The sequence below is a fragment of the Vibrio mytili genome (assembly GCF_000830505.1).
GTDB lineage: Bacteria > Pseudomonadota > Gammaproteobacteria > Enterobacterales > Vibrionaceae > Vibrio > Vibrio mytili.
The window spans coordinates 173,014-230,684 of sequence record NZ_JXOK01000010.1 but is presented as its reverse complement, the minus strand read 5'-3'; the positions used below and the strand labels follow the sequence as shown (position 1 = coordinate 230,684).

At 43.0% G+C, this 57,671-nt stretch carries 52 protein-coding genes and 7 pseudogenes (2 of these 59 only partly in view); 29 read left to right on the top strand and 30 right to left on the bottom strand.

The annotated features are described in order from the left end of the window. Both galE and SU60_RS05435 read right to left on the bottom strand, forming a co-directional pair. A protein-coding gene (galE, locus tag SU60_RS05440; RefSeq protein ID WP_041154669.1) for a UDP-glucose 4-epimerase GalE crosses the window boundary here: on the bottom strand, window positions 1-980 show its 5' portion. It extends 43 nt beyond the left edge of the window; only the first 980 of its 1,023 coding nucleotides appear in the window; it begins with the start codon at window positions 978-980; its stop codon lies beyond the left edge, outside the window. Between the two features lie 93 nt (window positions 981-1,073). Then, window positions 1,074-2,633 carry a diguanylate cyclase domain-containing protein gene (locus SU60_RS05435; RefSeq protein ID WP_164833032.1) on the bottom strand — a complete coding sequence of 520 codons (1,560 nt, stop codon included), beginning with the start codon at window positions 2,631-2,633 and terminating at the stop codon, window positions 1,074-1,076. A 1-nt stretch (window position 2,634) separates the two neighbouring features. Between SU60_RS05435 and SU60_RS21940 the strand changes: the two genes are divergently transcribed. The 4 genes from SU60_RS21940 to SU60_RS05420 all read left to right on the top strand — a co-directional run bounded on the left by SU60_RS21940 (window position 2,635) and on the right by SU60_RS05420 (window position 5,452). Continuing rightward, a complete protein-coding gene (locus SU60_RS21940) occupies window positions 2,635-2,787 on the top strand; it encodes a hypothetical protein (RefSeq protein WP_164833031.1) in 153 nt (50 codons plus the stop codon). A gap of 294 nt (window positions 2,788-3,081) precedes the next feature. Then, complete coding sequence (locus tag SU60_RS05430) at window positions 3,082-3,837, top strand: 5-oxoprolinase subunit PxpA (protein ID WP_041154668.1); 756 nt, start codon at window positions 3,082-3,084, stop codon at window positions 3,835-3,837. Next, window positions 3,837-4,520 carry a 5-oxoprolinase subunit B family protein gene (locus SU60_RS05425; protein ID WP_041154667.1) on the top strand — a complete coding sequence of 228 codons (684 nt, stop codon included), beginning with the start codon at window positions 3,837-3,839 and terminating at the stop codon, window positions 4,518-4,520. Before SU60_RS05430 ends, SU60_RS05425 begins: the two co-directional genes overlap by 1 nt. Then, window positions 4,517-5,452, top strand: coding sequence for a 5-oxoprolinase subunit C family protein (locus SU60_RS05420; RefSeq protein WP_041154666.1), 936 nt, complete (start codon window positions 4,517-4,519; stop codon window positions 5,450-5,452). The genes SU60_RS05425 and SU60_RS05420 overlap by 4 nt, the downstream gene beginning before the upstream one ends. Window positions 5,453-5,467: 15 nt before the next feature. On the opposite strand, the pseudogene SU60_RS05415 reads toward SU60_RS05420, so the two are convergent. From SU60_RS05415 to SU60_RS05405, 3 genes and pseudogenes are all read right to left on the bottom strand, one after another. Then, window positions 5,468-6,900, bottom strand: a pseudogene (locus SU60_RS05415) (FAD-dependent oxidoreductase). A 337-nt stretch (window positions 6,901-7,237) separates the two neighbouring features. After that, window positions 7,238-9,693, bottom strand: a pseudogene (locus tag SU60_RS05410) (ABC transporter permease). Then, on the bottom strand, window positions 9,693-10,385 hold the full coding sequence (locus SU60_RS05405) for an ABC transporter ATP-binding protein (RefSeq protein WP_041154665.1): 693 nt from the start codon (window positions 10,383-10,385) through the stop codon (window positions 9,693-9,695). The pseudogene SU60_RS05410 and the gene SU60_RS05405 overlap by 1 nt, the downstream one beginning before the upstream one ends. Between SU60_RS05405 and SU60_RS05400 the strand changes: the two genes are divergently transcribed. The 4 genes from SU60_RS05400 to SU60_RS05385 all read left to right on the top strand — a co-directional run bounded on the left by SU60_RS05400 (window position 10,384) and on the right by SU60_RS05385 (window position 16,157). Beyond that, the gene (locus SU60_RS05400; protein WP_041154664.1) at window positions 10,384-10,986 is read left to right on the top strand and encodes an arylesterase; all 603 of its coding nucleotides are present in this window, start codon (window positions 10,384-10,386) and stop codon (window positions 10,984-10,986) included. The two genes, SU60_RS05405 and SU60_RS05400, sit on opposite strands and share 2 nt — an antisense overlap. 82 nt (window positions 10,987-11,068) lie before the next feature. Then, on the top strand, window positions 11,069-12,268 hold the full coding sequence (gene fabV / locus SU60_RS05395; protein ID WP_041154663.1) for an enoyl-ACP reductase FabV: 1,200 nt from the start codon (window positions 11,069-11,071) through the stop codon (window positions 12,266-12,268). Window positions 12,269-12,518: 250 nt separating this feature from the next. Beyond that, a complete protein-coding gene (locus tag SU60_RS05390; protein ID WP_041154662.1) occupies window positions 12,519-14,429 on the top strand; it encodes a bifunctional diguanylate cyclase/phosphodiesterase in 1,911 nt (636 codons plus the stop codon). Window positions 14,430-14,501: 72 nt separating this feature from the next. Further along, on the top strand, window positions 14,502-16,157 hold the full coding sequence (locus SU60_RS05385) for an ABC-ATPase domain-containing protein (protein WP_041154661.1): 1,656 nt from the start codon (window positions 14,502-14,504) through the stop codon (window positions 16,155-16,157). A 120-nt stretch (window positions 16,158-16,277) separates the two neighbouring features. Here SU60_RS05385 and SU60_RS05380 read toward each other — a convergent pair. Further along, window positions 16,278-16,903: pseudogene (locus SU60_RS05380) on the bottom strand (DNA-J related domain-containing protein). Between the two features lie 356 nt (window positions 16,904-17,259). Here SU60_RS05380 and SU60_RS05375 point away from each other — a divergent pair. After that, window positions 17,260-17,856: a DUF2238 domain-containing protein gene (locus SU60_RS05375; RefSeq protein WP_041154660.1), complete on the top strand. Its 597-nt coding sequence runs from the start codon at window positions 17,260-17,262 to the stop codon at window positions 17,854-17,856. Here SU60_RS05375 and cutA read toward each other — a convergent pair. The 5 genes from cutA to SU60_RS05350 all read right to left on the bottom strand — a co-directional run bounded on the left by cutA (window position 17,818) and on the right by SU60_RS05350 (window position 20,838). After that, a complete protein-coding gene (gene cutA, locus SU60_RS05370; RefSeq protein ID WP_041154659.1) occupies window positions 17,818-18,147 on the bottom strand; it encodes a divalent-cation tolerance protein CutA in 330 nt (109 codons plus the stop codon). The two genes, SU60_RS05375 and cutA, sit on opposite strands and share 39 nt — an antisense overlap. 9 nt (window positions 18,148-18,156) lie before the next feature. After that, window positions 18,157-18,408 (bottom strand): hypothetical protein, encoded by a 252-nt coding sequence (locus SU60_RS05365; protein ID WP_041154658.1) that lies wholly within the window; start codon window positions 18,406-18,408, stop codon window positions 18,157-18,159. Beyond that, window positions 18,392-20,086, bottom strand: a complete 1,695-nt coding sequence (locus SU60_RS05360; RefSeq protein WP_041154657.1) for an SgrR family transcriptional regulator — start codon at window positions 20,084-20,086, stop codon at window positions 18,392-18,394. The genes SU60_RS05365 and SU60_RS05360 overlap by 17 nt, the downstream gene beginning before the upstream one ends. Before the next feature lie 79 nt (window positions 20,087-20,165). Continuing rightward, window positions 20,166-20,399, bottom strand: a complete 234-nt coding sequence (locus SU60_RS05355; protein WP_041154656.1) for a DUF3389 domain-containing protein — start codon at window positions 20,397-20,399, stop codon at window positions 20,166-20,168. 10 nt (window positions 20,400-20,409) lie between these two features. Beyond that, complete coding sequence (locus SU60_RS05350; protein WP_041154655.1) at window positions 20,410-20,838, bottom strand: hotdog fold thioesterase; 429 nt, start codon at window positions 20,836-20,838, stop codon at window positions 20,410-20,412. A gap of 205 nt (window positions 20,839-21,043) precedes the next feature. Here SU60_RS05350 and SU60_RS05345 point away from each other — a divergent pair, with 205 nt between their 5' ends. The 4 genes from SU60_RS05345 (at window position 21,044) to SU60_RS05330 (ending at window position 26,720) form a co-directional block, all read left to right on the top strand. Next, window positions 21,044-21,832 carry a M48 family metallopeptidase gene (locus tag SU60_RS05345; protein WP_128814616.1) on the top strand — a complete coding sequence of 263 codons (789 nt, stop codon included), beginning with the start codon at window positions 21,044-21,046 and terminating at the stop codon, window positions 21,830-21,832. 402 nt (window positions 21,833-22,234) lie between these two features. Beyond that, window positions 22,235-23,479 carry an outer membrane protein transport protein gene (locus SU60_RS05340; RefSeq protein ID WP_041154653.1) on the top strand — a complete coding sequence of 415 codons (1,245 nt, stop codon included), beginning with the start codon at window positions 22,235-22,237 and terminating at the stop codon, window positions 23,477-23,479. A 20-nt stretch (window positions 23,480-23,499) separates the two neighbouring features. Next, complete coding sequence (locus SU60_RS05335) at window positions 23,500-25,908, top strand: VolA/Pla-1 family phospholipase (protein ID WP_041154652.1); 2,409 nt, start codon at window positions 23,500-23,502, stop codon at window positions 25,906-25,908. Between the two features lie 254 nt (window positions 25,909-26,162). Beyond that, window positions 26,163-26,720, top strand: a complete 558-nt coding sequence (locus SU60_RS05330; protein WP_041154651.1) for a PhnA domain-containing protein — start codon at window positions 26,163-26,165, stop codon at window positions 26,718-26,720. Window positions 26,721-26,889: 169 nt separating this feature from the next. On the opposite strand, the gene SU60_RS05325 is transcribed toward SU60_RS05330, so the two are convergent. Both SU60_RS05325 and SU60_RS05315 read right to left on the bottom strand, forming a co-directional pair. Next, a complete protein-coding gene (locus SU60_RS05325; protein WP_041154650.1) occupies window positions 26,890-27,081 on the bottom strand; it encodes a hypothetical protein in 192 nt (63 codons plus the stop codon). Window positions 27,082-27,692: 611 nt separating this feature from the next. Next, a pseudogene (locus tag SU60_RS05315) lies at window positions 27,693-29,434 on the bottom strand (bifunctional metallophosphatase/5'-nucleotidase). A 520-nt stretch (window positions 29,435-29,954) separates the two neighbouring features. On the opposite strand from SU60_RS05315, the pseudogene SU60_RS22870 reads away from it, so the two are divergent. After that, window positions 29,955-30,997: pseudogene (locus SU60_RS22870) on the top strand (DUF2813 domain-containing protein); the annotation flags it as partial. Window positions 30,998-31,084: 87 nt separating this feature from the next. Then, window positions 31,085-31,588: an ATP-dependent nuclease gene (locus SU60_RS22865; protein WP_425337370.1), complete on the top strand. Its 504-nt coding sequence runs from the start codon at window positions 31,085-31,087 to the stop codon at window positions 31,586-31,588. A gap of 144 nt (window positions 31,589-31,732) precedes the next feature. Here the strand turns inward: SU60_RS22865 and SU60_RS05305 are convergent, their stop codons facing one another. Further along, a complete protein-coding gene (locus tag SU60_RS05305; protein WP_041154648.1) occupies window positions 31,733-32,215 on the bottom strand; it encodes a DUF1097 domain-containing protein in 483 nt (160 codons plus the stop codon). Here SU60_RS05305 and SU60_RS21935 point away from each other — a divergent pair. Then, window positions 32,106-32,378 (top strand): hypothetical protein, encoded by a 273-nt coding sequence (locus tag SU60_RS21935; protein WP_164833030.1) that lies wholly within the window; start codon window positions 32,106-32,108, stop codon window positions 32,376-32,378. The two genes, SU60_RS05305 and SU60_RS21935, sit on opposite strands and share 110 nt — an antisense overlap. A gap of 117 nt (window positions 32,379-32,495) precedes the next feature. Here SU60_RS21935 and SU60_RS05300 read toward each other — a convergent pair whose 3' ends face one another. Continuing rightward, window positions 32,496-33,401 carry a LysR substrate-binding domain-containing protein gene (locus SU60_RS05300; RefSeq protein WP_041154647.1) on the bottom strand — a complete coding sequence of 302 codons (906 nt, stop codon included), beginning with the start codon at window positions 33,399-33,401 and terminating at the stop codon, window positions 32,496-32,498. Between the two features lie 344 nt (window positions 33,402-33,745). Between SU60_RS05300 and focA the strand changes: the two genes are divergently transcribed. Beyond that, window positions 33,746-35,197 carry a formate transporter FocA gene (gene focA, locus SU60_RS05295; protein WP_041154646.1) on the top strand — a complete coding sequence of 484 codons (1,452 nt, stop codon included), beginning with the start codon at window positions 33,746-33,748 and terminating at the stop codon, window positions 35,195-35,197. A 99-nt stretch (window positions 35,198-35,296) separates the two neighbouring features. On the opposite strand, the gene SU60_RS05290 is transcribed toward focA, so the two are convergent. From SU60_RS05290 to SU60_RS05280, 3 genes and pseudogenes are all read right to left on the bottom strand, one after another. Beyond that, entirely contained in the window at window positions 35,297-35,866 is a 570-nt protein-coding gene (locus tag SU60_RS05290) for a YceI family protein (protein WP_041154645.1), read from the bottom strand. A gap of 57 nt (window positions 35,867-35,923) precedes the next feature. After that, window positions 35,924-36,462 (bottom strand): annotated as a pseudogene (locus SU60_RS05285) (cytochrome b). Window positions 36,463-36,630: 168 nt separating this feature from the next. Next, window positions 36,631-36,873 (bottom strand): DUF2164 domain-containing protein, encoded by a 243-nt coding sequence (locus SU60_RS05280; protein WP_041154644.1) that lies wholly within the window; start codon window positions 36,871-36,873, stop codon window positions 36,631-36,633. 143 nt (window positions 36,874-37,016) lie between these two features. Here SU60_RS05280 and SU60_RS05275 point away from each other — a divergent pair, with 143 nt between their 5' ends. Both SU60_RS05275 and SU60_RS05270 read left to right on the top strand, forming a co-directional pair. Continuing rightward, the gene (locus tag SU60_RS05275) at window positions 37,017-37,649 is read left to right on the top strand and encodes a hypothetical protein (RefSeq protein WP_041154643.1); all 633 of its coding nucleotides are present in this window, start codon (window positions 37,017-37,019) and stop codon (window positions 37,647-37,649) included. Between the two features lie 177 nt (window positions 37,650-37,826). Further along, a pseudogene (locus tag SU60_RS05270) lies at window positions 37,827-38,614 on the top strand (EAL domain-containing protein). Between the two features lie 20 nt (window positions 38,615-38,634). Here the strand turns inward: SU60_RS05270 and SU60_RS05265 are convergent. The 4 genes from SU60_RS05265 to SU60_RS05250 form a co-directional block, all read right to left on the bottom strand. Beyond that, window positions 38,635-39,888 (bottom strand): DEAD/DEAH box helicase, encoded by a 1,254-nt coding sequence (locus SU60_RS05265; RefSeq protein ID WP_041154642.1) that lies wholly within the window; start codon window positions 39,886-39,888, stop codon window positions 38,635-38,637. A 72-nt stretch (window positions 39,889-39,960) separates the two neighbouring features. Further along, window positions 39,961-40,560 (bottom strand): acyl carrier protein phosphodiesterase, encoded by a 600-nt coding sequence (locus SU60_RS05260; protein ID WP_041154641.1) that lies wholly within the window; start codon window positions 40,558-40,560, stop codon window positions 39,961-39,963. Window positions 40,561-41,682: 1,122 nt separating this feature from the next. Then, window positions 41,683-42,375, bottom strand: a complete 693-nt coding sequence (locus tag SU60_RS05255; RefSeq protein ID WP_052481489.1) for an HAD-IA family hydrolase — start codon at window positions 42,373-42,375, stop codon at window positions 41,683-41,685. Between the two features lie 363 nt (window positions 42,376-42,738). Continuing rightward, the gene (locus SU60_RS05250) at window positions 42,739-43,248 is read right to left on the bottom strand and encodes a hypothetical protein (protein WP_041154640.1); all 510 of its coding nucleotides are present in this window, start codon (window positions 43,246-43,248) and stop codon (window positions 42,739-42,741) included. Between the two features lie 304 nt (window positions 43,249-43,552). Between SU60_RS05250 and SU60_RS05245 the strand changes: the two genes are divergently transcribed. From SU60_RS05245 to SU60_RS05235, 3 genes are all read left to right on the top strand, one after another. Next, window positions 43,553-44,023, top strand: coding sequence for a CreA family protein (locus SU60_RS05245; RefSeq protein WP_041154639.1), 471 nt, complete (start codon window positions 43,553-43,555; stop codon window positions 44,021-44,023). Window positions 44,024-44,489: 466 nt separating this feature from the next. Beyond that, window positions 44,490-44,825: a hypothetical protein gene (locus tag SU60_RS05240; RefSeq protein WP_041154638.1), complete on the top strand. Its 336-nt coding sequence runs from the start codon at window positions 44,490-44,492 to the stop codon at window positions 44,823-44,825. Window positions 44,826-44,855: 30 nt separating this feature from the next. After that, window positions 44,856-45,041, top strand: a complete 186-nt coding sequence (locus SU60_RS05235) for a hypothetical protein (protein WP_041154637.1) — start codon at window positions 44,856-44,858, stop codon at window positions 45,039-45,041. A 118-nt stretch (window positions 45,042-45,159) separates the two neighbouring features. On the opposite strand, the gene SU60_RS05230 is transcribed toward SU60_RS05235, so the two are convergent. Both SU60_RS05230 and SU60_RS05225 read right to left on the bottom strand, forming a co-directional pair. Then, window positions 45,160-45,423, bottom strand: a complete 264-nt coding sequence (locus tag SU60_RS05230) for a hypothetical protein (RefSeq protein WP_041154636.1) — start codon at window positions 45,421-45,423, stop codon at window positions 45,160-45,162. Between the two features lie 213 nt (window positions 45,424-45,636). Further along, a complete protein-coding gene (locus SU60_RS05225) occupies window positions 45,637-46,251 on the bottom strand; it encodes a glutathione S-transferase (protein ID WP_041154635.1) in 615 nt (204 codons plus the stop codon). A gap of 148 nt (window positions 46,252-46,399) precedes the next feature. Here SU60_RS05225 and SU60_RS05220 point away from each other — a divergent pair, with 148 nt between their 5' ends. Further along, window positions 46,400-46,975, top strand: a complete 576-nt coding sequence (locus SU60_RS05220; protein ID WP_041154634.1) for a TetR/AcrR family transcriptional regulator — start codon at window positions 46,400-46,402, stop codon at window positions 46,973-46,975. Between the two features lie 9 nt (window positions 46,976-46,984). Next, the gene (locus SU60_RS05215) at window positions 46,985-47,380 is read left to right on the top strand and encodes a PPC domain-containing DNA-binding protein (RefSeq protein WP_041154633.1); all 396 of its coding nucleotides are present in this window, start codon (window positions 46,985-46,987) and stop codon (window positions 47,378-47,380) included. Between the two features lie 92 nt (window positions 47,381-47,472). On the opposite strand, the gene SU60_RS05210 is transcribed toward SU60_RS05215, so the two are convergent. From SU60_RS05210 to SU60_RS05200, 3 genes are all read right to left on the bottom strand, one after another. After that, window positions 47,473-48,420 carry a glycosyl transferase family protein gene (locus SU60_RS05210; protein WP_041154632.1) on the bottom strand — a complete coding sequence of 316 codons (948 nt, stop codon included), beginning with the start codon at window positions 48,418-48,420 and terminating at the stop codon, window positions 47,473-47,475. A 355-nt stretch (window positions 48,421-48,775) separates the two neighbouring features. Then, window positions 48,776-49,210 (bottom strand): GNAT family N-acetyltransferase, encoded by a 435-nt coding sequence (locus tag SU60_RS05205; protein WP_041154683.1) that lies wholly within the window; start codon window positions 49,208-49,210, stop codon window positions 48,776-48,778. A 649-nt stretch (window positions 49,211-49,859) separates the two neighbouring features. Further along, complete coding sequence (locus tag SU60_RS05200; RefSeq protein WP_041154631.1) at window positions 49,860-50,912, bottom strand: hypothetical protein; 1,053 nt, start codon at window positions 50,910-50,912, stop codon at window positions 49,860-49,862. A 359-nt stretch (window positions 50,913-51,271) separates the two neighbouring features. On the opposite strand from SU60_RS05200, the gene SU60_RS05195 reads away from it, so the two are divergent. Further along, a complete protein-coding gene (locus SU60_RS05195) occupies window positions 51,272-51,733 on the top strand; it encodes a hypothetical protein (RefSeq protein WP_041154630.1) in 462 nt (153 codons plus the stop codon). 89 nt (window positions 51,734-51,822) lie between these two features. Beyond that, window positions 51,823-52,296 carry a copper chaperone PCu(A)C gene (locus tag SU60_RS05190; RefSeq protein ID WP_041154629.1) on the top strand — a complete coding sequence of 158 codons (474 nt, stop codon included), beginning with the start codon at window positions 51,823-51,825 and terminating at the stop codon, window positions 52,294-52,296. Between the two features lie 103 nt (window positions 52,297-52,399). Here SU60_RS05190 and yegD read toward each other — a convergent pair whose 3' ends face one another. From yegD to SU60_RS05175, 3 genes are all read right to left on the bottom strand, one after another. Continuing rightward, a complete protein-coding gene (yegD, locus tag SU60_RS05185; protein ID WP_041154628.1) occupies window positions 52,400-53,752 on the bottom strand; it encodes a molecular chaperone in 1,353 nt (450 codons plus the stop codon). A 77-nt stretch (window positions 53,753-53,829) separates the two neighbouring features. Next, window positions 53,830-54,459, bottom strand: coding sequence for a hypothetical protein (locus SU60_RS05180; protein WP_041154627.1), 630 nt, complete (start codon window positions 54,457-54,459; stop codon window positions 53,830-53,832). Between the two features lie 96 nt (window positions 54,460-54,555). Then, window positions 54,556-54,882: a DOPA 4,5-dioxygenase family protein gene (locus SU60_RS05175; RefSeq protein WP_041154626.1), complete on the bottom strand. Its 327-nt coding sequence runs from the start codon at window positions 54,880-54,882 to the stop codon at window positions 54,556-54,558. Window positions 54,883-55,456: 574 nt separating this feature from the next. Here SU60_RS05175 and pdhA point away from each other — a divergent pair. The 3 genes in view from pdhA to SU60_RS05160 are tightly spaced (each overlapping or abutting the next) and all read left to right on the top strand, a layout consistent with a single transcriptional unit that may run on beyond the window. Further along, entirely contained in the window at window positions 55,457-56,551 is a 1,095-nt protein-coding gene (pdhA, locus tag SU60_RS05170) for a pyruvate dehydrogenase (acetyl-transferring) E1 component subunit alpha (RefSeq protein ID WP_041154625.1), read from the top strand. Further along, window positions 56,544-57,527 carry an alpha-ketoacid dehydrogenase subunit beta gene (locus SU60_RS05165; protein WP_041154624.1) on the top strand — a complete coding sequence of 328 codons (984 nt, stop codon included), beginning with the start codon at window positions 56,544-56,546 and terminating at the stop codon, window positions 57,525-57,527. The genes pdhA and SU60_RS05165 overlap by 8 nt, the downstream gene beginning before the upstream one ends. After that, window positions 57,524-57,671, top strand: the start of a protein-coding gene (locus SU60_RS05160; RefSeq protein WP_041154623.1) for a dihydrolipoamide acetyltransferase family protein. 998 nt of this gene lie beyond the right edge of the window; the window shows 148 of its 1,146 coding nt (coding positions 1-148); its start codon is at window positions 57,524-57,526; the stop codon falls past the right edge of the window. The genes SU60_RS05165 and SU60_RS05160 overlap by 4 nt, the downstream gene beginning before the upstream one ends.

The window sequence follows — 57,671 nt, the reverse complement described above, 5'->3', positions numbered from 1 at the left end:
CAACGCCAGGTGTCGCCAGTCATTTCTTCTAGCGTTCTAGATGCTTTCCAGTTTAATTCCTGCATTGCTTTTGTTGGATCTGCCCAACATTCAGCGATATCTCCCGGACGACGCTCAACAAGTTGGTATGGGACATTTTTGCCACATGCGGTTTCAAATGCTTTAACCATCTCGAGAACACTATAACCGTTCCCTGTACCTAGGTTATATACATGCAAGCCTGCTTTGCTACCTACTTTGTCTAACGCTGCAACATGCCCATCTGACAGGTCCATTACGTGAATATAATCACGAACGCCCGTACCATCTTTAGTTGGGTAGTCACTACCGAATACGGATAAAAACTCTCGACGGCCGACGGCAACTTGAGAAATAAACGGCATTAAGTTGTTCGGGATGCCTTGAGGGTCTTCCCCTAACTCGCCAGTTGGATGTGAGCCTACAGGATTAAAGTAGCGAAGTAGCGTGATACTCCAATCAGGGTTTGCCTTTTGAAAATCGGTTAAACACTCCTCAACCATCAATTTACTGCGTCCATAGGGGTTAGTTGCACTGGTTGGAAAGTCTTCTGTAATTGGCACTGATGCTGGATCGCCATAAACCGTTGCTGAAGAGCTGAAAACGATCGATTTAACGCCTGCTTCACGCATGGCATCGACTAAAACGAGCGTGCCGTTAACGTTATTATCGTAATACTCTAACGGCTTAGCGACTGACTCACCAACGGCTTTCAATCCTGCAAAATGGATAACCGCTTCAATTTGGTGTGACTGCAAGGCCTCAACCAGTGCCGCTTTATCACGAATGTCAGCTTCAATGAAGTGAGGCTTTACACCGCAGACTTTTTCGATGCGTTCCAAAACGGTTGGTTTGCTATTGTACAGGTTATCTAATATCACTGGTGTCATCCCAGCTTCGATCATTTGAATGCATGTATGGCTTCCAATATAACCCATACCACCTGTAACAAGTACTTTCATGTTATTGTTCCTTCTGACGCGAATTGCGCTAGTTTAAAACTTTCGATGCACAATTAAAACTACGATTCTCAAATGACTTTAACGGCAACGCGGTTATTCGCAATCTGCTAGTATAGCTTGCCCTTTCCCTGCTTTTTTCGCTTGATACATCGCCGTATCTGCGCTTTTAAGTACTTTCGATGCGTCTTTCTCATTGACTCCAACCAACTTAACACCAATGCTTACACCAACCTTAAGCGTTTCCCCTTTATGTTCTATAGGCATACAAATGCTTTCTAATAATTGATTAGAAATACGTGTAACGATCATTTGGTTCGCAGGGTTAATCAATATCACAAACTCATCACCAGCAAGCCTTGCAATAACATCACTATGGCGCGTAACAGAAGTTAAACGGTTGGCTACTATTTTTAGCACTTCGTCTCCGGCATCGTGGCCATAGGTATCATTCACCGTTTTAAAACCATCCAAGTCGAGATAAATTATGGCAAATTCGGTACGCTGATATCCTGATCTTTGGACCAGTTTTTCTAGCTCCATACTGAATTTAGAACGATTTGCTAGCCCGGTTAGTGCGTCATGCAATGCAAGGTGTTCAAGTCGTTCCATTTCTTTAACTTTCGACATATCCGTTAAAATAATAACCCAATCATAACGCTCGTTTTGTTCGCATTGAGTAATCCGGTTTACTCGTACAAACATAGGCACTATGTCACCTTGAGCATTGTGTTCAACAACTTCACCTTGCCACATTCCGTAGTGCTCAATTGACTCCGTAATGCTTGGCATAAAGTTGCGGAGACTTCGTCGTTTGAGCATGTACACAAACGGACGCCCAACATATTGCTGTGGTTCTATCCCAAGTAAGGTGCTGACGGCGGAGTTCATCATGCTCACCTTTCCGTCGTGATCAAGAACCAGAAGTCCGTCCTGACTGCTTTCAAACACTCGAGCTGCAATCCGATTCCGGTACAGAGCTTGTTCCATATCGGTCATATTGTGTAGAGAAAATAGAACGCATTTCTGTTGGCTTAAGTGGCGGGTCGTCATCTTGAGCTTTTCGTCTCGTACGAGGCTATGGACGTCGATATCTGTGAGAGTCAAACCTTTCTCTATGACGTCTTTCAGCCGATACTGTGTTTTCGTTCTGATCAAACTGTTTATTTTCCTACCTAAGATGTCCTCAACGGGTTTCCCGAACACTTGAAAAACAGCACGACTGCAATAAATGATGTCTCCATACTGATCCGTAACAAGATGAGCGCACTCTGTCGTATCTAGGATGTTTTTGAACAGAGCTCGCTCAGACTCTGACGTTTTAAGCGAATACTGTCTTTGCTTCTCACGCGTTTTAAGCTTGGTCAACATCACATTGAAGTCATCAACCAATTCGCCAACTTCATCATTCGAATGACAAACAACCTCTTTTTCTGACCTATCACCGTGATTAAAGTCGTTGATGGCTTGTTGGAGACCGCTTAAAGGACGTATGAAGAAACGCTCTATCATCACGCTTAGAGAAACGCCGATGGCAATTAGCACCATAAGTAAAACCAAGCTATCTTTCATCCATAGTGTGTGGATTTGGTCAAAAGTGGTCTTTGGACTTGTTTCACTTAAATTACTCGTCGAGTTTGGGAATATGACATCCATAATGAAAACCGCTGAAACTCCGAAAACAACGGTCGTGAAAAGCAAAGTAGACAAGATGAGCTTTGTTCGCAGTGACATATTACTTTCCCGATACGCACAGTTAATCTGTACTGGTGTGCAGTCTGTCGACATGAAAAAATGGCGACAATATTAACATCCTGGTTAAATTACATTAACGTGAAATAGACAAGAATGGGCTTGAAAATGAAAGAAACAAGTAGAAATTCGGCCGAATTCAAATAAATAGCTAGCTAATTCACAACATGCTTGTTATACCCAAATAATGAGACGGTGCACCTTTCATCGAGTGTGGGAAGCCAACCCATTCCCTTTGAAATTAGCCCATTGAAGTGGGTTGGATGTAAATAAGAGAATGATGAACTGAGTCACTGAACAGAGGACCATTTTCCTTCAAGGTGAAGGTATTACGCGGACAAAAGTAAAACGTATGACATTGAATAAACAGCAACTCACATTGAACTGTGATATGGGCGAAAGTTATGGTCCTTGGCAAATGGGTGCCGACGAAGAAGTGATGCCGTATGTTGATATGGCAAATATCGCTTGCGGGTTCCATGCATCGGATCCCAACGTTATGCAGTCCACTATCACACTCGCTAATATGAACGATGTGGAGATTGGCGCACACCCAGGTTATCCCGATATTCAGGGTTTTGGGAGACGCACGCTAGCCATGACGGGAGATGAAATCACCAATATGGTCGTGTATCAAGTAGGGGCACTCCAAGCACTTTGTCGAGCACAGCATACAAACATCAGTTATATCAAACCTCATGGTGCGCTCTATAACGATATGATGAGCAATGATTCAACCTTTCGATCCGTAGTAAAAGCGGCGGCACTTTTTAAAGTTCCGCTGATGATCCTTGCCTCACAAGAAAATGAAAAATATCTCGAAATTGCGGATGATTTCGATGTTCCCCTACTGTTTGAAGCCTTTGCTGATCGTCTTTACCAAGATGATGGGATGCTAACACCACGAACACAACCGAACGCGGTATTAAAAAATGAACAAGCCATTTTAGAGCAGGTTCGTACCTTGGCTGAATCCGGTCGCGTAAAAACCGCCTCTGGTAGCTATATTCTTCTCGAAGCGGACACTATTTGTGTTCATGGCGACAATGATGAGTCTATTGCCCTTATCCAAAAGATCCGTCAAAGCTTGTATACAGGGGGAAATTAATGCGACAAGAACATTTTTGTCTCTCTTGCGTTTCTGAGTGTAGCGTTTTTGTCTCGTTTGATGAACACATTTGTGAAGAGCATATTGGTGAATTAGCTCGTATGATACGCGAGAACCTCTCGACTATCGTCATGAATGTTATCCCCTCATATCGCACGATTTTAATCGACTACTTACCTTTTAGAATTACTGAGAAAGAACTGCTTAGCACATTAAACCAAATCATCACGCTATTTGACCCTAAACAAGCGAGTCATCATCCGGCCAAATCAATCGTAATTCCTGTTTATTATTCAGAAGAAACCGCCTTGGACTTGTCGCGTTTCAAACAGCGTGGACTGTCATTAAAGTCCCTCATTGATGCGCATACTCGTTCCATTTATACCGTGTCTGCTATTGGCTTTGCTCCTGGTTTTGCTTTTCTTTCTGATGTGGAAGACGAACTAAGCATGCCAAGGCTGGAAACACCAAGAACACACGTTCCTGCTGGTAGTGTCGGTATTGCGGATAACAAGACCGCAGTTTATCCCGCAGAAAGCCCAGGGGGTTGGAACATTATCGGTCGGAGTCCTATGCATTTGTTTACCGATCGACCACCGTTTATCCCTTTCAATGTGGGTGACAGCGTCACCTTTTTAGCCATTTCTAAGCAGGAATTTATCGATCAAGGAGGAAAATTATGAGCTTTTCGGGACTGATGGTAGAAAAGCCAGGACCGCTCTCTTTGATTCAAGACTTTGGTCGTTTTGGACTGGGTCATATTGGTATTACTCAAGGTGGACCCGTTGATGATTATGCGTACAGTTGGGCAAACCATCTACTTGGAAATCCTGTTAATTGTGCCGCGATTGAAATCACTTTTGGTAATGCCAGTTTTGTTGCCCTGCATAACTGTCACCTGGCGATATGTGGTGGTGACCTTAACGCGACCGTTGATGGGAAGCCTATTGATAATTGGTCAGAGTTTTCATTGCACAAAGGTCAAAAACTCCAATTTGGTATGGCTAAAAATGGGTTGCGTTCATACCTTGCTGTACATGGTGGTTTTGACGTCCCTCTTCACTTAAACAGTGCCTCCACGGTGGTTAGAGAGAGTCTCGGTGGTTTTGAACGTAACGGAAGTACGTTAAAAAGCGGAGATAAGCTGCCATTTATCCCTCATCGGCTACCTCAAACTAAACCGAAACAAATGACATTTCGTTTCAAACCCGACTATAACTTACCAATTAAGCTAAGAGTTATTGAAGGTTATCAATATAATGACTTTGATGAGGAGGCTATAGCGTGCTTCTATGAATCAGAGTTTACGATTTCTACAAACTCTAACCGTATGGGCTATCGGCTTGAAGGGAATACGGTGACCCCTCCTTTTGGTGGCGTGTTGTCGGAAGGTATAGCACTTGGATCGATTCAAGTACCCAATGATGGTAACCCTATCATCCTCCTTAACGACCATCAGACGATTGGCGGCTATCCTAAATTAGGATGTGTAGCGAGAATGGATTTACCACGGTTAGCGCAAGGAAAACCCGGCCAGAAAGTCAGCTTTATAAAAGGTGATCGTGCCGTACTTCAAAAAGCTTGGTGTGAATGGGCACAGTTTTTTGGTTACTGAGCCCAAAACCATCGCTTACATTCCATACCTTTCAGCTAACGCTTTGGGATAATCGCGCTGCTGAGTTAGGCGAATGGCGTACTCTTCAACCTCTTGTTCGCTCCAATGCACGGCTGTAGGATGTTCCATTTCGACATCTCGATTAGGTGAAATCCCAAACCAATGTTGCAGCACTTTTTGAGCCGCAAGTAACGTAGAAGAGGCCTTTACGACTTCAATTCGAGCATAGTGATTTTCTTCAAAACTCACGTCAGCAGCTCGCAATACCGGGTCTGCTCCGGGAATTTGCTGAGCGCCAAATAACGCTTTACCGCCTTTGATTGCAGAGTGATAGTCGGGGATGAATTGTGCCATGTGAGAAATGGCCTTTTCAGTTCGTTCTATCAGCGCATCTTGACGCCAACCTTTGGTGATCTTAGACATTAAACCCTGCGGCAAGATTGGCTGAGCTGATTCACTTGTGCTTCCCACTAGCCCATCTTCAAATAACGTAATCGCCTTTGTCATTCCATGCAATTGGAAGTAACCGTCACTGTATGGTGTTAGTTGTGCCATTCCTTTATCTGTACCACGAGGGCCATGGAAAATAACCTCAGGCCATTGTTGATTGCATTCATGCCATTTTGTTACGTAAGCCGCTTTGAATTCAACCAACCTCTGTCGGTTTACGCCAACTGCATTGTCCACTGTTCCAGTTTCAAACCCACAAGCGTTCACCAAATAGTCGCAAGTTAACTGATTATCGACACCGTTATGTTCGTAAGTCAGTTGCCATTGATTATCTAGGTGCTCCGCATGTTTCAGGTTTGCCTGAGTCAGCACGTTGGCGTTGGGTAATTGATCCAATGTTAAGTTAGCGATAGCAGCAAGCCGAAATACACTCCAGCCGTATTCCTGCACGGCAACAACAGGTATTTAAGCTGTTCTAAATCAGTATGTTGAGCAAAGGGAATACACCAATCGTCAATCGATAGTGGGTTATCTGGCTGTGTGCATTTTTTAAGCGCGACTAACTCCTCTTTTGAGTAGAGCTTGTAGTATTGCTCCGGTTCTCCCAATACCTTGTTACGTTCGTCTTGGTTAACTAATTCGTTATAAGCATGTTTGATAACCTCTAAACGAGGAATTAAGACTTCGGGATCCCCACCGTCTGAATGCGGAACCGCGATGACAGTCGGACGGATATTCAGTGAGCGTGGATACAAGCGTATTGTATCTATAGACTGCGCAAGCAAGTCTAGACACTGTTGTTCAGAGATCTCACGGTATAAGTTCCCCCCCGCATGTAAATGGCAAATAGGAGGACCATTTACTAAGGATACCCCTTTTTCAATCACAGAGACCTTAAATCCAAGTTCGGCAAAATGAATTGCCGCCGTTGCGCCTGACACACCACCGCCAATCACTGCGATGTGTTTATCTTTGTAATTTGGAAACTCTGAATTCATTGCTTCACTGACAGTTTAATAAGGAAAATTCTTTACTAACGGTTGATTCTACTCGTGTTTAAGCCAGATTAAAATCACAAAAAACACATGGGATTACGATCGCTTAAGATTTATATCTAAGAAGTAAAATAGCGAAAAAAATACTTGACGACCTTGTTCGCTAACGCCTTTTTTATCGCAATGTGAATAATAATTTAGCTGTAAGACCCATGGTGTAAAGCCTGCACAAATACCCCACTTTGTACCACTTTTACTTATCCAAAAAGTTATCCACCGTTTTTGTGGATAACTAAAATAAAAGTGTCATCGGCATGTTCTACCCATGCAACGACATGGGTTAAGTCCTTACTGGTGTTAACAATCTTCTAATTAAACTCATGACGACCAAAGCAAGTGTCACAAAGGTGGCTAACGGTAATGCTACCCACAGTTCTGGATGTATTTGAGGAGTAAGCTCAAAGCCAAACTGCATCACAGCAGCAACACAAACTTCAGCAGCAAAGGCAGCAACAACGCTCGCGATGATTGCCATAATGCCATACTCAAACCATAGCGTTGTATTGATCCGCTTTTTACTCGAACCGAGCGTTCGATATAAACGTATTTCCTGCTGACGTTGCGACAAGCTTAAACGTAGCAAGGTAAATATCAGCAGCAACCCAGCAACAACACCGAGTAATGCAAGTATGGTAATTGCAGAGACAATGTTTTGAATCAAAACCTGAATTTTCTCTCCCATTGTTCGTATATCGAGTACAGATACCGTTGGGAAAGAACGTGACATAGAAGTCAATAGAGTTTGTTTATCGTCTTCGATGCGATAACTGATTAAATACGAACCCGGTAAGCTCGCCATTACATCGGAAGAAAATATAAAGTAAAAGTTAGGCTTCATATCACGCCATTCAACATGACGAATGGAATCCACTGTCGCATCGAAATTTTGACTGTTGATGACAAACCTTAACTGGTCTCCAAGTTCAATGCCTAAATCATTCGCAACATCTGATTCGACAGAAACACTGCCCTTATTCGTCCATTCACCAGATAGAATATCATTATATTCTGGTAGAGCATCGCCCCAGGTTAGGTTAAGCTCTCGGCGTATCGCATCGGAGCCTTCTCCGTCGTACTCAATGTCTTTAACGCTTTGACCGTTAATTTCAGTAAGACGACCGCGAATAATCGGAAAGGCTTTCGACCTAGTCACTTGATTGGCATCAAGCACGTCCAGATAATCTTTTAATTCATAGTCACCAATATTTAAAGCAAACACGTTGGGTGCGTCAGCAGGTAATGTTCTGTCCCAATCAGCGAGTATATCGCTCCTTACTAGCCAAATTATCGAGAGTAACATTAGGGATAACGACAACGCACCAAACTGTAGCCCACTGGTCACTGGTGTTCGGTTAATTCTACTAAGCGCTAACTTCATTGCAGGGCGCGTTGAAATACGAGCGAACAACTTGGTCAGCATAACGCTTATTAACGCAAGAAAGACAAACAATATCGCGATACCCACAAGGACAATCCATACCAACATATTGTTTGCGTAAAGTGCGAGTAACGGAATCACTGGTACTAAGATGAGCCACATGCGCTTCCAGGACCGTTGTGTGGTTCCCTGTTGCATAACTTCAAGTGCAGGTGTTTTTATTAAACCGAGTAAAGGAATACCAAGTGCAGGCACGGTGATAAGAACCGCAGAAGCAATTGATATCAGCAATGGAGTTACGCCGTAACTTGGGAGGGGATTAGGCAGTAAACCGTCCAACGGTATGCGTAATAGATACTCGAGTCCACTTCCTAAAAGCACACCCGCGACACTTGCAGTAGCGAATAGGATAGCGACTTGAATAAATAGCCACCTCTCTATCCAACGACGGCTGGCACCTAAACTTTTCAACATCGCTATCGTTTGCGTTCGACTGTTGACATAGTTTTGGCAAGTGAGCACCAAAGTCGTTGCCGCCATGATAATGACGATGGCAACGGTAAGTGACAAGTACTGTGTTGTTCTTTCAAATATTTCGTTACTTCGGCTCTCAGTATCTTGCGTCCTCCAGCGATCACTTGGAGAAAGTTCGGTATCATCCTGTAGCTGCGTCAGCGTGGTATTATCTGCTTTCAAAAACAACCGATATTGAACCCGACTGCTACTTGAATCGCCCCCGTTTTTTCCACGTCGCTTTGATGAATATAGGCGGAAGGCATTTGTCGAAAAGGGTTGAAACTTAAACCAGGCTCCGTAAGCACAGAGCCGGAAACCGTGAAATTCGCGTCGCCAATCGTGACGCTGTCACCCTTTTTGACGCCTAACTGAGCCATAATGCGTTCATCTAACCAAAGTTGATTGCTCTTCACGTGCCCGCTAGGGTTGTCCTCCAACACTAATTCGCCCAACAGTGGATAATGGTCATCTACCGCTCTTACTGTGATCAACTGCATTCCTGATTCACTAAATGCCATCGTTGCAAAACGCGTCATTGTAGAACGTTCTAGCTTGCTGGTAGCAGCCATTAAGGTGTCAGGTATTGGGTTTGCCGATACAAACACCGCATCGGCAGTCAATGCATCTTTGCCCTGCTTGACGATGACTTGCTCCATACGTGATGCTAAGGCAGAGAGCGCAAATATGCTCGCGATAACCAAGACTAACGCAACACTAATCGGCCAAAGGTTTCCTTGCTTGATTTCTCCTAAGCTCCAACGTACCAAACTTTTGTTTGGCGAATGTTGCTTAATACTGCCCTGCTCCATTGCGCTGGCTTCACTTGAAGATAGTTCAGACATTATGACTCCTCCTTCATTTCGCCCGCCTCCATTCGATAGACGCGATCGCAGCGTCTTGCAAGGTGTCCATCGTGTGTCACAAGCACGAGTGTGGTGCCATGCTTTTCATTAAGCTCAAACAGCAGTTCAATGACTTTGTCAGCAGTATGATGATCTAGGTTTCCGGTCGGTTCGTCTGCAAAGAGTAGTTCAGGTTGAGTCATAAACGCACGCGCAAGCGCAACGCGTTGTTGTTCGCCACCAGAGAGCTGACTTGGTAAATGATCGATGCGCTTTTCTAATCCCACCGCTTTTAACAGTTCTCTCGCTCTGAGTTCATCTTCCGCTTCACCACGTAAAAGACACGGTAAAGTAACATTTCGCAACGCACTTAAACTGGGAATGAGTAGGAAGCTTTGGAACACAAACCCTAATGAATCTGCTCGAATTTTCGCTCGCTGCTCATCGTCTAACTTAGAAAGCTCATGTCCAAGCAATGTGATTTCGCCCGATGTTGGTGTATCCAAGCCAGAAAGTAGTGTCATCAGCGTCGACTTACCTGCACCTGAAGTGCCGATAATTGCGATTTTTTCACCTTTCCTGATATCAACATTTACATCTTTAAGGATTGTTAATTGTTCTTGATTAGTAGAAACTTGTTTAGAAACAAAGCTTGCTTGAACAATAGGTGCTTTTAGTACAGGTGTGTCCATGATTCGTTTACTTTCCTTATTTCTCTTTTTCAGCCTTTCCACTTTGGCACATGCCAATGAAAAGCTTCTTGTGTTAGGCGATAGCCTAAGTGCAGGCTATCAAATGCCGATCGAGAAGAGTTGGCCTAGCTTACTCTCTAACGCCTTGTTAGAACATGACCAAGATGTAACAGTTATTAATGGCAGTATATCTGGAGACACAACAGGAAACGGTCTTGCTCGTCTGCCCCAACTTCTTGATCAACATACACCAGACTTCGTTATTCTTGAACTCGGCGCCAATGATGGATTACGCGGCTTTCCTCCTAAACTTATTACGGCGAATTTGTCCAAAATGATTACTATGATCAAAAATTCTGGTGCTAAGGTATTCATGATGCAAATTCGAGTGCCGCCAAATTATGGTAAACGTTATAGTGACATGTTTTATGATATTTACCCCAAACTCGCAGAACATCAACAAGTTACATTGCTTCCTTTTTTTCTAGAACATGTCGTTACCAAACCTGAGTGGATGATGGATGACGGTCTTCACCCTAAGCCTGAAGCTCAACCTTGGATTGCTGAGTTTGTCGCCCAAGAATTGATTAAGCATTTGTAACTTTAATGGTCTAGCTCAATAAGTTTTCCCTTAGTTTACGTTATGGTATTCCTAATTCCATACATCGGGGGTAGACACAACAATGCGAATAGAGCCAATAATTCAAGGTGTTGTTGCTCGTTCTGCACATCCATATGGGTGTGAGGCATCTATAAAAGAGCAAATTGATTATGTAAAACAAGCGCCACAGATCCAGCAAGGCCCAAAAAGGGTTTTGATCATAGGCGCCTCTTCTGGTTTTGGCTTAGCAGCAAGAATCGCTCTCACTTTCGGCGGTGCAAACGCCAGTACAATTGGTGTTTCATTTGAGCGTGGGCCGTCAGACAAAGGGGTGGGTAGCGCTGGCTGGTACAATAACGTCTTCTTCAAGCAACAGGCCGAAAAGTCAGGTCATACCGCTATCAATATCGTTGGTGATGCATTCTCCGAGACCATACGCGAACAAGTTATCGAAGCGATTGAAACTTACTTTGAAGGTGAAGTTGATCTGGTCATTTACAGTTTAGCAACTGGCGTTCGTCCTAAACCGAACAGTGATGATCTATGGCGAAGTGTAATAAAACCTATCGGAGAGCCCGTTACGGGTGCTTCGATTTTGTTGGAAAACGACCAATGGGTCGAAACCACATTGGAACCAGCAACAGAAGAAGAAGCTGAAGCCACCATCAAAGTGATGGGAGGAGAAGATTGGGAAAGCTGGATAGATACGCTAATTAATTCAGAATCCCTTGCCGAAGGCTGTAAAACCATTGCCTTTTCATACGTAGGTCCAGAAGCCACACACCCTATTTATCTCGATGGCACGCTCGGTCGAGCTAAGGTTGATTTACACCAAACCAGTCATGCATTGAACCTCAAGCTTGCGAACTTTGATGGTGGCGCTTACGTCACCGTCTGTAAAGCACTTGTGACCAAAGCAAGCGTATTCATTCCCGCGTTAAGCCCTTACCTACTCGCACTGTATCGTGTTATGAAGGAACAAGGGACACATGAACGTTGTATTGAGCAGATGCAACGCCTATTCACCACCAAACTGTATGGCCAAGATAAGGTACCGGTTGATGGTGAGAGATTGATTCGTATTGATGACCTAGAACTCGATCCAAAGGTGCAACAGCAAGTAACAGTACTTCTTGCACAAATGAACGCTGATAACTTTAAAGACATAGGTGATTATCAAGGCTTTAAAGAGGAGTTTATGAAACTCAATGGTTTCAACTTTGACAATGTTGATTACGCGGAAGATATCTCGTTTGAGACTTTAACGGCGCTTAAACCATAACTTATTTATGTCTTATATTTAAGAATTAACCAAGTCTTTGCAAGGCTCTGAATTTTTTTCAGGGCCTTTTTTTATTCTGATTTTTCGTCTGAACCTATAATTGAATGAGAATTAAACCATTTTAAGATGGCGAGCTTTAACCGTCATGTCCGAATTTAAACCAAGGATGCGCCAAACAACGTATAAACAATTGTTGCGTTCATTAAGACAAAAAATAACAAAGAAATATGACAAAAAAGGGATGGCTTAAATGGGACATTATCACACGTTGGATTATGAAATTCCGGATTCGATGCAAAAAAGTTGGCAAGATATCGTCAACTTACTTGCAGAAGTGGGAGATGTTCCTGCCGCTTTAATCATGCGCGTACATCCCAATCATATTGAAGTTCACAATCGCAGTACAACGATGCACAACCCCTATCAGGTTGGCGATGCAGAACGATTGGGTAATGGCTTATATTGTGAATACGTCATTAACAACAATAAAGCATTAACCGTAGAAAATGCGCTATTGGATAAAGCTTGGTGTGATAATCCCGACATCAAACTTGGTATGGTGTCTTACTGTGGCCTCCCCTTATCTTGGCCCAACGGTGAAGCATTCGGAACCATCTGCGTCCTGGACTCAAAAACCCATCACTTTGATGAAACCTATCGTCAATTGCTGTTTACGTTAAAAGATTCAATAGAGGCGCAGCTCTCTGTGGTTTTACAGCAGCACAAGTTAATGCGACTCAACGATGAACTTAAGTCGCGAGTTGAGGACAGAACAAGTGACCTTGCCCAACTGAGTTATTCACTAGTAAAAGAAAAGGACCTTCGTGAAGAGGCCGAGCGACAGGTTGATTATCAAAAAAATCACGACTCCGGAACGGGTTTTTTAAATCGTAGCGCCCTAGAAATGGTGATTGAACAGACATTAGAGTCCTTTGATAACAATGAGCAATCATTACTCGTTATTAATGTTGGTTTTACCAATGCTCGAAGCATTCAAACTCGTTATGGGTATAAAGAGTTTGATGAAATTCTTAAAGATTTTCGCTTACGTCTCAAACAGATAGAATCAGATCGCTTCATCACTGGCCGCCCTAGTTCTAATGATCTCGTTTTCCTGATGTGGGGCTCTGATATCGAAATAGAGTTGCCAAAACTGCTTGAAGAGTTAGCGCTTATCAGCTTAGAAAGCTTTTACGTTAATGGTACTGAAGTCCATTTAAACGCCCATATTGGTGTCGTTGAAGCTTACAAGACAAGTAATCCCAAACAATTACTACAACACGCCAGTTATGCCATGCTGTTGTGTAAGGATTCTGGTGAGACATATCGCTATTTCAGTGAGAGTCATGACACCGAACTCAACAACCACAATCAATTGGAAGGCTACTTGTTACAAGCAGTGAGAAATGATGATCTTATGCTCTATTTCCAGCCGAAGGTTCACCCTCATACTCACCAATGGATTGGTGCAGAAGCGCTACTAAGATGGCGTCACCCAGTACTCGGAGATGTGTCAAACGAGGCTCTCATTCATATGGCTGAGCAGAATGGTTTGATTTTCGAAGTCGGTCAGTTTGTTCTTCGTACCGCCATAGATAAAGCGAAACAATGGTCCGAGGTAGTGGATAATTTTAAAATCGCAGTAAATGTTTCACCAGTGCAATTGCAGAATGTGAATTTCGCAGAACAAGTTGAACACCTACTCGACACTTTTCACCTTCCCGCACATTTTCTGGAGCTAGAAGTCACAGAAAGCGCGTTAATCGCTGATGAAATTATCGCGAGCGCAACGTTAGAAAAACTCCACAACTTAGGCGTGACACTGTCACTGGACGATTTTGGAACAGGTTATGCCTCGTTCAGCTATTTGAAGAAATACCCTTTCGATAGCATAAAAATTGATAAAAGCTTCGTGCATCAAATGGATAGCTCAGAGGATGATCGAGAGATTATCTGCTCGATCATTCATATTGCCAAAAAGCTCGACTTACAAGTCATTATTGAAGGCGTTGAATCGATACAACAAGAGCAATTTTTAATTCAGGAAGGCTGTGATGTCGGTCAAGGCTTCTTGTATGGAAAGCCAATGCCTAGCAATGAATTTGAACAGAGCTTTTATCAACGACGTTCAGTAAATGGGCAATACACCTTCACCTCGTAACCTATTGCTTTACTCTCTTCGCGGTGGTTCCTATAATCGCCGCCCGCATCTAATAAAAAGGCCAGCATCTTCATGGACCAGTTAATCGCCACGCTAAAAAAAATTGAAAAACAGAACTATCGTGCTTATCAGCAAATAAAAGGTCAATACGACTTCACCGATTTCACTCTGTTTATCGATCACGTACAAGGCGACCCTTATGCTTCTGCATCTCGCTTTCGTGCAACACGTGCATGGTCTTTGACAGGATTAGAGTGGCTGAAAGATGAATCTCCCGCCTTTCAGCGGGCAGCACGTGACTTCATTGCCCGAAGTTTTGACCAATTTGCAAAGCAGGAAAACAGTGTCTCCATTGCACTCAATGGTCAAACCGTACTGGATAACACTGCCGTTCTATTCACAGAAGAAGGAATCGAGCTACGTTTTCGGGTCGATCTGCCCGCAGAAGGCCGCTCAGTATTGGGCAAGAAAGCGAATAATATTATTACTTTTCATTTGCCAAAGTTTATTCGTAAAGCCACATTAGAACGTGAGCTGGACAAAGATGCGATGCTTAAACACTGTCAAGTGGTAGAAGATCAAGATGCTTTGCGAGCACAACTGGAAGCGAATGACTTAGTCGCATTTGTTGCCAATGGCAGCACCCTTCCTCGTATTGCGGGGAACTGTGACTTGCCGATGAAAGATGCAGTAAAATTTAAAGCGCCAGAGTCATTACAGGTGACATTACATGCGCCAAACAAAGGCTATGTCACTGGTCTTGGTATTCCTAAAGGTATCACGTTAATTGTAGGTGGCGGGTTCCACGGTAAGTCAACCTTGCTAAACGCGATTGAGCGCTCGATTTATGATCACACCCCTGATGATGGACGTGAATATATTGTCACTGACAACAAGGCGATGAAAATCCGCGCTGAAGACGGACGTTGTGTTCATCATTTAAATCTTGTGAACTACATTAATCACCTACCAATGGGGAAAGATACTGCGGATTTCTCTACTCAAGATGCATCCGGGTCTACGTCTCAAGCTGCATGGTTACAAGAATCGATCGAATCTGGCGCCACATCGCTACTAATTGATGAAGATACGTCCGCCACTAACTTCATGATTCGTGATGAAAGAATGCAAGCATTGGTGTCAAAAGGTGATGAACCGATAACACCGCTAGTCGATCGTATCGGGCAGTTACGTGATGATCTTGCCATATCAACGATCATTGTTATGGGTGGATCCGGGGATTACCTTGACGTCGCCGATACCGTGATACAAATGCATGACTACCAAGCGGTAGATGTGACAGAGAAAGCGCAGCAAGTCATTGCCCAACATCCAACGCAACGACATAACGAGTCGGAAGAGGCACTACAAACATTCCCTCCTCGCGCATTAAGTCGCGAAGCTTTGATGAAAATTTTGATGGATGGTAAGTTTCGGGTTAATGCGAAAGGAAAACAATCCCTTAGGTTTGGTAAAGAGTTTACAGACCTAAGTGCATTAGAGCAGTTAGAGTCAGCGGATGAGGTCAATACCATTGGCTGGCTTTGGTTCCAGTTAGCCCAACAACCAGGCTGGTGTACGAACCCTGCAAAAGAGATCGAAGAAATGCTCTCAAACGACTGGTATGCTTTATTGCCAAAGCAAGGGGACCTCGCGAAACCAAGAACCTTAGATGTGATGGCTGCACTGAACCGCATGCGTAAGTCTCAATTTAAATCAACAAGTTAAACGTAAACCAACACGTTTGTGCAGTTTCCCCCTATTCGTGCTCTTTGGCTTGAGTGCAGTTAGTGAGAGAACGTGGGCATAAAACACAAACCTTATTAATGGCAACAACATCTGTTGCCATTAATACACTTCATTGCGTAGTAGATTCCATGCTTCACACAGCGTTCGGAATTGTTCAGCATTGCCATTTTTCCTATCTGGATGCCATCGCAGTGCGAGCTTTCTCCACCGTTTTCTAATTTGAGTTCGCGTTGCATCTTTATCAAGTTCGAATAACATCAGTGCTTTCGCTCGATTAAGGCTAAGCGTCGAATTCTTGCCAATGAACCGTTGATACGTCGTCCAGAACTCATTCAGCAAACGACGCACCTCATCAGCGCTTGCATCGTAATTTTTCCAGTCTAAGTAATACGCCCGTAAAGGATCTTCAAAATCGATACCTTTATTAGTCATCTTACTAGTAGACATTAACTGTATATCCATCGCTTGTACTTGCAACCAACTCTCGGGGTACAGCGTTTCTTGCAGTTGATACAAGGCGTTCATGATTAGAAAGTTTCTTTTAAATAAGTCTTTGTCTGGTTGAGCATCGAATTGTTTTATATACCTTTATGACTCAACTCACTGGCTAAGGTATGCACTTTCCAGCTGGATGGCTGTTTTCTGAGAATCTCTAGAATTGACCACAGTAAAGGGTTTTCCATTGAGCTTTGTTCAAAGTGGTTCAAATTGAATGTCGAATCCATGCACCCTCTTGACATTAAATGGGATGGTTTAACGATGTTGTATCATATTCGTAAATATGCCGATAGTGCTGAAGTAACATACGAATTTAATGTGTTAGCCTACCTATGACCATGTGGTTAAGTCGCCACTATAGTTTTTAAGTCGCTTACACCACTATGCTAGAACATTCACATTACAGTGGTAATTAGTGTACTCGTGCTCCTGTAGTTATAGATACACGCGTGACATCAGCCATTTTCTGAAAAGCAAATGCCTGGTTCCGTGAAGTCAAAAAATTATAATTGCACACCGTTCGATTCAATGTAATGATAAAAGCCAGACGTAAAACTGTCTTAGTGAAGGATCAAATACCTCTATGAAAAGTACTTCGACATTATTGGGATTGACTATTTTCTACGCCGTTGTTTTTCTTTTTTCTGCATTAGAACCAAACTCTCGCGCGGTATGGTTCGCTGAAATTATCCCTGCGATAGCGATACTTATTGCGATATGGGGAGTCTCTATCCGGCATCAGTTTAGCAACACGGCTTATCTGTTGATGTTCATCTGGCTTTGTCTGCACACCGTTGGCGCTAAATATACGTTTGCAGAAGTCCCATTTGGTTGGTTTAACGATCTAATCGGCTCGGAGAGAAACAACTTTGACAGAATCGCCCACTTTGCGATTGGTTTATACGCTTATCCCATCGCGGAATATTTGATTCGATACAAAAAGGTGAGTGTGACTTTCTCATGTTGGTTTGCTCTGTTTGCCATCATGTCACTCGCGGCTGGCTATGAGATCATAGAATGGGGGTACGCAGAGATCGCTGGAGGCGATGAAGGCATTGCCTTTCTGGGGTCACAAGGCGATATTTGGGACGCCCAAAAAGACATGCTTTGTGATACAGCAGGCGCAGTCATATCATTACTATTAATGTCTGCTCAACGTCGATTCACGAATCCATTCTAAATATGGGTTCAAACCATCGACGATAGGCACCTGCACAATCTGGGCAACATCATAGTCGTGCAGGTTATCGATCTTCTCTTCTACCAATTCATAGAGATCCCGACGCGTTTTTATCACCAGTAACCATTCATGATCGGTACACAGCTCCTCTTGCCAAACGTAGTGGCTTTCGATTGGGATCGTTTGGATGCAAGCCGCCAATTTTGCTTCTAACAAACCTTTGATTATTTGATCGCGATTTTTTTCTGTGTTGGTTGTACTCAGTACGACGCAGTAGTCATGCTTTTTCATCACTCATCCTTATTTCATTGTGACTTTGCCGCCAATCATTTTGTATGCGGGCGTCCCTCTTACTAACATGTCTCGAGCAAACTCTAGCCCACACCTAGGACACTGACATGGCTGCTCGGTGAAATCCTCAACAATACGCTCCTTGAAGCATTTGACTAGTGCACCCTTTCCGCCTTTGCGATATTTGAACAACTGCGTTTTGCATTTTGAACAGAAAATATCGACGGTTTTGGTTGGTTGTTTCTTATTCGGTTTGGCCATCTGGTTTTACCCATACGTTATTAAAATCGAACCAACCCAAAGCATTACATTTGGCATTTTGTAACGCACCACTATGGTCCTTGTTTACCCCAAGCCAACAGTGAAACATCGGTATGACTTGACGGCTTCGGACTAATTGTTTCCCTAATTCTCTCGCTGGAAAATCGGCGTAAACCCCAGCACGCCACTTATCGACTAATGCCACCCATTCAGCAAAATCATAACTCGAGCTAAATTTGTCGATGTCACTATAATCAAGCAACCAGCCGGCCAGAGCATCATTTCTATTGGTGGCGATCCCCATAGCCTTTAACCAAATATCGACATCTTCTGGGAGCGGAGGTTGGCTATCATAACGTACAAACGTGACTTCAATGCCATGTAGTTTAAGAAGGTTTTTGATGATTTTGGCGATCACAGGAAACATAGGGTGATTTTTTTGATACGCTACAGAAATTGTTTTATCTTGCTGCGGTGCAGATGTGGCGCTCGATGGCCTAAGATCTATCCAGCCTGGCTTTAAACCAAACGCTTGTAATACGCCTAACTCAATCACTTTATCTTGTGGTATATGCGAGTATATCTGGTGACTATTCAACGCCTGACTCAAGAAGTTAGCCCAGCGTGGATCTTTTGCTATACCCGTATTCTTGTTCAATAACAGAAAAGTACAGCCAGGATCCAATTCCACTTCGTCCGAAGATAAGTGTTTACCCATTTCTGGTTTCGATAAACTTGGGTAAACGATAGACGAGTACGCTTCATCAATCACCCATACCTCTACCTGATCTAACAAAGGACGAAGCCCAAAATAGCCATCAAAAGCGGTGAGAATAAGACGCTTATCATCATTGACTTTTACTTGAAATGGTCCAGAGCCGATTGGCTTGGTATCAAAGTCTTCCGAGCGTAAAGCTTGGGGAAGCAGTATTTTTGCTTGAGACTCACTCAAAGCTAAGGGCAAATACCGATCTGGACGAACTAACTTGATGTCGATAATCCATGCTTGTGGCGAAGAGACACTCTCAATGTGCGAGAACAAGTTCCAGTTGGACAGCGAGCGCAAGCTTTCTAATACACTGTCAGTTGTGAGCGGTTCGCCATTATGAAAACGAATCCCACGTCGAAGGTAAAATCGCCAATGTTTGTCTGATAATGCTTCCCAAGTATGAGCAAGATCCGGCTGAAGTTGTTCGTTTTCATCTAAACGCGTGAGCCCACTAAAGATTTGCCTCGCGATATGCAGTTCAGAGCGTCGCATCGGTTTCTGTGGGTTAAGCATTGCCAAAGGTCGGTAATAAGGCAATCGTATGACCTGTTCACCTTGCCGGTGCTGCAAGCCAAGGTACCCTTGAATGACTTGCGTTAAACGGGCTGCATCGTTGTCGAGGGCCTCAAGAGCTTGCCCTATTTTACCTTCTTCTAAATAACGTTTGGCGAGGTTCTCACTAACATCACTTCGGTTACGTTTAAACACCAACTTAGAGAGTTTGCCGCGCCCTGCGGCAGGATGCCACTCAATCCAGCCCTCTTCTTCTAGCTTATTGAGGACGATACGAGCATTACGACGCGTGCAAAAAAGCGCGTCTGTAATGTCCTCTAGTTGAACGTCAGTATCATTACCAGAGAATTTTTCAAACAGTGTTTCAAATTGAACACGTAAACGAGGGCTGCTCATAAAGAGGAAAAACTTATTCTGTTATCGGTGCACTAAGTTTCCTCATTTTTAGTCAGAAGTGCAAATCCTGATAGTAAGTTTATTGAATGTCCACTCCTACTTCTTTAGCAAGCAGAATCAGTTGTTCTTCATCGTCCAGTTTAATTGACCATTTGCATTCTGAGCCGTGAGCGACGATAACATTAGCTCCTCTGCCAAGCAGTTGAATCGATTCTGACTGGGCTTGAAGCGTCGCCATCGAACTTCCCGCTAGCTTCACAACCACCTCATGCTGAGTTGCGATGATTTTTCCCACAGAAAACTCAATCACCATGTCTACTTACCTATTGTGATTTTTTTTGTTTAACCGCGATAGTTAAACGGCTTGTACAGACAAGTCGTTCACGCTCATCAGTAATATTAATCTGCCAAACTTGCGTTGAAACCCCGATATGCTGTGGCTTTGCGGTTCCAATTACGTATCCGCTGCGCATCGCTCGGATATGGTTCGCATTGATATCTAAACCCACACAGTAGCTGTTTTCATCCACACAACAGTTAGCCGCAATCGATCCAAGCGTTTCAGCCAATACAACGGACGCGCCCCCATGGAGCATCCCTAATGGCTGATGAGTGTAGCTGCATACTGGCATTGTGGCAGAAATGGAATCGTCAGATAAAGCAGTGTACTCAATATTAAGGTGTTCTATCATGGTGTTCTTTGATGTCTCGTTGAGAATATCGAGGCTGATCGGCTTTTTCCAAATACTCATGGTTTACTCGTCTTTTAGTGTTTTATTTTATCGTAATGACATAACGATGGCTTTTTATTGTCAAGTAAATTGGAACAACGCCCGTCATTCCGCTAGGTGATCTTCATGCATCTGACGCTAGTGACAAAGGAGTGAGCGATGCATTTTGAGAACATTTGGGTATATACTACTGTTGTACAACAAAAAAATATACATGGAGCTAACTATGAAGGTGTGGATCAAAGCTTCAGCGCTTATCAGTGTTGCTGGACTTATAGCTTGTAGCGCATCCCCTACAGGTCGAAATCAGTTGTTGATGTTTTCCGATCAACAGATGTCATCACTGGGCGCGCAATCTTTTGCTCAAATGAAGAAAGAGATACCCATCAGTAAGAATAAAAAAACGAATGCATACGTTCAGTGTGTGGCTAAACACGTAACAAAGTCCATACCTAAGCAAGGTGGGTTTGATAACTGGGAAGTTGTTGTGTTCGACAGTAAACAAGTCAACGCATTTGCCTTGCCAGGAGGAAAAATCGGAGTGTATACAGGCCTATTGGATGTCGCGAAAAACCAGCATCAGTTGGCAACGGTTATTGGTCATGAGGTCGCACACGTTTTGGCAGACCATAGTAACGAACGTCTTTCTCAGAGCCAACTGACGAATGCAGGGTTGTCTTTAGCGAATGTCGCGATTGGTGCATCAGAATACAAACAATATCAACAACTGACGATGGCCGCTCTGGGAGTGGGAGTTCAATATGGTGTCATGCTTCCTTACGGCAGAACGCAAGAGTCCGAAGCGGACATCGTTGGGTTGGATTACATGGCAAAAGCAGGGTTTGATCCCAACCAAAGTGTCGAGTTATGGAAAAATATGAGCGCCGCTTCAGGAGGGGCTCAACCGCCTGAGTTTTTCTCGACTCACCCTTCACACAGCACGCGTATTCGAGATCTACAAGCAACGATTAAGCGACTACCGAACTATAACACCCCTACCCCAAAATGCAGCTAATGATACTCAAGTAGCGTTAAGATACTGGAGTATAGATTGCCATTACGACCAAATTAACTCGTTGACGGCTCAATGTGTTTAAATTGAACCGCCAACCGATTAAAACTAAACCGAATAACTGCATTTATTTGCATCAGGTCTTTATTCCCCTCTAAATTGCACAAAAACATTCTGGTCATACCATCTGCCCGTTTATTTCTTCTTAATCACAACACCTTAGGGGGTATGATTTGACCTGTGCATCAAATTTAAACAACAAAAGCTACTGAAGCTTTGACAAACTATCAAACGCACGTTTAACATTTGATTTACATAAACGCAATCAAGATAACATTTAAACCAACCAAACAAGAAAATAACAAGGACTTCGGTCTGAATAATGACACCCTAGGAGGGTCAAGGATGAACAAGAAGCACTGCTCTCTGCTAACAATTTCAATATTGTTCGCGTGTAATGCCCACTCAGCGGGCTTCCAAGTGGCTGAACATTCGGCATCTGGTCTTGGTCGAGCATTTTCAGGTGAAGGCGCCGTTGCAGATAATGCGAGTGTACTGGCTCGCAACCCAGCAGCAATGACGCTTTTCAAAGAAGCGCAATTCTCTGGTGCGTTATCTATCGTCGATCCTGAAGTGGATGTGTACGACACACTCAATAACGAACACGCAAAAGACGTTGCACCCTTGCAGGTTGTCCCTGCTGGCTATTATATCAGCCCAATTAATGATAAATGGGCTTGGGGTATTGGCATGTTCACAACATACGGCGTCGCAACAGATTACCCAGACGACATCTCTGCTGGCGACGCTGCGGGTGACACTTCTCTGATTTCTGTGAACGTCAACCCAAATATAGCGTATCGAATTAACGACTCTTTCAGCGTTGGTGGCGGCATCAACCTAGTCTACGCAGAAGCTGAATTAACCCGTCACAAAGGCAAACTCGCGGGAATATTTGGCGGTAACAAATCCGATAATCTCGTTGGCATGGAGGGGGAAACATTTGCTTGGGGTTGGAATGTTGGCGCGTTGTTTGAACTCAATGAAAACAACCGCTTTGGTTTTGGTTACCGTTCTGAAGTTGACCTTGATTTTGACGATGGCGAATTTAGCAGTTATGACTCAGGTATCGCAACGTCTGCAAAAGTCGATGGTAGCTTAAAAATCTCTCTCCCTTCCATTATTGAACTATCGGCATTCCATCAGTTGAACGACCAATGGGCCGTGCATTATGGATGGCAACAAACGGATTGGAGCACGTTCAAAGAGCTCAAAGCGACGAGTCCTCAGTGTAACAATGGCACTGCGGGTCAATGTTTCTTCAAACCAGAAAAATACGAAGACAACAATCGCTACTCGATTGGTGCGACCTATACCTTAAATACCAGCTGGACATTACGCGCAGGGTTTGCGTACGACGAACAAGCAGGTAAAACAACATTGAGTATCCCAGACAGTGATCGTTTCTGGTATAGCGCGGGATTGACTTACGCGATGAATGAGAATTTGACCGTAGATGCAGGTTTTGCACTTGTTAACAGCAAATCTAGTACTTTCACTGAAAAGAGTGCTTCAGGTGATGTTATCAAGTTTGAATCTGAAGCGAATGCGTACATCAGTGCGGTTCAGATGAACTACACCTTCAAATAATAGGATTACGGAGTCATTCAATGAAACATACGTTTAAATTATCAATACTTTGTTCTGCAATCCTTTTAGCTGGCTGTGGTGACAATACATCAAGCTCTGGCACTTCTGACAAAGTACAGTTTGAAGATGAAGTACAAGCGCTTCTGGATCGTGAAACCTCTATCAGCTTTACGCTTCAAGGTGCGAATGCGGATGTCCCTGCACCGTCTTACTTACTTATGGATTCCACAGACGGCACACTTGGGCTTCCGACTAACGGCGACAGTGCCTTAACAAACCCTAGAGCTTCAATGAACACAATGGATGGTTGGTCAACGACAATGCCAATCGTTCTGAATTTCAACGGTGATGGTTTTGCTACTGGTTTGCTCGCATCTGGTATTAAAGTCATCAAAATTAACCAACGCTTAACTGATTGGGATAGACAGTCAAACCCGATTGAAGAAGTTCTTGTTCAAAATCAAGACTATATGGTTCAAGCGATGGGGAACTCTCTATATATTCAGTTCATGGACGCCCTTGACGAATCGAGCGAGTACATTTTTGCCGTAACACAAGATATCACCGACGTGAATGGCGAGCCAATTGGCACATCAGCAAGCTACGCGACAGGCAAGTCGCAAGAGGTTACTTACGAAAATGGTGACCTTGCGTCTGTTCAAGCAGTCACTAAAGCGGTTGAAGGCATTTTTGGTCTCGCTCAAGTTAACCCTGCCGATATTGTTTATTCTTCATGGTTTAGCACTCAGTCTGTTGGCGATACTTTGGCGTCCGTTAAAGGTGTCACCGCGACAGGTTTTTCGACGGGTGCCAACACACTTAACACCGTTTACAAAAACGATGAAAATGAAGGTTCAGTCGATTTATCAACTGCCTACACAATGAAGCTCGATCCACCGCAAGACTTTATTGCGGCGCTAGATTCTGACGATGACTTTAGCAAATATATCAGTGATAGCGACGCGGCTAAGACAGCAATTAAAGGCCTTTATAATGCGTCTGGCGCGAGCGTCAATGTCACTCAAGGCACAGTAAAATTACCTTACTACCTAGAAAAAGACGCAAATTGGAACATGCAACCCATGGTGTCAGCGATGCCAAGTTTAGCGAAAATCAGCGCTGCACTTGCGGATCCTGACGAACAGGCAAACATGGTTCAGCAGCTTTCTACGGGTGTATTCGCCGATAACCCGGTTGATGTGTCTAAACTGGCAACGGACCCTACGGAACAATTAAAGCTAGTAGGAGCGAAGTTATACCTATCAAACGGAGAACAACTCGACAGTGAACGCATCATCACGCGCTACTCACCTGTCCCGCAAGTGAAATCTCTGGAAGAAGTCGAGGTTTTATTATTCACTCCTCAGTCTGGCAACGCCACAGATGTTGTGATTTATCAGCATGGCATAACTTCCGCCAAAGAAAACGCCTACGCGTTCGCGTTTAACATGGTGAAAGCTGGTGTGGCGGTTTTGGCGATTGATCTACCGCTGCATGGAACCCGTAGTCTCGATGAGCAACGCTCTGCGAATGCAAACGTGCTTGCGTATTTGAATCTGTCTAACTTAGCGGTCGCTCGTGATAACTTGCGTCAAAGTGTGCTGGATGTATTGGGACTTCGCGCCAGTCTTGTGGTTTCTGCTCAAGGCGGGTTGTTGATGAACAGTCCACTACAAGCATTTAATCCGATGACAGGTTCCGAAGTTAAAGTATTGGGACACTCGCTTGGAGGCATCGTCGCGACCTCTGCGGTTGCAGCGGCTAACAACACATTGGGAAGTGTCAGTGCTGATGCGCTCTACACATTTAGCGCAGCGTCCATTCAAAACTCGGGCGGTCAGATCGGCAATTTGCTTCTAGGTTCAGAAAAATTTGGTCCACAAATCAAGCATAACATTGCTTATTCAGCCTCTGCTCAGTACGCTGGTTATGCCGATGTTCAGTGTACAAATTTAGATGATGGAGCTTGCTACTCAGATTTTGAAGAAAAAGCAACGGCTGAGCAACTCACCGAATTAAGCTCCGGTTTCTCCCAGTTTATCTATGCGGCGCAAACCACATTGGATACGGTAGATCCGTTCACTAACGCGAGTGATCTCGTCGCTTCGGGTTCTTTATCAACACCATTCCTAATGACCGAAGTTGATGGTGATGATACGGTACCAAATAAGGTAGATAGTGCGAAATTCGCTGGCTCTGAGCCTTTGGCAGAAAAACTTGGGCTAACGAAGGTAAATAGCACCACCACTTCCGTGCCTCCAGCCAGTAGCTTCGTGCAATTTAATGATGTTGCATCGCACACTACCTTTGCTTCACCAAACGGCACGCTTTCGGATATTGGCCATCATGCCGAAATGCAAGCCGAAAACGCGGACTTTTTGGTGGATAACGCGTTGTCAGGTGTATCCGACACAACCGTGCTGAAATAAGCCACTAGTCCGAAAACCTCAACTAGGCCCAGCTTCACTCGCTGGGCTTTTTTATGGAATTTAAACTAACCACCTACGGACCATCTCGACGTTACTTAGCTATCTCTACGTTTCTGACTATGCCTTTTGTTTTCACGTTTCACTTATTCAGGTTGGTATATTGTAAAATATCGCTTAAATGCCTAATCCCCTTTTAATTGTCAGGATAAAGTGGATAATATCGCCCCAAAATAACACTACTAAAGTGAGTCCTTATGTCTATCGAATCAACTCTGCTTGCTCGTTGCGAGTCTAAATGTGAACTGTGCGCTTCTGAATCTCCATTAACGGCATACGCTGTTCCTCCTCATGGCAATGTAACTGTAGACACTGCAATTATGGTGTGTGACAAGTGTCTAGGTGAGATCGAAGAGCCACAAGACATTAACCACTGGCGTTGCCTAAACGACAGCATGTGGAGTCAAGTGCCAGCAGTACAAGTAACTGCATGGCGACAGCTGACTCGCCTGAACACTGAAAGCTGGGCTCAAGATGCACTTGACATGATGTACATGGAAGAAGAGCAAATGAACTGGGCGATGAAGGGCATGTCTGATGATGACAAAACTCTGGATTGCAACGGTACCGAACTGAAAAAAGGTGACGACGTAACAGTAATCAAAGATCTTCCAGTAAAAGGAACGAACCTAGTGATTAAACAAGGTACGGTTATTCGTGGCATCAGCCTTGGTGATGACCCTAAACTGGTTTCGGGTAAAGCCAACGGCGGCCAATCAATGTACGTAATTGCAGAGTACTGCCGTAAAAAATAACTGGGCTACCTGTTATTTAAAGCAGGGTTCCTTGAATAGGAGCCCTGCTTTTGTATATTCAATGGGGCCAGATACAACAAAGCCAGCTTGAATGCTGGCTTTTTCAGTTTATCCACATACTCAAGACACCTGTTAGAGGATTAAAAAACCCCTTAGCAGTTCGGATATCTTAACGATACATACCAATGTCTTTCTGAATATGCGCTGACATGTCTTCGGCGTAATAACTGCGTGGAGCAGCATTGTCGACGAAAAGTATGTCCAGTAAGTGTGCAATCAATCCTTTGAAGTTAACCGAGTAGGTTTTCTTATCCATAGAGGTTGGTAAAGCTACATTAGTCATTTGCATTGCTTGTGCCATGATTGCCTCTCTATAAAAATAAAAGCTGTATAACGTCTTGTTGGTTGTATATTAATCTACATTTTTCCAGTATAAAAAATGACAATTATTTTGCATTCGGATAAGATTTTCTAATAAAACAAAGCGTTTACAAACGGGATGGATAGAACTTAAGCTTATTGCGCATATCTACGCAAAAACTTAGCTTAATAATGAATAAACCACTCAAAAGCTGGCATTTCGATGCTCAACAATAACAAATATTTAACTCTTAGTTTTTTTGAACTTTGAGGAAATTGAAGTTGAATCCTGCTACGTTCGATTAGTTATATTAGTCTAAACCTACTGGTTGTGAGCTTACTATTATTGGAATAAATAAGGAGCACGAATGTGCCCCTCGATCTGATTAGTTTTTACATTCCGCCTAGTGGCACAAAATAGACCAACATAGACCAAACACCAACCCAAGCTGCGATAGCTGCTGCGTCGGCCCAGTCTTTCTTCCACATAATACTACCCTCTTAGATGCGTAGTACCGTAAAAGAAAGCAAAATCCGAACCATATCGCGATAGAAGCTCTCACCAGATTATAAATCAACAAATTTAACAAATGGCTTCAGATGGTTATATCCCTAACCGTTTTGCAGTGAGTTTAATTTTCTCGTTTGATTTAAACATTGTGGGTAATCGGTTAGAAGCTCAATAAAGCAATCCGCCATCGATAAATTAGTAACACTTCCCTCACCCTTCATATCGAGCAATGCTTCATATCCTTCTTTGCCCTTCATCGTGTACGCTGAAGAAGTACCACGATACCAAACGTCATTCTCAACGTTCACCCACCGCTGACCGTTAAAGATTTCTAATTGGCGGATTCTCTGCCTTTGGGGGCGTCTACTTTATATTCAAAGTGTAAATTATGTGTGTATGGATAGCTTCCCGAGCCTGTTCCTTCTACTCCATTGTTTAACGCATTATTAATCGCACCTTCTAGCGTTTTTCTTATCACTTTACCTTGAACGTCATAAAAACCAATGGGTACGGCAAATGGCAATAATCGTCCGGCAATATCGGCAACGGTAATATTGCCAGCATTCAAGGACGTTCTCACTCCGCCAGCATTATGGATCGCAAACTGTACGCCATGTCCCCTTTGGTTCAAACTATACAAAAACGATTGCGCGACCGAAGATGCGAGTTCACTACTGCCAAATTCATCCGGTATACGCACGTGACGCTTTTTACTTTCCACCGTTGCAATCACTTGAGACTGTAAAGCGCGGACACGAGGAATGTACTTGTTGTTTAGAATAGTCTGCGTTTCAGGGTGCTTTTTACATACGACAACATTCGGTTGACCATGGATGAAATCACACGCCTTTTCAAACACACCTTGGTCTAATTGTTGGTTAAGTGTAGAGTCCCAAAAAATACGACGCCCTAACAGTAGTTCGTTTTGACCACTGAGCATGGTCGCTTTTCCGTTATGATCAAACTCAAGGACACAGTGCCCCATCGTCAAAGCGTGATATCCCGCTTGAACGACATACGTGTCATTGACCTTAACGCCATACGGATCATCCACACCTAACCCAATTGATGAGAAGTCCCCTTGCAAACGGTGACTATGCCCACCGACGATGATACCAATGCCGCTGATCTGTTTTGCTAATTCTAAATCCCCCTCATAACCGAGGTGGCTGAGTAGAATAATATTTCTAATACCGGAATCATGAATTTGTTCTACCGTCGCTTTCGCAGTTTCAATTGCCGATATAAACGGGGTATCAGCGTCTGGATTAGCGATCTCACTCATTTTATCCAACGACAAACCAAAGATAGCGACTTTTTCGCCATCAAATTCTTTCACAACATATTGTGCGCTTTTGGTCTCAGGTTTGTAACTCAGCACATTATCGCAGGTACTGATGCGATGAGTTTTTGCTTGTAACTCGTTGGATAAGTCCCAATTTCCCGCTAATAGAGGAAAGTTTGTTCTTTTACAAAACAAAGCAACTGGCTCATTTCCCATATCAAGTTCATGATTCCCCAACGCCATCGCATCAATGTTTAACGCATTTAGCAAATCCGCATTCGCCTTGCCTTTAAATAGGGAAAAATAAAGTGTGCCTTGGAAACAGTCGCCTGCATGAAGAAACAACATCCCTTGCCCCTGACGCTTCGCATCATCTCGTAACTGTTCCACTCGTGTGGCAATGCGTGAAAACCCACCCGCACTAACGTAAGGTTCTAAATTGTGCTCGCCTTGAATATCGAGTTTTAGCTGCAGTGATGTTGGTTCAAAGTAGGAATGAGTGTCATTGATGTGCGCCAGTTTGATTCTGACTGGCTTATGATTTTTATCCATTGTCATCTTCTCTCTTTTCATTCCTTATTATAATAAGAATTGAATGATGACAGAATCATGAATTTATTGAAACAGTGAAGTTTTTGTTTCACTTATGTGTGATAGTCATGCTGAAAAAGCCAGTATCAACGAGAACATTTCGTTATATCACCATCCTATGTGAATTTATCCTCGTTTTGTGAACTTAAGTAAACGCAATGGTTTACAATTAATATATACCCAAATGACTTCAAGATGTTGGATTCAGAGCATTGTCACTGGCATGAGTTCAAGGAAGATAACGAAGCGGAATAGCAGGCTCTTTCCGAGTTATGTGACGATGAAATCTTGTCAGTGACATGCTCCCGAAGGGCGAGTTGACTTGGCTCACAGCCTTTGTTAACGATTTTTGATTTAGAACTACTAGATCTTCAAATCGTTGCCGCGTCTGAGAACCAAGTCATTCTCGCTGAACCTAGCATCTTGAGGTTATTTGGGTATATGCTCAAATCTCTCCATAATTCAAATAATTGTAAGGAGGATTTAGATGAGATTAGAACGCATCGAAATCGCCGGTTTTCGGGGTATAAGACGCCTATCGCTCTCTTTTGATGACTTAACTACGCTCATTGGCGAAAACACTTGGGGTAAGTCTTCCTTACTTGATGCCCTTTCCATCGCTTTACCGACAAATGGCAAGCTGTACCAATTTGAGTTAACCGATTTTCACGTCGATTACGCTATCTCACATCCCCAATCTCAGCATATTGAAATCATTATTGTGTTTAAAACTTTCGATAAACAGAGGTACACTCAGGACGTTACAGGCGGATTAAACCCGCTTGGATCACAAGCCATGAAGGTGAACACCTGATCTATTACCGTATTAGTGCCTCTAGGGTTGGACATGACATCACGACTCAATATGCATTTTTAGATCGTGACGGTAAACCAAAGCAACTACATCATTCAGAAAAACTTGCGATTGAGTTAATGACGCTACACCCAGTGATCCGCTTGCGAGACTCTCGTCGCTTCCCTCAACCACAGTTTGTGAATGGTGACGGTAAAAACGCACGCATTGAAAAACGAATTAACAATACTTGCCGTCGCCTATTGGCCATGCCGGGTCATGTAAACAAAGGCGAGATACGCAGTAGCCTCGATTCCATGCATACGTTAGTCGAACATTATTTTGCTTTTCGTAGTGTTACTAAACCCAATCCGAGAAAACCGAGAGATGGGTTGTTTTATGCGAGTCACTCATCTGATAAGGGATTAAGTCAGTTTCTTAAAGAAACCAATGATAAACAAAGTCGCTTGCTGTTAATGGGGCTGCTCAACGCCTATCTACAAGCGAAAGGCCCAACAGACTTAAGACGTTGTGCAAGGCCGATCTTAATCATTGAAGATCCGGAAGGACGCTTGCATCCTACTCACCTTGCACGAGCCTGGTCGTTATTACAGCTGTTACCCATGCAAAAGATCCTGACGACCAATAGTGGTAGCTTACTCGGTGCAGTACCTTTGTATTCAATTCGGCGTTTGATTCGTTTATCAGACCGAACCGTAGCAACCTGCCTAAACTCATCAAAGTTTGGCCGTGATGAATTAAGGCGAATTGGTTTTCATATTCGATTTCATCGAGTTGGTGCACTGTTTGCTCGCTGCTGGTTATTGGTCGAAGGTGAAACGGAAGTCTGGTTGTTTAATGAACTAGCAAGACAATGTGGATACGATTTAGCGGCAGAAGGGGTACAAATCGTCGAGTTTGCCCAATCTGGATTAAAATCTCTGATAAAAGTCGCGAAGGAGTTCGGTATTGACTGGCATGTTGTTACTGACGGAGACGCCGCAGGGAAAAAATATGCGCATACAGTCCGTACCCAATTAGGCAACGATCAGGAAAGACATCGGTTAACGGAGTTGCCTGATCTCGATATTGAACACTTCCTTTATAATCACGGTTTTGAAATGTTTTTTAAAGATATGATCAAAGTGCCTCATGATCATCAGATTCCAGCAAAAAAAGTGGTTAATCGTGTGTTGAAAAAACATGCGAAACCCGACTTAGCACTCGCCATTGTTTCCCATTGTGAAAACGAAGGCGTCGAAGCTATTCCAGTGTTAATACGTTGGACATTGAAACGTATTGTTACGATGGCTAATGGCAATACTTAAACACTCTCAAGCCATTCATCGCTACTTAAATAAGCTCCCACAAAAAAAGCACGCTTTGCAGCGTGCTTGTATCAATACTTTTGGTAAACCGTATTTATAAAATAAATGGTCATCATTTGCTGATACTAATAAGATCGGGGGTCACTACTGTACTTGCTCTGAAAGAGAAGCTGATGCAGTGGATGATCTTGCATGTAACCATAGCCCTGTTGCTTTCATCAAGTAACCAAACACACCACCCAATAGCAAAGATGGAACAACAATTTGCCAATTGCCGTCAGCCGCAAAGGTCGCACATGATCCGATAAACGTCCCAGGAATGTAAGCGAGCCAAGTTTGTTTAGCTTGAATACACATGAAAAATGCCACGATAGCCGTGATGACGTAACCCAAAATGTCTAACCCGGCGTAAGTGGATCCATGGATGATTACTATCGCCCAAAACACACCAGTTAAGTTAGTGATTAAACTGATCAATAGTCCTTTCAGCCCACTAGTAGGTGAAGCAAAATAACTTGTGCAACCTAAAAAGCCTGCCCAAGATAAAAGTCCTAAAGAAATTGCAACCCATCCCCATACTCCAGATAAAATTCCGGTTGTGATAGATATCGCTAAAAGTGTTGTCATGGTATTCGAGCCCGCTCACTGTTATCGCACTTATACGATTGCAACAGTCTTTGTACATGAAAATCAGAAACCGATATTAGGCACATTAGCCACTACATTCGGTGATGAAAATCACACTAATATAAACATTCATATCATCAATTACACCAAAAACATGACGTAACCGATAAATCAACATATTTAGATAACAGGCATTGGGCAAATAAAAATGAAAAAGGCCCTGCATATAGCAGAGCCAAATAGACGGTAATGATTACGCAACGACAAAAGAATCAAAAGATCATAGGACTGAAGGTCTCCCTTTCATCATACGTAAACCTTCGCGTTTTATACTGTCGACCAAAGGGTTTTCTTCCATATCAGCTCGCCAAATGAATGAGAGTGTACGCTCCATCTTCAGTTCTGATACATTCAGTGCGACAAGCTGACCGGACTCAATGTAACGTTCAACATCCAGATATGGTAAGCAGGTTAAGTATTGCCCATTCGCAACAAGACTTCTCAATACAGGCACGTGTTCGTATTCGCGCCAAACATCGAGATCTTCAATTAAATGATGGATAGAACTATCAAAAATTTTGCGTGTTCCTGAACCATGTTCGCGTAACACCCATTTTGCTTGCTCTAATTGCGCTAAACTGACCACCGAACTTTTGGCAAAAGGATGATGCGAAGCCGCCACGACAGTTAAATGGTCTCGACACCATACCTCTTGATGCAATCGGTTGTCATCGCAACGACCTTCGATAATGCCCAGATCGTATTTGTAATCTAATACTTCATCGATAACACACTGAGTACTTTTAACGTCGAGCGTAATTCGCATTTCAGGAAAGTCGTTATCAATAATACTGATAAGGTCTGGAACCAGGTGCTCAGCAGGCGTTTGACTTGCACACAAACGAACCTCACCGCTTAGTAAATGTTGTTCATAAAACCCCATTTCAATTTGCAATGCATCTTGTAACAAACGTTTGGCTTTGGGCCTTAACCACATTCCCCAATGCGTTAATGCCATCTGTTTACCTTGTCTTTCAAACAAAGGTCTACCAAGCATTTTTTCTAATTGCGCGAGCGACATACTTGTCGCGGATTGAGTTAAAGACAGTTTGTCTGCGGCCTGGCTTACGCTGCCGGTATCTGCAACGGCGTTAAAAACCGCTAACTGCTTGAGTGAATAGCGCAAAGTGTCCTCCCTGATTGAAGAGTTTTTCGTACTCTCACTAATGCTCCTATAAGCAATGAGGTTCATTCTACCTGCTACGTAAAACTTATCAATTAATTTGATTCACCTGGTAAATATTATCAATTTCCTATGTACATAAATTCGCCCTAATCTGGTTTGGCGATACAGGGAACGTCTACATCTAAATAGATTCATGACAAAACCGATACGTTGCTATGCATCGCTCTACCATCAATCAGAGCTTTGTTTATTTAAACATATCGATGTGAACCAAACACAAAAGAGACGAACAACGAAAACTAGCAGCAAGGAGTTCATATGAAAATTAAAACTAAGGAGTTGGCATGGCGGTGAATACTTCTGAGAATCACCAGTACTTCTCTCCCAAGGAGATGATGGCCGAGGCTGAAAAATTTGCTCTAAGCAAAGCACATAAGACCAGTGGTATGACATTAGGGCTGGCAACTATGGCCGGTGCTTTCATTGGCTTAGCATTTTTATTCTACATAACAGTGACAACAGGGAGTGCTAACGCAGGTTGGGGCTTAAGCCGCTTAGCTGGTGGATTAGCGTTCAGTATGGGGCTCATCCTTATCGTCATCTGCGGTGGCGAGCTGTTTACCAGCTCCGTGCTATCCAGCATTTCTTGGGCGAACAAACAAATTTCTTTCGGCAAAATGCTGTCTATTTGGGGCAAAGTGTATGTTGGCAACTTTATCGGTGCAATGTTCTTATTGGCACTTGTGACTGCTGCAGGCTTATACCAAATGGACCACGGCCAGTGGGGGTTAAACGCGCTGAACATTGCGCAGCACAAACTTCACCATACTCTTATTCAAGCCTTTGCGCTGGGGATACTTTGTAACTTATTAGTTTGTCTCGCAATTTGGCTAACTTTTAGTTCGGCGAATGCAATGACAAAAGCCGTGATGACCATTTTACCCGTTGCGATGTTCGTCAGTAGTGGTTTTGAACACTGTGTGGCAAACATGTTTATGGTCCCACTAGGCATTGTGATTGCAAACTTCGCACCAGAATCATTTTGGACATCAGTTGGCGTCTCCGCAGCACAATATGCTGATTTAAACATCAGTCATTTCCTAACCGCAAACTTAATTCCTGTAACACTTGGCAATATCGTTGGTGGCGCCGTACTCGTCGGTTTATCGAACTGGTGTATTTTCCGCCGTCCAGAGTTAAAAGCCGCAAAAATCACTTCAATTACAAATACAACAAATCTTACGTCAATTAAGGATATCAATATGAAAATTGGAACACTTGTAAAAGACATCATGAACCCTGCACCGACAACGCTTAGTGTCGAAACTCCGGTCTCTGTCGCACTTGATACTCTACTTGATAGTTCGATTAACAGTGCTCCTGTTGTTGACCTAGATAATCGTTTAGTGGGCTTTTTCTCCGCGCACGATGTGATGGTAGAGCTTTGGTGCCAAGATTACATCCCAGAGGAAGGTCAGAAAGTGGTCGATCTAATGAGCAGAGAAGTGGTCGCTATTGATGCAAATGATCGTCTAGTTGATGTTGTGGAGTTCCTTTGTATTGATAAAGAGCAACTTTTCCCAACGAGTAACATGGGCATCGCTACTCGCTTCACTTCCCTTTCGCTCGAAGAACGAGCAAAAAGCATGAAAGTGAACAAGCCTCAGGTGCTTCCTGTACTTGAAAATGGCGTTATGGTTGGCGTAATAACTCGCAACGAAGTGTTAAAAGCCTTGCGCGCTATTTACGGTGAGAGAGTTAACCTGATTGAGCAAGAAGAACTAAAAACAGCTTAAACACTAACGACTGATCAAAATAACAAACGACAGTTGGCTTAAAACAAAAAAGCGCTCTTATCATAAGATAGAGCGCTTTTCTTACCTAACTACAATCGCTTATTTTTTCACACCTTCAACATGGAGTTCCATATCAACGTAGCTTGAGCTGCCCATTACTGGAATATCAAAGTCAGCCAACTCAAGACGAGTGTGACCAACAAAACCAGCACGTTCCCCACCCCATGGGTCACTACCAGCACCAACAAATTCTGCGGAAATCGTAATTGGCTTAGTAACACCATGCAATGTCAGGTCACCAATCACATCCAATTTGCCGTCGCCTTTATCAACAACTTTCGTGCTGGTAAATGTTGCCTGACCAAACTTACCAGCGTCGATGAAGTCACCACTTCGGATGTGTTTATCACGCTCAGCATGATTTGAATCCAAGCTAGTCGTATCCACAACGACATTTACTTTAGATGCAGCGATATTGTTTTCATCATAAGAAAAGTCACCAGAAAATGTGTTAAAACGGCCTTTGATAAAACTGTAACCTAGATGGCTAACTTTAAAGTTAACTGAAGCATGAGCGCCTTTCGTGTCGATAACATAGTCTGCGGCTTGTGCGCCAATCGGCAAAGCCATTGCCATCGCTAGACCAGTTGCAAAAAGTGACTTTTTCATTGTTGAGCTCCTAACATTTGTTTTTAGTGTGTTTTCCATTCAATGAATGCTTGGACACTATCTGTGTCGGCCAAGCATCTTACGTAAGGTGTCGTCTTTATCTATGAAATGATGTTTAAGTGCTGCGATTGCGTGCAAACCAGCGAGCAGTATCAATGCCCAAGCCGCGTAAAAGTGCACTTCACCTGCAATATCAGACTGATGAGCAAACAACTCACCCGCTCCCGGAACCGTGAACCAGTTAAAAACCTCTATACCTCTACCATCTGATGTTGAAATCAAATAACCAGAAATAAAAATTATTACGAGCAACAAATACATCAAACCGTGCGCTGCTTTTGCTGCAACGACTTCGTAAGACTTGCCCTCTACCTCTGGCGATGCAGCATGAATTTCCAGAACAGACGTATCACAGTCAAGAGAGCAAGCAAAATACCGGTAGAGCGATGATAATGAGGGGCAACGCGGTACCATTCACTATAGTAACCTAGGTCTACCATCCATAAGCCGACGGCAAACAAACCTATGATGCATAAGGCAGAAAGCCAATGCATTAAACGCGCAGGAAAATTGTAGTTCTTAACCAGTTTACCCATCTCATGTTCCTAACTGTCTTTAAACTCTTTTATTTTGACTACGCAACATTAACGTATTTAGCCTATATGAAACAGATTTTTTACCATTTCTTACAACTCTACAATGTTGCACTCTCTATCAACATGTTCGAAAAGGTTGAACGTGTCAACGAGACTAAATTTACAGAATTACAGTTTCACTTCTTGCTCTATCTCGTAAAGTTCATCCGTCATTTCTAACATTCGTCTTTCCATCACCGACTTTGCATCCGCAACGCCTTGGTTGTAGTAAACTGCGCCTAATTTTTCGGTGATAAAGTCAATTAAAAATTCGCAATCGAATTGTCCGATATCAATATTCAATTCATCTTGAAGGTAATCTTGAACGGCAGTTGCTAACTGTTCTTTTTGGTTACGTTCTAACTTAATCATACGTGCCTCCTAAAAAATAGTTCGTCGTTTATAAATTGCTTTTGGTGTGTAGATCAAGAAGTTGCCGATCATCATTAGTCTATATTAAACAGACTATGCTAATCTTTCGCCGAACGTTTTGTTAACCGTTAAGGGATATTTCTTTGCTGCTCGACTTAGTCATTCAAAGTGTCAATGATTTTCAAGAGGATTGTCTTAAACTCTGTGAAAAGAATTATCCTGCTGTTCACAATCAGGGAATGAGTGAACACCACCTAGGTCTTGCATTTTCGAGGCGAATGCAACATACATTTCAACATTTTGGTCATTTATGTACGATTAAACCATTAGAAGTACTGAATGCACCTGATTTGCCTCACCACTATCGTATTTCATCTGAAATAGGAACGGTGTGGGTGCTAAGCCATCATATGGTCAGTGCTGGTAAATCGTGTCGAGATAATCTTCTTAACTCAATCACGGAATGGCAAACTGAGTACGGATATGCGCTGCAACCAAACGATCTCCTTTTTCTCGTCTGTGATCATTGGATCAGTCGGAGTAAAACAAGTCGCGAACTATTGCATTGGTGGATGGGCGAGCTTCCTGAACCTATCGATGAATACACCGAACAAGGTATTACTCTTTATAAGAGTGAATCTCTGTTAACACAGTCTCTCAACTCTCGATTTGGAATCAGCCCTTGCTACCTTAAATATGGTCACCCATTACGTCGTTCAGGCAAGAAAGTTCCTGTACGAAAGTACCTACAGCTCTACTCTGTATTACAGTGGTAGCTCAAAGATAGTCACCGCGATTACAAACGGTTCATCTATTTGTTTGAGGCTGGTCGATAAATACTGTTATATCAGTAACCAGCCCTTGCGACGAAAGCACAGCCCCCTTAGATTCTCGAATACTGAATTTACATTGGTGTAACCGCACCAAAGAGCAGGATGGATCTAGGTTGCTATATGATGACAAACGAGCGGCTACTCAGCTGTATTTCTAGACAAGAAGACGGACAGTACACCGCACAATACGATAATTTTACCCTTCGTAGCGTATTTCAACCGATTTACAAAAAAGACATCTCTATTGTTGGCTTAGAAGCTTGGTTCGTATCAATCTACCTGATGGCACTGAGATCCGTCCGGATCTGTTTTTTCATTCAAAAACAATCAACATTTCAGATAAATTGGACGTCGAGAGACTCAGTAGCATTATTCATATCAAAAACTTCGCGCAATCTCGATTTAGAAATAACAAGCTGTTTTTAAATATTTTGCCTGTCGCGGCTGAAATGATAGTGAAAGTGCCTAAGTTCGGTCATGTAATCCAAAAAACGTTTTCTTTCAGTGGGCTGAAGCAAAAGCAAGTTGTGATGGAGCTAACAGAATTAGGATCGGGCAATGAAACCTTTCTCTATAAAGCCACAGAATATTTGAGTAACAATGGTTTCCAGCTAGCCATCGATGATTATGGCGTGAACGCGTCTACGATTGAGCGTGTCAAGTCTGTTAGACCAGATATTATAAAAATGGATAGGTCTTTATTGCTTATGTACGAGGATGGTAACCAATCCGCATTAATTGAAGCTTTACACCTATCGCGCAAATTGGGAGCACAAACCGTTATCGAAGGAATTGAAACCGAGTATCAACTAAATTTAATGAAAACACTCGGTTTCGATATGTATCAAGGGTACCTACTTGCGCTACCACAAACGCTAGAACGATATGACCCCGCCAAAATAGCGTAACCCTAACTGATACGATAGGTTTAGCGGCGTTGCTTACCCCGATTCTTGTGGATCGCAAGCTTTGCTTTTAGTTTGCGTTTTTCCGAAGAACGACTCTTACGTCGACCTCCTCCACTATGCTCTGTCTCAACTTCCTCGACTAAGCTCGGCTCAAAGCCTGCCAGCCACTCTTGCGGCAACCGTTGATCCAGTAAATTTTCAATCGCATGTAATAGGTATTCTTCATCACGACTCATCAACGATACAGCCAGGCCCGACTGACCAGCACGTCCGGTTCTACCTATCCGGTGAACATAATCTTCAGCTTTAAAAGGCATGTCGAAGTTAACAACCTGTTCTAACTGTTGGATATCTAGTCCGCGAGCCGCTACATCCGTAGCAATTAAAGCGCGAACTTTTCCTTGTTTAAAGTCATCAAGGGCGCGTTGACGAGCGCCTTGCGATTTATCACCATTAATTGAAACCGCCTTAATCCCATCCAGTTTTAGTTCTTTAGCAAGTTCATCACTGCCCTGTTTTGTCTTTGTAAAAACAAGAACCTGTTGCCAGTTACGAGAGCCAATAAGATAGGCAAGCAGTTCTTGCTTACGTTTTTTATCTACTGGATATACAAACTGTTTGACAGTATCCGCGGTGGTGTTAGCGGGTGAGACTTCCACCTCAACCGGCGAGTCCATTAACTTATACGCTATTGTCTTGATACGACTTTCAAAGGTTGCAGAAAAAAGCATGGTCTGATGCTCAGCGGGCAAACGTCGCAAAATGCGTTGCAGGTCAGGCCAGAAGCCCATGTCTAACATTCGGTCAGCTTCATCCAAAACGAGAATGCCTGTTTTTGAAATGTTTACATTGCCATTAAACAGATGATCTAAAAGGCGCCCAGGTGTAGCAATTAAAATATCCGCCCCTTGTTCAAGACTTTTCGTCTGTACACCAATGCTTGTGCCCCCGTAAACGCAGACAATACGTAGTTCACTATGTGTCGCATACTGAACTAAGTGCTCGAACACCTGTTGTGCCAGTTCACGAGTAGGAACTAATATCAATGCTTGTGGCGTACCGTTTAACTTTTTTTGCTGCACCAACTGAATAATGGGCAAGCCAAACGCTGCAGTTTTACCCGTACCAGTTTGAGCAGCAGCAAGCAGGTTTTTTCCTTCCAACACATGTGGAATAGACTTTTCTTGAACAGGCGTTGGATGCTTTATATTTAAACGACTTAATGTTTCGATCAACGCCGGTTTAACACCAAGCTCAGCAAAGTTAACGGTCATCATAAACCTCTTAATTTTTGGAGCGCAGAGTTTAACAGAGCACACTTGCCCATACTACCTTTGATCATAGATTCAGGATGTTTGAGTAAGGTATTTATGGTATTGAAGGGATTGACTTAAAACGTCGATGTATAGCCGTGGAAACTTTGCTTCTAATAGTAAATATTCCCGTTCCAATACTTCAAACGTAGTCGTGAGATCAGCCATTCGAGAGCTACGTTGTGACATTCTATGTAATGCAAATTCAATGTTCGGCAACTCTCGATAAGACTGAAGCCAACCGTCACTCCACATACGGCGGTGTAACAAAAGATAGCGTTCTGGCAAGGTTTCATCCACATCCCTATCTACGACTAAGTGCGCATTATTCACGAACTGCTCAAGCGAATCCTGATGAAAGGTACCCCAATGCTTTGCTAAACAATGATCCCAAAACATATCTAGAGCAATCGGCGCAAAGCGACGCGCTTTACCAGCAAAGTGGCGTTTGCACTCAGTAACGATAGGATGTTGGTCGGTCGTCTTGTCAACAAAACGGTGTAATCGTACACCGTCTGAAATATCGGTTTGATATTGTTTGCTTGGATCTCCTTTTACGAAGTCTCCAAGCAAGTTACCTAACAAACTACTATTGCAGTGATCAGCAATATGAAGGTGGGCTAGAAAGTTCATTTTCGTTATGTTTGCCTTAGGGCTACATGTAACATGAACCTAGTATAACGTTTGACGGGCAGTTACGAGAATTGTATGACGATTGATATCGCCATTCATTGTTCATTGTCGTTGCTAGACGACACGTATTCCGACAAATTTAAACCAATTTCAAGTGCATCAAGCAACTCTAGGTTCTCGTCGTTTTGGTACTGGTCGCTCATAAAAGACCTCCTTTTGTACAACTGGAACAGTTATATAACGAAGCGTTCTTGCTTCTTTTTTACTGCGGCACGATATCACGCGTTGCCACAGTAGTCCCTTTGTATCGCTTTTATATGACACATTTATGACAGAAAAATCAATCAAGGAATAGGAAAAAATCATTAATTGGTTATACGGTCATGCGATTCCAGATAGACATTATCACCTTCATGCGTAGGCTTGAGTGTCATAGCGTGATTTAGATTCAAATCGTTGCCGCGCCTGTGAACCAAGTCATTCTCGCAGACCCTAGCACCTTGAGGTTATTTGGGTATAGTGATTGCAAAAGATGATTTATTTTGAAGTGAATCCCAACTTATCTTTATATCTGCTGAAATTATGTGAAATAGCCAATTGTTTCGCTATGCTGATACTGTTCCAAGTAAATAACGGGTCAGAAACAACATTATTATAAATGAGTTTGCTTATAGAACGGTATCGCTTGCTAAGTAGTAACTTAAAACATGTGGTTTAAGAACAATTTCTTAAAAAACAAGTAATTTAAGAACAACTGCTTTAAAAACAGAGCTCCCCCAAATTCTCAAACTTTTAACACATTGAATACCCTACTTTACCGAGATATTCATTCCAATTTGCTGCTGGAAAATACTATGAATAATTCCAAAGAAACAAAAGATAATGAAAACCTTACCTGCCCACTTTGTCAGTGTGATGAATATTTGATCTCATCAGACGGAGAAAAGTTCACATGCGTATCATGTGGGTTCCACACCAAACACTTCACATCTATCCAATGTTTACACCAAACCCCCTACCTACAAAGCAAGTTCAAACATATACATACGTTAAGTAGAGTATGTCACTGAATAGTTTCGTCGCTAACTCTTACGGTGTTAGCGACGACGGTAAGGGCAACGACTAACAACGTAAAGCTCGAGTTGAATAACTGCCATATTTGAGTAACTGTTCTTTTAACTCATCAAGGTGCTCAATCAGCACTACTCGTTCATCATCAACCCGATTGATCGATTCTCCATTAAACAGTTGCACAGTTTTAATCCCTGCACTTAAACCAGCTTCAATACCTTTGGGTGTGTCATCAATGTACAAGCATTCACTTGGTAGAAAACCCATATTCATTGCACTATACATCAGCAAATCAGGCTCTGGCTTCCAACTGTTCGCATCAAAAGCAGAAAAGATTTTTCCTTCAAACACATCAAGCAATCCAGCTTGTTTCAGTACGTATTCCATTTTATCTTTTGGTCCATTCGAAACGACACAGTATTGAATGTCATTTGAGTCCAAAAATTGAATCAACGTTTTTGCGCCATCCATAGGGTTTAAATGCTGGGAAAAAAGCGTTTGAACTTCTTCACGATATATAGGCTCTAAAACGTCGATAGGAATGCTAACGTTAAGAAACGCTCTGATATCGAGTAGAATATCGGCTAGCTTTCCTCCTCTGAAATGAGCGATGCACTCCTCAAAGGTAAGCGAAAAACCGTATTGATTAAACACCTTAACTAATGCTTGGCAACATAAGCGCTCAGTGTCTACTAAGGTACCATCGCAATCAAAAATCACACATTTCACACCGGTAACCGCCATAGCCATCTCCCACCCTAACAGCATTTCAAATGCAAATTATTAATTATTGTCTTCAGCAATAGTATTTGAGTTTGGGATTGTATAAACGACCAGCTTGGCATTTTGTATAAATAACCTTGAGCAATTACAGTTTTTCTAATCAAGATCACCGATCACTTCCATATTTATAGCCAAATAAACTAAACCGCATGAGTCGCGAGTTTCTTGAAAGCAATACAACAGCTCTGAGTTATAAAGGCGGGATATCAATTGAGAATAAACTGAGTGTGAATGGGGCGAATAACTAAAACGTATCTGTAAACGGGGGGTAAATGAGTATAAGGAGTAACTTCCCGCTCTATTGGAGCGGGTTACTGAGCTGGGCTAGCTTTCTAAAATGACCGTTTCTAAAAGTTTTTCTTCACTGCTTAGCTTATGAGCAAGCGCAACAACAATATCTTGTTGATTTACTTCAGGTACCACTGCTAAATCGGAAATCAACGTATTACCTTCAAAATGGCTCACAACTGCGGCACCTATTGGGTTACCTTCTGCAAATACCACGTAGAGTTCAAATTCTGGCGTAAGAATAATTTGCGTCAGATACTCAATGATCATGTCTTTATCTGATTGCTGCTCCCAACGGTTTGATTGGAGAATTGAAAACATAATCGTAAGGCGGTGAAAATCGACGAGAAAAATGTCGTTTTCTGAAAATACTGACAGCTCAGAGAGTAAACTTGATTTATCAACAGAGTGGTAAGCCTGTCCATTCAAAGTATTAAAGTAGATGTCGCGCCCTTTCAGACTTTCTTGGGTTGGGAATTCTACTTCAACCAAATTATAGAGCCACGCATTCTTGCGTTCTATACAGGCTAACTGTTGTATATTCATTTGAGTACCTTGTTATGACGGGCGTAAAACAGATTGAATGTCTTTTCAATCATTTGCTGTCACCTGTTTTGGGGCATACATTAGCACGAAGCCGATCACAAACCTAGCGATTCCCGATACAGTTAGGTACTGAACCAACGGATTTCGAGATAAACAGTCGTTTAAGCTTTTCGTCTTGCTCAGTGTATCGAAACGTATCGATTTTTTTGCTGGTATACATCATTCGAAGAAGGGGCAAACTTTGTTTTAATAGACAACGTCTGATAAATTGACGCTAATCGCGGTTTTAGTTAAGGATAAAACAATGAAAAAAAGCTTGGTGGCTTTAGGTTTAGTGACACTACTTACTGGTTGTTCTGATAATGAAGTGGGTGATGTGTCATTGGGTATGTTTACCATGAAAGACATTAAATTAAATACGCTCGTTGACCCAGAAGTTCCAGGCGTGACTTGTCATGTCGCGAGTATTGAAGCTGACTTCAGCCTGTCAGACCCAAGTGACAGTTCAATTTCATGCCGCCAAACAGGCGAAATTACCCCAGAGATGATCGCAAACGTTGATAAGAGCAAATCGGGGGAAATCGTTTTTAAGAAATCAAAGAGTATTTTCTTCAAATCAATGAAAATTAGACGCATTTACGACCCTGAAAATCAAACGTTAATGTATTTGTCTTATTCTACAAAAGAAACATCAGGTAGCTTCAAACACAGCCTTTCGACAGTCCCACTATGGGGGACAAAAGCGTTTGTAGAACCAGCATCTGAGACGAACTAGATCTTACAACAGGTCAACAAAAGTGACTAACCCATATTCAATCGCGAAACGCTAATGGCGAGTCCAGTTATTGCGCCCCTCTAATAATTGAGCCATACCCCTCGATTTATTGTTTGATTGCTCCAACACAGCCTTAGTTGGAGCAACAAACTGTACAATCCTCTCTGCCATTTATTAGAGCAGGGTTTGTTTGTATTGCTAAAATGAATTTTCAACAACAATACAAACCTCATTTCACGTAAAACGCCTTGTCTTTATGCATTCAAATGACTATTTTTAATATTATTGTATTTGTTAAGGCAAATGTTGGATCGTTGCAAGAGAGAATAGAAAGTATTGCGTCGATACAAACCGCTTTTCCACTACATCGTTTACTTAACTCTAGTGACTTCGGATAGAGGCTGGTCACTAGCGTTGTTTGGAACTTAATCGCGCTTGTGTGCTCTACTAAGGTAAGGAGACACAGATGATTAACTTTACAGTACTCAGTGAATACATGGACAATGATGTCGATAAGCTGATAAGTGTTTTGTCTACTTATTTAGAGAATCATGGAGATGGTTCAGAACGTATTGCTCGATTAAATTCAGAACAAAACTGGCCAGAATTACATATACTCGTGCGTGAATTGAAAAACGAGTTGGAGAGCTTCGGTGAAGATACTGCCGTTGTTGCACTGCAAGGAATTGAAAATCACGCTCGAAACAACATAGAGCCGGATAACAAAGACATAAAGATAGTGAGTCGAGAACTTCTCACTATCAATCAACAAATTTTCGCTTACTTAGATAACCAGGCTTAACAAACCGTTTTATAACGGGGGATCGTAATAATGAATAATGATAATTTTCGAGAACTTATAGATTCTCTGCCAGATTTAACTGCGGTGCAAAAACGCTATTTGTTAAATCAAACTAAAATGTCACTTGATGACGAAGCTTCGATGCTAGTTACCAACGACTTACTCACTCGGGAAGAGTTGGACGCGCTACTTGCTCCGGTAGAAAGTCCAAAATAAAAATAACATCAATCCTCTGTGAAAGAATCTAAGTAAACTAATCTCGCTACTGACGGTAGTTCGTACGAGGTGTAATCATTGACTAGTGAACTGCGATTTTCTGTTCATCACAACATTCTTACTGACTCAGTACGCTTTTCATCGACTGTTCATCCCGAAATCTGCTGTAATCTTCCGCTAACAATTGATGCTGGTATCGAGTGTATGATAGTGCCTCATTAGAAACCACGATCTGATTTTCTTTCTCAAGAAGCTTTTCGGTTAAAGACTGTATTTGGTGTTTTTGTTGAACAATGTCCTCATACATCGCGACCAATCCAAATGTCGCGACAACTAATAAAGCGACGAGTACATTATTAATAACTTTGGCTTTTAAGCTCATAGTATTCCCCTTGTCCTTGAATTGCACATTCCGTGTTACAACGAACGACACATACACAGAGGCCATTGAGATAATACGAGTATAGAACAGCTATAAACAAATAGTATGACTTGGAAGGAGTTTGATTTAGTACGTCGAACATCCTTAAGTTTACTCAAAGGGATGAGCACAAGCAGTACATGACACGATCAATCAACGACTGCTTGCCTTGATTTATGCCTGCATTGCATCTCTAGCCGAAACTTGCTCGTACCATCGAGAGATATTTGGCGCTGTCGTCAATACATCAATCTTAAGCGCATTGATAGCAAACCCTATGAAGATGAAAGCGGTGATATCGACGATGGTATACCTGTCGGACGCAATAAATTTGCTTTCTTCTAAGCGTTTTTCTAATACTGGTAGGAAAGCGAGTACTCGTTGTTTCGACTCTTCACCCCACTCTTTAACGCACGTTTCTCTGTCTTTATAAATTGCGGTAATGTTTCTAAACGCCTGAAAAGCGGTGTACAGCCCTTGAAACTCGACGACACGGTGCCACATTTCAACCTGTGCCCTTTCTAGTTGATTTTTACCGAAAAGGTTTAGGTTGTTACTGAACTCTTCATCAAGAAAACGACAAATTGCGACGCTTTCACAAATTGTTGTACCGTCCTTTAGTTCCAACATGGGAACTTTTCCATTCACACTCTTTTTCCTGAAATCTTCCGAAAGATTGTCCCCTTCACGAACGTTTAGCGCGATACGTTCAACCTCACCGCCAATTTCATTTAAAAAAATGCTTACTCGTCTGCAACTCGGCGTCGCGGCGGTTTCATACAGTTTCATGTCAAGTCCTTTTTCTTTAACTAACCGATTGGTTAGGTTATAATGTAACGAGTTTATAAACGATCAGTCAAGAATTTAATCCTCAAACATCTGATCAATTCAGTTAGGAATCGCTTGTTTCAAATGAGTCGTTCTAGGTAGGTACGCTATGGCGAGAAAAGCCAACTTCAACCGAGATGAAAAACTGCTCGTCGCAATGGACGTGTTTTGGCGTAAGGGTTTTGCCAATACTTCAATATCCGATCTTACAGACGAGCTGAATATAAACCGTTTCAGCCTTTACAACACTTACGGTGATAAACAACAGCTCTATCATGAAGCCCTAGACACTTACCTAAAACACGTTTCGTTACCATCTCTAAAAAACCTAGAAAAGGATGGAGCTTCACTGCCAGAGCTTGAAGGTTTTTTGAAATCGTTCGCCGAACTACAAAATCAACGTAGTTGTGGCTGCTTTGTACAAAACGCGTTGGTTGAACATGCAGGAGAAGACAGTGATGTATTACGTAAAGGTCACTTCTTGTTTGATCACCTAATACATATCATTACAGACGCTATTCAAAATGCCCAAACAGAGACCCTCATCCCTAGGACATTGAAGCCGCGTGATTTGGCGCAATTTATTTTGAACAATATGCAAGGCATGCGTGTACTAGGCAAAGCGAAACGTTTTGAAGATATCGACGCAGCTTTAGCATGTTTGCTTATATTAATCAGGAAGTGACTTGAGCATATGTCAATAAACGTGATAGCAATAAGACTAACAAAAGGCGCAGACCTAAAACAGAGTCTCGCAAAAATCGTATCGGACTGTGATATTCAAGCAGGTAGCGTCGCGTCTTGCGTGGGGTGTATATCCGAGCTCAAAATACGCTTGGCTGGTGCCGAAACTGAACTGCACAAAGTTGAGTTATTTGAAATTGTATCAATGATGGCGACGCTTACACCTGACCATCAGCATGTACACATTTCTGTCTCTGACCACAATGGCAAAGTTTGGGGAGGACATTTGATGGAGGGGACGATGATTGATACCACAGCCGAATTAATCATCCATCACTACCCAGGTCTGTCATTTTATCGTGAAATGGATGAATCAACGGGTTACTCTGAACTTAAGATAAAATAACCGATTGAAAAACATCCGTAGACCAAAAAAACGATAAACCATCTACTTTCTTAGATTCAATTTAAAGGATAGTTATTTATCCCAACAGCCTCCTAAGAACAATAAGCCTGCCAATAAGAGAAAGCCTGCTCAAATGCCTTATCTCGATCTTGGATTTTGGCGAATAAAACCACAGTCATTGTAGCAAGAACGGTGTTCACCATTTGATTAAGGTCTTCTTCAGGGGTGTCAAACGGGCATCGCTTCGGCACGGGCACTTCGGATAACATTTGTTCTGTCCAATAGTGAGAGGAGACACCATTAGTCTGACTTAACCATACTGTTTGGCTGACCTTCGGGTTGTATTCGGATTCACCAGACTGGCCTTTAAACGACACCACAGCGTGACGTGTTTTTCCGATCTCATGCTCCACTTCTGCGTGTAACTGTTGAAAACCAGGATGAAAACTACCACGAATACCTATCGTTGCTTGCCCGGGGTTTAGCGCTCGCACCACCGTATTGATAGGCGTTCTTAATCCGTAACGGTTTTTCCAGCTAATCATCGTTTCGGCTTGGGGCGCAAATCCACTTAAAGGCAGATATACTATATTTTTCTCCGCCAAAAGACGTTTTGCTTCCTCTGCCGACTTAGCTGTTACGATACCAAACTCATCGAGATAATCTTCTGCATGCAATCGACCAGATTGACGATCATGGTAGCCATGCATGAGTACTTTATGACCGTTGTCGGCTAAAATCTTTGCAGCAAGTACGTGCCAAGGGTGTCCTGCTGATTTACGCTTCCCTGCATAGCATGGCCAATCAATATCTGCGCCTATCGCTGGCATACGCGATTGAAATGCTTTAACGAAACCCGCAATCTCTTGTTGTGTTTCATTCTGCACACGAATTAACATCAGCAACATCGCCATTTGATCGTCGTCAAACTCGCCGTTTAGGTATTCATCCATCACTCGATAAGCTTGTTCAAAATTGAGTGGCTTCCTACCTCGCTCTCCACGACCAACTGTTCTGATACAATCCAAAATGCTGCTCATATTTCCGTGTATTCCTTTAGGTATGTTATTAACGCAGTTTGACAACTTATCCCAACACAATCAACGCTAAGTTTTGGAAATGCGTAGACAAAAAAAACCTCTCTCGAACCGAGAGAGGTTGCACTGCTTAAAAGCCTTAAACGCTGTTAGTACAATCAAAGTAAGTAATACCCTACCCGCTCTTCGCCTGCTATGAAGAGCGGCACATCGAGTTAACGATGGACAATCGTAACAAAGCAAATTGGGGGCCAACTTTTTAAAACACCTTTTTACAATGGCTTAAGTTGCTACAAAATAATATTATTGGTATTAACTGCACTGTCAAAGTGCAAACACTACTCTTTATCGTGCAGTGTTACTTAATAAGTTCCATCACTAGTCTCGACTCTTCGTCACCGAAGTAATTCACCTCTTCCGATACGATCTCAAATCCTAACGATAGATACAAAGTTCGCGCAGCTTGGTTGTTAGGCTCAACGGTAAGGCTTACTTTAGCGCCTTTTGGAAGTGGCTCAATAGCACGACGGATTAACGACCTTGCAACGCCTTTACCTTGATGCTGAGTACTCACGGCAAGTGACATTATCCAATATTGGTTATGGTCAGAACTGGTCGTCAAAAGAAGGTAGCCTGCGACTTGATCGCAATCTTTCGCAACTAACAAGCTTTCACCCCAACAATCAAATGCTTGTCTAAAGAAAAATTGAGGATAGGCATGTTCGCCAAACAAGGTATTTTCTAGAGTAAAAACGGCAAATAAATCGTCTTTCGTTGCGGGCTGAATAGTGATCAATTCACTGCTCCTTTGTTCTGTGACTTTCTTGCAATATAAAGCAAATAGACAGTAAACCCAACCGAGGCAGAGTGCATTCATAATAGTGACGGAGATTTGTAGCAGCTGCCTGGAGTAAGCCTTTGTTTGAATGACGGCGACTAAGGTTAAGGTTGTTTTATTAGGACTAGAAAAGAGAAATGACAACTTGGGGAAGATTCTCCGGGGAATACCTTATAAGAATAAGGTAATTCCCTGAAGTTAACGTTGCTTTATGCGAGTCAGGAACGACCCTTAGCAGTCTTTATATTAGTATGAACACCCCTGCAATCATCAGTGCTGATACCATAAAAGAGCGGCCAATAATGCCAAAGCGTGAATGCTGAATCATTTCATTGTGCATAAGTAACCTCCAAATTTAAAGCTAAGAACCATTTTCAAAGCTTCGCTGTCACTATGCCAGAACCCTGCTTTTTAAGCAATCACATAAATATTACAATAATATTACAACTCGATATCAATTTAATGAACGCTTATGTTTAATCACAAACATTTAATACACATAGAGATCGGATGACATGAACAGTCCCCAATAATCGCTCGCCCAATAGTTGCTCGACCAATTCTCGGAGCTGTGCCAAACTGATGTCGTTGCTATTATTTTTCTCTATGCCAGCTCGGCGTTACCAATCCAATGATAGTGGTGATTAGCTTTCTTCCCAACTAACCCTTGCTCTGCTAATTGTCCAAATACATTGTCGACGTCTTCAGCAGATAACTTAAAGTGTTGAGCCACAGCCTTTTTAGTACACGTGATTTGTTTAGTTTTGAGCGCGTCACTCACTTGCTCCAACATACTTTTGGGCGGTTCGGGGTCTGATGATTCAAGCTCGACTTGTTCTACCTGCTCTTTGATATCCTCCGTGATATGAGGAAGATATCCAGCGGGTACTGGCTCTAAGTCCCGCCTGGTATCGATTGTGATGCCTTCCTGGCGTCGATAAAAGTGACGAAAACGCTGTTCTTCCCCTATCAGGCCAACAAAAAATGCGGCAAAAAAATCGAGTAAAATGGATAAAAAGACCACCAACCATAATTGCGCTTTTTGAGAACTAATACCAAACGCGTTTGCCAAACTGTCAATGAGTCCAATGACGGAGCCTTGCGTCACCGGAGGTAAGCTATCGCGCTTCATTGCCAAGCTTTGCTGTTCCTCACGAAGCTTTTTGTTTTGGTCCTGGATTCGGCTTACGCCCGTAGCGATACGTTCCATCTCGATGTATTTCTGCGCGGCCTTGTTGTTTAGCTCGATCTGTTTATCTATCGCTGCAATCTGACGATTAAATGCTTCTACTTTTGCCTGTTCTACAGAAATATGGCTCTGAGCGCTATTGGTTGCGCTATTGATACCACCAATACTTCCTCCGATTGAGATGATCGCCAGTACCATGTAAAACACTAAAGCGGTAATCGCACCGGAGTAGTTTCGGTGCGCTCGACGCTCACCATACTCATACCAAGCGTAAAACTTACCCGCTTCGAAGATGACGGCCAATCCACCAAATAAAGTTCGCATCATTGGATCTTCATCAATAGACAAAAATAGCAGAAGAGAAAATATGGTCGAAGCTAAAATCGCTGCCCCAGTGAATGTATAAACGCTCACCATGGCAAATCGACCTTTTGGGTAACGATATCCAATTTGTTGTTGGTACTTCATGTGAGAAATTACTTTAGATTTGGCAACCCGACAGGCGCTCAGGGGTATACAAAGGAGCGTGAGAATACCGTATCCTGTATTAAATTTCTGTCATAATTCCGTTAATGCAAAACAAGTGAAGAATAGATGGCCACTTTGTACTGAGATTCTGCAAATCTAGGATGTAAAACCATCATTCACCTTTGCCCGATGCACGAAACACAAGGTATTATCATCGTAGCTTTGATGCGGCTGACGACTATCATTCAAACCTAACAACAAAGTAGAATACACTTTTGTCACCATCTTTATATCTCGCCGTTACATTTGAGATGTGCATCTGTTAATATCCTTCGGCGAATCTAACCAAGTGCCAACATATGGAAAACAATCCTATACAACATACAAAGCAACGCGTAACCGCTTTAGCGATCATTATCGCGGTGTTGTTTCAGTTGTACCTTGCTTCCACTGCAGCACTTAACCCAACACAAGTACACAGCACAAACTGGCTCAACGACGTCCAAAATGAAAAGGTGTTGTTATGTACTGCCGACGGTTTTAAATGGGTAGATATCAACACCCTTATTGTCGCTAATACTCACGCGTCCTCAAGTTTTATTGAGAATCTGCATTTGCATGACACAATTCAATTTAAGTGTCCGTTGTTGCAAGCGGTTCAATTTTTTATATTTGTCGCCCTAGGACTCTATCTTGGCTCCATCCATTGGATACAACGCGCCAAAGACAGACCGACACCCTACCACTTTACTCAAAGTAATCAGTCAACTTACAAGTTTGTTGCGCCAAAGCACTCTCCACCTTTTGTTTTTCCTGCCTAGCGACTTTTTGCAAAGTCAGGTACATAAATAATCAAAACCTACCTCAGAGCTTTGCTCAAGGGTAATAAAATCATTCAAAAGGAAAAAACATGCTTAAACATATTAAAATTGTTGCTATCACTCTTGTCGCACTCATGGCCAGTTCAGTTGGCGTTGCTCACGAATACGAATCAGACGGAATTCACATTGGTCATCCATGGACTCGTGAAGCGCCACCGAACGCGCCTGTGATTGGCGGCTTCCTTCAACTAAATAACCACAGTGATTCAAACGATGCTCTGATTGCAGCAGAGAGCCCGATTGCCGGACATGTAGAACTGCATAATCACATAAGTGAAGATGGTGTAATGAAAATGGTTAAGGTTGACGAAATCCCGGTGCCTGCAAACGGTAGTGTGTCACTCGAACCAGGAAGCTTTCATTTGATGATTTTCAACCCGAAAAAATCACTAAAAGAAGGTGATCGTTTCCCTATGACACTGACGTTTAAGCATGCGGGCAAAGTGAACGTTGAAGTCGCAGTAGAAAATAAAGGCCATATGGAAAAACATATGAACCATTAAATATGCTTCAATAAACATACATAATTTATACAGCCCGATCATTTAGTCGGGCTGTTTTTTTAGTAAAGCTGACAACATTTAAGTGACGGCGTCACTAAAATGTTTACTTAAAGCAGACTTCTGCCCAACGCGCTAAACCAGCGGTCACCGAACCAAAGTAATTACCGCTCACGACAGGAATATCTGGCAATACAGTCTGCACTGCATCACGCAGAATTGGCGATCGAGCTGACCCACCCGTCATGAATATAGCATCCGGTTTTACACCGGCCTGTTCAACCGCTTCCGTGACCAATGCAGTCATCTTGTTCTTCGGTGACTCGATAGCAGCAATCATTTCGTCACGCTCAACATCCACTTCGATTAACTCTGACAGTAGGTTAATCCCTGCTCGGTATGATGCCTGATCTGAGAGCGCCACTTTTGCCTCTTCTGCGCGTCGAACAATGTTATAGCCCAAGGATTCGTGGTAAACCTCAAGCAAACGCGTGAGCTTGTCTGGCTCTTGCGCCTGCTTTTGAAGCAGTTTCAAAGCGGACAAGTTGTCACGCGAGTAGAAATCATTTTGCGCTTCGACATTATTAATAGCGATGGGATTCCAGAACTGGGTCTTGGGCATAACAATGCCCGACTCCATTTTACTTTCCATTCCAAATGGGAACATGAGTTGTTTAAATGCCAATGCAATATCGAGATCATTGCCACCTACACGCTGACCACTGTGCGCAAGTAGGCTTGCGGTTCTGTCTGATTTCCCTCGCCAAGATGGTCCCATTTTTATTAACGAGCAGTCCGTCGTACCGCCCCCAATATCGACAACAAGAACCGTCCTATCTTCGCTAAGCGTCGCTTCGTATTCTAGGCCCGCAGCCACCGGTTCATATTGAAATTCTATGTTTCTAAAGCCAGCACGTTTGGCAGCGTTTAATAAAATACCTTCAGCTTGTCGGTTTGCGATTTCACCACCGCGACCATGAAAGTTAACCGGACGACCAATGACTGCATCGGTTATGATTTCTTGTGCATCCTTTTCCGCTTGCGCTTTAATGTTATCCATCATTGCGCACACCAAATCTTCAAAAAAGCTTAACTGAACATCACGCAAACCAGATGCGCCCAAGAAAGATTTAGGTGATTTGACGTAATAAATATCGCGAGGATCTTCTAAGTACCGATCGAGAGCTGCCTGCCCAAAGACAATATCTTCAGGTTCAAGTTCGATGCTTTCTTCTCGATTTAAGTTTATGGCTCGACGCAACACCTGTTCACCAACCTGATCAATTGGTTTGATGTCACGATGACGAAATAAGTGCTCGGAGACTGACTCACGGGTCGGTGCCGCGAGAGTAGAAGGAATGTATGTGTAAGCCTCTTCAAGGTTGAGCAATTTAGGCTCACCAGATTCCATTTTTGCCACTGAACAGTTTGCTGTGCCATAGTCAAAGCCGATGTACATAATCCTTCCTACTCACGAAAAAAAGGCGGCAATGCTAACCCAATGTCCACAAAATGTATACACAGCAACGCCTTTGGTTACTGATTCTTTTTTACCTTACTCTTTGAGGCAGAAGGTAAAACAGCCATAACCAACAAGGCTATCAATAAAAACAATGGTGAAACCGTCAACCCATACCAAAACGAATAGCTTTCCTGAAAAAGCCAAAAAATACTGATGGTAAGCAGATAAGATAAATAACTACATAACACCAAGCTCATTGCTACAAAGCGGACACGAGTGATGATGACAAACCGAACTAAATATTGGCTAATGAACTCAGTACAATGTATCGCGATTTGCCAGTTAATAATAAACAAAGCCAGTGCGATAAAACCGGACGCGAGTAACGTATCATAGGTGTTGAGTATAAAGTAACTGCCATACCTACTGATTATGAGTGGATAATCGCCTTCATAAACTGTGGCCCACGAAATGCCGTTGGCAGCGGCAACAAAGTGCGCAAAATAAGCGATGGCGTAGAAAGTGGTTTGCGAGCTGAATGGTTTGAATACTGTAACATAGTAATCCCGCCACTCCTCGTGATCTTGGGTGGGCCCTATCGACGGGCGTATGCTTTGTGGATACCCCTCAGCAAGCACAGGCGTATTATTAAATAGTAGCCAAAATATATACAGTGCTAATCCAACTAGGAGTATCGTTAACATACCCTTTTCCTTCTTGGCCCAAACAGCCTTGGAAAGCCTAGTTAAGCTCTTGCCTTGAGTTTCGGTTAGGCGCTTTTAATTTAGAAGTTTAGATGACTATTTCCCGGTATCCAGTTTATCTTCAAAAATGCCCAACTCTCGCCCTAGCCAAATGGCTCTCTCAGTATGGTCGAGTAACTCATCTTCGCTAGCCGGATGAATGAGAACAGAAAAGTCTCCACGAATGTTATCTAACCAAGCCAAAAACTCTTCACTGAGTGATTCGAAATGAATTTCAAACATCGGCATCTTATGTGGTCCAACCAATCGTCCAACCAATGGGTACACACGCAATACATCTTGGCGCTCTTGACGAATGATCTCATTGATCGCCTGTGCTTTCTCTTGCTGTCTTAAAGGGAAATAAACGTGAGCGTGATACATAACTTCTCCATACAAACCTAACTCAACTCAGGGGTAAAACGTTCCAATACCCAACAAACTCGCAATATTTTTCTAGTACGTTGGTTTGGACTTATTTGCGAACATAGCGCGCGGTTACACTACCTTGATTCTTTTCTCATGGGAAGACATTTGCTTTTTGCCTCTCTTCACAATCAAAACGCTAAACCTCGCTCGCCATTTAATTACGCTTATTAAGCAAAGTCTAGTGATTACATTCATGCACTTTAAAGTCGTTCGTAAAAATTCAGAATATTACACTACTTCATCAGGGTGTAAGCAAAACTTTACTAACGGCTTATGGGATAATTACAGCACACTTTAACATTTTGTTTACACTTACTTTAGCGAGTGACAATAAAAATCAATCAACAGGTTGAGTATGACACCCTATGCGCTAACAACATGTTCACTGTGTTAACTGCTTTTGACTGTAGCGTTTTTACGTTTAAAAAGCTTTTTAAGTTAACGACAAAGTTTGAGTACCCATACGAGCTTTGTTTTTATAATGAGCAGCTGCAGTCCAAAAGACCAGCAGCGACAAAAGGAGCTTGAGATGAACGTTCAAGCATTACCCATGCACAGGTTTATCGACCATCATGGGAACCTAGTCTCCCCGCTACCCAATTGGGCAGACATCGAAACGATACTTGGTTTTTACCGTGATATGGTATTAACCCGGACCTATGACAGCAAAGCCGTTGCCCTGCAGCGGACAGGGAAATTGGGGACTTACCCCTCTCATCTTGGCGCGGAAGCGATCGGAATTGCGGTCGGGCGGGCGCTCAAAGCAAGTGATGTCTTCATACCTTACTATCGGGACATGCCTGCGATGTGGTGCCGCGGTATCGCTATGGAGAAAAACCTACAATACTGGGGAGGCGATGAACGTGGTAGCGACTTCGCGCCTGAAGGCAGTCCGGTTCCCAGCCGCGATCTCCCCTTTTGTGTACCTATCGCAACACAATGTACCCACGCAGTAGGCGTGGCTTCTGCGCTCAAAATCCAAGGTAACCATGAAGCTGCTCTGGTGATGTGTGGTGATGGTGGTACATCGAAAGGAGACTTTCTAGAATCCATTAACTGTGCTGGAGCTTGGAGCATCCCTCTGGTTTTCGTGGTGAATAACAACCAATGGGCGATTTCTGTTCCCCGCCGCTTACAGTGTGCTGCGGACTTCTTGTCAGAAAAAGCCCAAGGGGCAGGTATTCCTGGAGTGACGGTTGATGGTAATGACGTCGTGGCCGTTTACGATGCGACCATCACAGCACTTGAGCGAGCAAGGAAAGGGAAAGGCGCTACACTCATCGAAGCCGTCAGTTATCGACTCAGCGATCATACCACTGCGGATGATGCGACTCGTTATCGCAGCGAAGACGATGTACAAACTGCGTGGCAATTTGAGCCAATAGCTCGACTCAAGACCTTTTTGATCAATCAGGGCGCTTGGAGTGAACAACAAGAACTGCAATGGTTAGAACACTGCAAAGAAGACGTAGAATTAGCCGTGGAACGCTATCTCGGTCTGTCAGTACAAGCCCCCGAAAGCGGTTTCGATTACCTATACGAATCACTTCCTCAAGAGCTAAGGACTCAAAGAGATGAGCTCATCAACAAAGCGATGCGGATGCAGGGAGGCAAAAATGGCTGAATTAACGTTAGTTGAAGCAGTGAACCTCGCTTTGCATCATGAGATGGAACACGACAGGAATGTTGTTGTACTTGGTGAGGATGTGGGTGATAACGGTGGCGTTTTCCGCGCCACGGTTGGGTTAAAACAAAAATACGGCTTAAAACGAGTCATTGACACACCATTAGCTGAAGCGCTTATTGGTGGTGTTGCCGTTGGTATGGCAACACAAGGGTTACGTCCTGTAGCAGAATTTCAATTCCAAGGCTTTGTTTTCCCTGCTATGGAGCATTTGATGTGTCATGCAGCACGCATGCGAAACCGAACCCGAGGCCGCCTCACTTGCCCAGCGGTGTTCCGCGCTCCTTTCGGTGGCGGTATTCATGCGCCAGAACATCACTCAGAAAGTGTCGAAGCCCTGTTTGCTCATACTCCTGGGTTTAAAGTCGTCATCCCTTCTTCCCCTCAAAGGGCATACGGGTTACTGCTTGCCGCCATTCGCAGTAATGACCCCGTCATGTTTTTTGAACCAAAGCGTATATACAGAACCGTCAAATCCGAAGTTAACGATAACGGTCAAGCCTTACCACTGGACACGTGCTTTACGCTGCGTAAAGGTCGCGACATCACACTCGTTACTTGGGGAGCTTGTGTGGTTGAGTCACTGCAAGCCGCGCAAACGCTTTCGAGCCAAGGGATTGAGGTAGAAGTCATCGACTTAGCCAGTATCAAACCTATCGATACCACCACCATTTTCCGTTCTCTTGAAAGAACCGGGCGGTTGTTAGTGGTCCATGAAGCAAGTAGAACCTGTGGTGTGGGCTCTGAGCTTTTGGCCCGTACTGCAGAACACGCGATGTGTTTGTTAAAAGCCCCGCCCAAACGCGTTACCGGCATGGATACCATCATGCCTTATTACCGAAATGAAGAGTATTTCATGATACAGGAACAAGACATCGTACTCGCTGCTCGCGAACTCGTGGAGGATTGGAAATGAAGACGTTTAATCTACCCGATCTTGGCGAGGGTCTCGCTGAGTCAGAAATCGTTAAGTGGCATGTGGAGGTTGGAGATAACGTTCAGCTCGATCAAGTTATCCTAACCGTGGAAACCGCAAAGGCGACGGTCGATGTACCTGCGC

Excerpts from the sequence above, each read along its gene's own strand:
- SU60_RS05280 (WP_041154644.1), bottom strand. The coding sequence starts at position 36,873 with ATGATTAAGTTAGAACGTAACCAAAAAGAACAGTTAGCAACTGCCGTT.
- SU60_RS05345 (WP_128814616.1), top strand. The coding sequence starts at position 21,044 with ATGAAGGTGTGGATCAAAGCTTCAGCGCTTATCAGTGTTGCTGGACTT.
- SU60_RS05265 (WP_041154642.1), bottom strand. The coding sequence starts at position 39,888 with ATGACCGTTAACTTTGCTGAGCTTGGTGTTAAACCGGCGTTGATCGAA.
- SU60_RS05435 (WP_164833032.1), bottom strand. The coding sequence starts at position 2,633 with ATGGATGTCATATTCCCAAACTCGACGAGTAATTTAAGTGAAACAAGT.
- SU60_RS05215 (WP_041154633.1), top strand. The coding sequence starts at position 46,985 with ATGTCAATAAACGTGATAGCAATAAGACTAACAAAAGGCGCAGACCTA.
- SU60_RS05400 (WP_041154664.1), top strand. The coding sequence starts at position 10,384 with ATGATTCGTTTACTTTCCTTATTTCTCTTTTTCAGCCTTTCCACTTTG.
- SU60_RS05325 (WP_041154650.1), bottom strand. The coding sequence starts at position 27,081 with ATGGCACAAGCAATGCAAATGACTAATGTAGCTTTACCAACCTCTATG.
- SU60_RS05350 (WP_041154655.1), bottom strand. The coding sequence starts at position 20,838 with ATGAGTATTTGGAAAAAGCCGATCAGCCTCGATATTCTCAACGAGACA.
- SU60_RS05240 (WP_041154638.1), top strand. The coding sequence starts at position 44,490 with ATGATTAACTTTACAGTACTCAGTGAATACATGGACAATGATGTCGAT.
- SU60_RS05340 (WP_041154653.1), top strand. The coding sequence starts at position 22,235 with ATGAACAAGAAGCACTGCTCTCTGCTAACAATTTCAATATTGTTCGCG.
- SU60_RS05260 (WP_041154641.1), bottom strand. The coding sequence starts at position 40,560 with ATGAACTTTCTAGCCCACCTTCATATTGCTGATCACTGCAATAGTAGT.
- SU60_RS05360 (WP_041154657.1), bottom strand. The coding sequence starts at position 20,086 with ATGAGCAGCCCTCGTTTACGTGTTCAATTTGAAACACTGTTTGAAAAA.
- SU60_RS05175 (WP_041154626.1), bottom strand. The coding sequence starts at position 54,882 with ATGTATCACGCTCACGTTTATTTCCCTTTAAGACAGCAAGAGAAAGCA.
- SU60_RS05165 (WP_041154624.1), top strand. The coding sequence starts at position 56,544 with ATGGCTGAATTAACGTTAGTTGAAGCAGTGAACCTCGCTTTGCATCAT.
- yegD (WP_041154628.1), bottom strand. The coding sequence starts at position 53,752 with ATGTACATCGGCTTTGACTATGGCACAGCAAACTGTTCAGTGGCAAAA.
- SU60_RS05220 (WP_041154634.1), top strand. The coding sequence starts at position 46,400 with ATGGCGAGAAAAGCCAACTTCAACCGAGATGAAAAACTGCTCGTCGCA.
- SU60_RS05405 (WP_041154665.1), bottom strand. The coding sequence starts at position 10,385 with ATGGACACACCTGTACTAAAAGCACCTATTGTTCAAGCAAGCTTTGTT.
- SU60_RS05180 (WP_041154627.1), bottom strand. The coding sequence starts at position 54,459 with ATGTTAACGATACTCCTAGTTGGATTAGCACTGTATATATTTTGGCTA.
- SU60_RS05190 (WP_041154629.1), top strand. The coding sequence starts at position 51,823 with ATGCTTAAACATATTAAAATTGTTGCTATCACTCTTGTCGCACTCATG.
- SU60_RS05230 (WP_041154636.1), bottom strand. The coding sequence starts at position 45,423 with ATGAGCTTAAAAGCCAAAGTTATTAATAATGTACTCGTCGCTTTATTA.
- SU60_RS05290 (WP_041154645.1), bottom strand. The coding sequence starts at position 35,866 with ATGAAAAAGTCACTTTTTGCAACTGGTCTAGCGATGGCAATGGCTTTG.
- SU60_RS05210 (WP_041154632.1), bottom strand. The coding sequence starts at position 48,420 with ATGAGCAGCATTTTGGATTGTATCAGAACAGTTGGTCGTGGAGAGCGA.
- SU60_RS05235 (WP_041154637.1), top strand. The coding sequence starts at position 44,856 with ATGAATAATGATAATTTTCGAGAACTTATAGATTCTCTGCCAGATTTA.
- SU60_RS05225 (WP_041154635.1), bottom strand. The coding sequence starts at position 46,251 with ATGAAACTGTATGAAACCGCCGCGACGCCGAGTTGCAGACGAGTAAGC.
- SU60_RS05250 (WP_041154640.1), bottom strand. The coding sequence starts at position 43,248 with ATGAATATACAACAGTTAGCCTGTATAGAACGCAAGAATGCGTGGCTC.
- SU60_RS05335 (WP_041154652.1), top strand. The coding sequence starts at position 23,500 with ATGAAACATACGTTTAAATTATCAATACTTTGTTCTGCAATCCTTTTA.
- SU60_RS05385 (WP_041154661.1), top strand. The coding sequence starts at position 14,502 with ATGGACCAGTTAATCGCCACGCTAAAAAAAATTGAAAAACAGAACTAT.
- SU60_RS05355 (WP_041154656.1), bottom strand. The coding sequence starts at position 20,399 with ATGGTGATTGAGTTTTCTGTGGGAAAAATCATCGCAACTCAGCATGAG.
- SU60_RS05390 (WP_041154662.1), top strand. The coding sequence starts at position 12,519 with ATGGGACATTATCACACGTTGGATTATGAAATTCCGGATTCGATGCAA.
- SU60_RS05330 (WP_041154651.1), top strand. The coding sequence starts at position 26,163 with ATGTCTATCGAATCAACTCTGCTTGCTCGTTGCGAGTCTAAATGTGAA.
- SU60_RS05430 (WP_041154668.1), top strand. The coding sequence starts at position 3,082 with ATGACATTGAATAAACAGCAACTCACATTGAACTGTGATATGGGCGAA.
- SU60_RS05420 (WP_041154666.1), top strand. The coding sequence starts at position 4,517 with ATGAGCTTTTCGGGACTGATGGTAGAAAAGCCAGGACCGCTCTCTTTG.
- SU60_RS05255 (WP_052481489.1), bottom strand. The coding sequence starts at position 42,375 with ATGGCGGTTACCGGTGTGAAATGTGTGATTTTTGATTGCGATGGTACC.
- SU60_RS05305 (WP_041154648.1), bottom strand. The coding sequence starts at position 32,215 with ATGACAACACTTTTAGCGATATCTATCACAACCGGAATTTTATCTGGA.
- SU60_RS05365 (WP_041154658.1), bottom strand. The coding sequence starts at position 18,408 with ATGGCCAAACCGAATAAGAAACAACCAACCAAAACCGTCGATATTTTC.
- pdhA (WP_041154625.1), top strand. The coding sequence starts at position 55,457 with ATGAACGTTCAAGCATTACCCATGCACAGGTTTATCGACCATCATGGG.
- SU60_RS05245 (WP_041154639.1), top strand. The coding sequence starts at position 43,553 with ATGAAAAAAAGCTTGGTGGCTTTAGGTTTAGTGACACTACTTACTGGT.
- SU60_RS05200 (WP_041154631.1), bottom strand. The coding sequence starts at position 50,912 with ATGAAGTACCAACAACAAATTGGATATCGTTACCCAAAAGGTCGATTT.
- SU60_RS05195 (WP_041154630.1), top strand. The coding sequence starts at position 51,272 with ATGGAAAACAATCCTATACAACATACAAAGCAACGCGTAACCGCTTTA.
- SU60_RS05425 (WP_041154667.1), top strand. The coding sequence starts at position 3,837 with ATGCGACAAGAACATTTTTGTCTCTCTTGCGTTTCTGAGTGTAGCGTT.
- SU60_RS21940 (WP_164833031.1), top strand. The coding sequence starts at position 2,635 with ATGAAAACCGCTGAAACTCCGAAAACAACGGTCGTGAAAAGCAAAGTA.
- cutA (WP_041154659.1), bottom strand. The coding sequence starts at position 18,147 with ATGAAAAAGCATGACTACTGCGTCGTACTGAGTACAACCAACACAGAA.
- fabV (WP_041154663.1), top strand. The coding sequence starts at position 11,069 with ATGCGAATAGAGCCAATAATTCAAGGTGTTGTTGCTCGTTCTGCACAT.
- SU60_RS05375 (WP_041154660.1), top strand. The coding sequence starts at position 17,260 with ATGAAAAGTACTTCGACATTATTGGGATTGACTATTTTCTACGCCGTT.
- focA (WP_041154646.1), top strand. The coding sequence starts at position 33,746 with ATGGCGGTGAATACTTCTGAGAATCACCAGTACTTCTCTCCCAAGGAG.